Annotated in this window: 51 protein-coding genes (1 of these 51 cut by a window edge); 24 read left to right on the top strand and 27 right to left on the bottom strand. The window is 61.0% G+C overall.

Going from position 1 to position 56798, the window contains the following annotated elements:
- The 4 genes from QQK16_RS18130 to QQK16_RS18115 all read left to right on the top strand — a co-directional run.
- Positions 1 to 166: the 3' portion of an Hpt domain-containing protein gene (locus QQK16_RS18130; RefSeq protein WP_284197890.1), read on the top strand. It extends 152 nt beyond the left edge of the window; the window shows 166 of its 318 coding nt (coding positions 153-318); its start codon lies off the left edge, out of view; the stop codon is at positions 164 to 166.
- Positions 167 to 254: 88 nt separating this feature from the next.
- A complete protein-coding gene (locus QQK16_RS18125; RefSeq protein ID WP_284197889.1) occupies positions 255 to 962 on the top strand; it encodes a class I SAM-dependent methyltransferase in 708 nt (235 codons plus the stop codon).
- 91 nt (positions 963 to 1053) lie between these two features.
- Positions 1054 to 1914, top strand: a complete 861-nt coding sequence (locus QQK16_RS18120; protein ID WP_284197888.1) for a transporter substrate-binding domain-containing protein — start codon at positions 1054 to 1056, stop codon at positions 1912 to 1914.
- The gene (locus QQK16_RS18115) at positions 1880 to 3892 is read left to right on the top strand and encodes a sensor histidine kinase (RefSeq protein ID WP_284197887.1); all 2013 of its coding nucleotides are present in this window, start codon (positions 1880 to 1882) and stop codon (positions 3890 to 3892) included. The genes QQK16_RS18120 and QQK16_RS18115 overlap by 35 nt, the downstream gene beginning before the upstream one ends.
- Before the next feature lie 178 nt (positions 3893 to 4070).
- On the opposite strand, the gene QQK16_RS18110 is transcribed toward QQK16_RS18115, so the two are convergent.
- The 4 genes from QQK16_RS18110 to QQK16_RS18095 form a co-directional block, all read right to left on the bottom strand.
- Positions 4071 to 4418: a BON domain-containing protein gene (locus QQK16_RS18110; RefSeq protein WP_284197886.1), complete on the bottom strand. Its 348-nt coding sequence runs from the start codon at positions 4416 to 4418 to the stop codon at positions 4071 to 4073.
- A gap of 244 nt (positions 4419 to 4662) precedes the next feature.
- Positions 4663 to 6021, bottom strand: coding sequence for a sigma 54-interacting transcriptional regulator (locus QQK16_RS18105; protein ID WP_284197885.1), 1359 nt, complete (start codon positions 6019 to 6021; stop codon positions 4663 to 4665).
- Positions 6018 to 6539, bottom strand: coding sequence for a hypothetical protein (locus tag QQK16_RS18100; RefSeq protein WP_284197884.1), 522 nt, complete (start codon positions 6537 to 6539; stop codon positions 6018 to 6020). The genes QQK16_RS18105 and QQK16_RS18100 overlap by 4 nt, the downstream gene beginning before the upstream one ends.
- Complete coding sequence (locus QQK16_RS18095) at positions 6529 to 7950, bottom strand: sensor histidine kinase (RefSeq protein WP_284197883.1); 1422 nt, start codon at positions 7948 to 7950, stop codon at positions 6529 to 6531. The genes QQK16_RS18100 and QQK16_RS18095 overlap by 11 nt, the downstream gene beginning before the upstream one ends.
- 362 nt (positions 7951 to 8312) lie before the next feature.
- Between QQK16_RS18095 and QQK16_RS18090 the strand changes: the two genes are divergently transcribed.
- Complete coding sequence (locus QQK16_RS18090; RefSeq protein ID WP_284197882.1) at positions 8313 to 9509, top strand: lytic polysaccharide monooxygenase; 1197 nt, start codon at positions 8313 to 8315, stop codon at positions 9507 to 9509.
- Between the two features lie 111 nt (positions 9510 to 9620).
- Here the strand turns inward: QQK16_RS18090 and QQK16_RS18085 are convergent, their stop codons facing one another.
- From QQK16_RS18085 to QQK16_RS18055, 7 genes are all read right to left on the bottom strand, one after another.
- Positions 9621 to 10406, bottom strand: a complete 786-nt coding sequence (locus QQK16_RS18085) for a LytR/AlgR family response regulator transcription factor (RefSeq protein WP_284197881.1) — start codon at positions 10404 to 10406, stop codon at positions 9621 to 9623.
- A gap of 35 nt (positions 10407 to 10441) precedes the next feature.
- Entirely contained in the window at positions 10442 to 11635 is a 1194-nt protein-coding gene (locus QQK16_RS18080) for a sensor histidine kinase (RefSeq protein WP_284197880.1), read from the bottom strand.
- 79 nt (positions 11636 to 11714) lie between these two features.
- Positions 11715 to 12284 carry an NAD(P)H-dependent oxidoreductase gene (locus QQK16_RS18075; protein ID WP_284197879.1) on the bottom strand — a complete coding sequence of 190 codons (570 nt, stop codon included), beginning with the start codon at positions 12282 to 12284 and terminating at the stop codon, positions 11715 to 11717.
- 2 nt (positions 12285 to 12286) lie between these two features.
- Complete coding sequence (locus QQK16_RS18070) at positions 12287 to 13762, bottom strand: carotenoid oxygenase family protein (protein ID WP_284197878.1); 1476 nt, start codon at positions 13760 to 13762, stop codon at positions 12287 to 12289.
- Position 13763: 1 nt separating this feature from the next.
- A complete protein-coding gene (locus QQK16_RS18065) occupies positions 13764 to 14039 on the bottom strand; it encodes a 2TM domain-containing protein (protein WP_284197877.1) in 276 nt (91 codons plus the stop codon).
- 28 nt (positions 14040 to 14067) lie between these two features.
- Positions 14068 to 14478, bottom strand: coding sequence for a DUF2141 domain-containing protein (locus QQK16_RS18060; RefSeq protein WP_284197876.1), 411 nt, complete (start codon positions 14476 to 14478; stop codon positions 14068 to 14070).
- 329 nt (positions 14479 to 14807) lie between these two features.
- Positions 14808 to 15260, bottom strand: a complete 453-nt coding sequence (locus QQK16_RS18055; protein ID WP_284197875.1) for a DUF4442 domain-containing protein — start codon at positions 15258 to 15260, stop codon at positions 14808 to 14810.
- A 271-nt stretch (positions 15261 to 15531) separates the two neighbouring features.
- Here QQK16_RS18055 and QQK16_RS18050 point away from each other — a divergent pair, with 271 nt between their 5' ends.
- The 6 genes from QQK16_RS18050 (at position 15532) to QQK16_RS18025 (ending at position 26836) form a co-directional block, all read left to right on the top strand.
- Positions 15532 to 17331 (top strand): thiamine pyrophosphate-binding protein, encoded by a 1800-nt coding sequence (locus tag QQK16_RS18050; RefSeq protein WP_284197874.1) that lies wholly within the window; start codon positions 15532 to 15534, stop codon positions 17329 to 17331.
- The gene (locus tag QQK16_RS18045) at positions 17328 to 18131 is read left to right on the top strand and encodes a citryl-CoA lyase (protein ID WP_284197873.1); all 804 of its coding nucleotides are present in this window, start codon (positions 17328 to 17330) and stop codon (positions 18129 to 18131) included. The genes QQK16_RS18050 and QQK16_RS18045 overlap by 4 nt, the downstream gene beginning before the upstream one ends.
- Complete coding sequence (locus QQK16_RS18040; RefSeq protein ID WP_284197872.1) at positions 18128 to 18931, top strand: hypothetical protein; 804 nt, start codon at positions 18128 to 18130, stop codon at positions 18929 to 18931. Before QQK16_RS18045 ends, QQK16_RS18040 begins: the two co-directional genes overlap by 4 nt.
- A gap of 73 nt (positions 18932 to 19004) precedes the next feature.
- Entirely contained in the window at positions 19005 to 21104 is a 2100-nt protein-coding gene (locus QQK16_RS18035) for a TonB-dependent receptor plug domain-containing protein (RefSeq protein WP_284197871.1), read from the top strand.
- 198 nt (positions 21105 to 21302) lie between these two features.
- Positions 21303 to 22382: an ABC transporter substrate binding protein gene (locus tag QQK16_RS18030; RefSeq protein ID WP_284197870.1), complete on the top strand. Its 1080-nt coding sequence runs from the start codon at positions 21303 to 21305 to the stop codon at positions 22380 to 22382.
- Between the two features lie 5 nt (positions 22383 to 22387).
- The gene (locus QQK16_RS18025; protein WP_284197869.1) at positions 22388 to 26836 is read left to right on the top strand and encodes an EAL domain-containing protein; all 4449 of its coding nucleotides are present in this window, start codon (positions 22388 to 22390) and stop codon (positions 26834 to 26836) included.
- A gap of 197 nt (positions 26837 to 27033) precedes the next feature.
- On the opposite strand, the gene QQK16_RS18020 is transcribed toward QQK16_RS18025, so the two are convergent.
- The 5 genes from QQK16_RS18020 to QQK16_RS18000 form a co-directional block, all read right to left on the bottom strand.
- Entirely contained in the window at positions 27034 to 27819 is a 786-nt protein-coding gene (locus QQK16_RS18020; protein WP_284197868.1) for a dioxygenase family protein, read from the bottom strand.
- A 128-nt stretch (positions 27820 to 27947) separates the two neighbouring features.
- Positions 27948 to 28853, bottom strand: coding sequence for an alpha/beta hydrolase (locus QQK16_RS18015; RefSeq protein ID WP_284197867.1), 906 nt, complete (start codon positions 28851 to 28853; stop codon positions 27948 to 27950).
- 102 nt (positions 28854 to 28955) lie between these two features.
- A complete protein-coding gene (locus QQK16_RS18010) occupies positions 28956 to 29423 on the bottom strand; it encodes a hypothetical protein (protein WP_284197866.1) in 468 nt (155 codons plus the stop codon).
- A gap of 4 nt (positions 29424 to 29427) precedes the next feature.
- Entirely contained in the window at positions 29428 to 31005 is a 1578-nt protein-coding gene (locus tag QQK16_RS18005; RefSeq protein ID WP_284197865.1) for an ABC transporter substrate-binding protein, read from the bottom strand.
- Between the two features lie 69 nt (positions 31006 to 31074).
- Positions 31075 to 31806 (bottom strand): proteasome-type protease, encoded by a 732-nt coding sequence (locus tag QQK16_RS18000; RefSeq protein ID WP_284197864.1) that lies wholly within the window; start codon positions 31804 to 31806, stop codon positions 31075 to 31077.
- Positions 31807 to 31902: 96 nt separating this feature from the next.
- Here QQK16_RS18000 and QQK16_RS17995 point away from each other — a divergent pair, with 96 nt between their 5' ends.
- Entirely contained in the window at positions 31903 to 32415 is a 513-nt protein-coding gene (locus QQK16_RS17995; protein WP_284197863.1) for a hypothetical protein, read from the top strand.
- 16 nt (positions 32416 to 32431) lie between these two features.
- Here the strand turns inward: QQK16_RS17995 and QQK16_RS17990 are convergent, their stop codons facing one another.
- The 11 genes from QQK16_RS17990 to QQK16_RS17940 all read right to left on the bottom strand — a co-directional run bounded on the left by QQK16_RS17990 (position 32432) and on the right by QQK16_RS17940 (position 41689).
- On the bottom strand, positions 32432 to 33238 hold the full coding sequence (locus QQK16_RS17990; RefSeq protein ID WP_284197862.1) for a transglutaminase family protein: 807 nt from the start codon (positions 33236 to 33238) through the stop codon (positions 32432 to 32434).
- Positions 33239 to 33341: 103 nt separating this feature from the next.
- Positions 33342 to 33839: an arsinothricin resistance N-acetyltransferase ArsN1 family B gene (locus QQK16_RS17985; protein WP_284197861.1), complete on the bottom strand. Its 498-nt coding sequence runs from the start codon at positions 33837 to 33839 to the stop codon at positions 33342 to 33344.
- Between the two features lies 1 nt (position 33840).
- Positions 33841 to 34809: an alpha-E domain-containing protein gene (locus QQK16_RS17980; protein WP_284197860.1), complete on the bottom strand. Its 969-nt coding sequence runs from the start codon at positions 34807 to 34809 to the stop codon at positions 33841 to 33843.
- Positions 34810 to 35388, bottom strand: a complete 579-nt coding sequence (locus QQK16_RS17975) for a GNAT family N-acetyltransferase (RefSeq protein ID WP_284197859.1) — start codon at positions 35386 to 35388, stop codon at positions 34810 to 34812.
- A complete protein-coding gene (locus tag QQK16_RS17970; protein WP_284197858.1) occupies positions 35389 to 36816 on the bottom strand; it encodes a circularly permuted type 2 ATP-grasp protein in 1428 nt (475 codons plus the stop codon). It abuts the gene before it with no gap.
- 259 nt (positions 36817 to 37075) lie between these two features.
- On the bottom strand, positions 37076 to 37504 hold the full coding sequence (locus QQK16_RS17965) for a hypothetical protein (protein WP_284197857.1): 429 nt from the start codon (positions 37502 to 37504) through the stop codon (positions 37076 to 37078).
- A gap of 16 nt (positions 37505 to 37520) precedes the next feature.
- Positions 37521 to 37940, bottom strand: a complete 420-nt coding sequence (locus QQK16_RS17960; RefSeq protein ID WP_284197856.1) for a hypothetical protein — start codon at positions 37938 to 37940, stop codon at positions 37521 to 37523.
- Positions 37941 to 37975: 35 nt separating this feature from the next.
- Positions 37976 to 38866 (bottom strand): hypothetical protein, encoded by an 891-nt coding sequence (locus QQK16_RS17955; RefSeq protein WP_284197855.1) that lies wholly within the window; start codon positions 38864 to 38866, stop codon positions 37976 to 37978.
- A gap of 84 nt (positions 38867 to 38950) precedes the next feature.
- Complete coding sequence (locus QQK16_RS17950) at positions 38951 to 39316, bottom strand: MmcQ/YjbR family DNA-binding protein (RefSeq protein ID WP_284197854.1); 366 nt, start codon at positions 39314 to 39316, stop codon at positions 38951 to 38953.
- Between the two features lie 215 nt (positions 39317 to 39531).
- The gene (locus tag QQK16_RS17945; RefSeq protein WP_284197853.1) at positions 39532 to 40947 is read right to left on the bottom strand and encodes an aldehyde dehydrogenase family protein; all 1416 of its coding nucleotides are present in this window, start codon (positions 40945 to 40947) and stop codon (positions 39532 to 39534) included.
- 172 nt (positions 40948 to 41119) lie between these two features.
- Positions 41120 to 41689, bottom strand: a complete 570-nt coding sequence (locus QQK16_RS17940) for a cupin domain-containing protein (RefSeq protein WP_284197852.1) — start codon at positions 41687 to 41689, stop codon at positions 41120 to 41122.
- A gap of 287 nt (positions 41690 to 41976) precedes the next feature.
- Between QQK16_RS17940 and ald the strand changes: the two genes are divergently transcribed.
- The 12 genes from ald to QQK16_RS17880 all read left to right on the top strand — a co-directional run.
- The gene (gene ald, locus QQK16_RS17935; protein ID WP_284197851.1) at positions 41977 to 43092 is read left to right on the top strand and encodes an alanine dehydrogenase; all 1116 of its coding nucleotides are present in this window, start codon (positions 41977 to 41979) and stop codon (positions 43090 to 43092) included.
- A 91-nt stretch (positions 43093 to 43183) separates the two neighbouring features.
- Entirely contained in the window at positions 43184 to 43936 is a 753-nt protein-coding gene (locus tag QQK16_RS17930) for a gamma-glutamyl-gamma-aminobutyrate hydrolase family protein (RefSeq protein WP_284197850.1), read from the top strand.
- 120 nt (positions 43937 to 44056) lie between these two features.
- Positions 44057 to 45391: a glutamine synthetase family protein gene (locus tag QQK16_RS17925; RefSeq protein WP_284197849.1), complete on the top strand. Its 1335-nt coding sequence runs from the start codon at positions 44057 to 44059 to the stop codon at positions 45389 to 45391.
- Between the two features lie 158 nt (positions 45392 to 45549).
- Positions 45550 to 46983 (top strand): aspartate aminotransferase family protein, encoded by a 1434-nt coding sequence (locus QQK16_RS17920; protein WP_284197848.1) that lies wholly within the window; start codon positions 45550 to 45552, stop codon positions 46981 to 46983.
- A gap of 144 nt (positions 46984 to 47127) precedes the next feature.
- Positions 47128 to 48225, top strand: a complete 1098-nt coding sequence (locus QQK16_RS17915; RefSeq protein ID WP_284197847.1) for a polyamine ABC transporter substrate-binding protein — start codon at positions 47128 to 47130, stop codon at positions 48223 to 48225.
- Positions 48226 to 48416: 191 nt separating this feature from the next.
- Positions 48417 to 49538, top strand: coding sequence for an ABC transporter ATP-binding protein (locus QQK16_RS17910; protein ID WP_284197846.1), 1122 nt, complete (start codon positions 48417 to 48419; stop codon positions 49536 to 49538).
- Positions 49535 to 50506, top strand: coding sequence for an ABC transporter permease subunit (locus QQK16_RS17905; protein ID WP_284197845.1), 972 nt, complete (start codon positions 49535 to 49537; stop codon positions 50504 to 50506). The genes QQK16_RS17910 and QQK16_RS17905 overlap by 4 nt, the downstream gene beginning before the upstream one ends.
- Positions 50503 to 51393 carry an ABC transporter permease subunit gene (locus tag QQK16_RS17900; RefSeq protein ID WP_308447071.1) on the top strand — a complete coding sequence of 297 codons (891 nt, stop codon included), beginning with the start codon at positions 50503 to 50505 and terminating at the stop codon, positions 51391 to 51393. The genes QQK16_RS17905 and QQK16_RS17900 overlap by 4 nt, the downstream gene beginning before the upstream one ends.
- 467 nt (positions 51394 to 51860) lie before the next feature.
- On the top strand, positions 51861 to 53018 hold the full coding sequence (locus tag QQK16_RS17895) for an ABC transporter substrate-binding protein (protein WP_284197844.1): 1158 nt from the start codon (positions 51861 to 51863) through the stop codon (positions 53016 to 53018).
- 435 nt (positions 53019 to 53453) lie between these two features.
- Positions 53454 to 55337, top strand: coding sequence for a glycosyl hydrolase family 18 protein (locus QQK16_RS17890; protein WP_284197843.1), 1884 nt, complete (start codon positions 53454 to 53456; stop codon positions 55335 to 55337).
- Positions 55338 to 55444: 107 nt separating this feature from the next.
- Positions 55445 to 56452: a cupin-like domain-containing protein gene (locus QQK16_RS17885; RefSeq protein WP_284197842.1), complete on the top strand. Its 1008-nt coding sequence runs from the start codon at positions 55445 to 55447 to the stop codon at positions 56450 to 56452.
- 58 nt (positions 56453 to 56510) lie between these two features.
- On the top strand, positions 56511 to 56798 hold a 288-nt coding region (locus tag QQK16_RS17880), incomplete at its 3' end, for a carbohydrate-binding protein (protein ID WP_368860145.1).

Genomic DNA, 56798 nt, shown 5'->3' with positions numbered 1-56798 from the left:
GGCCCACGGCCTGGCGGGGGCGGGTAGCTTGTTTGGTCGTCGTGACGTGACGCTGGCAGCAAGGGCGCTGGAGCAACTCTTGTGCACGCTGCCCGATGATTGGCAACTGCAATTGCCGGCAGCCAGGGCGGCCCTGTTGAAGTTGGGCCAGATGGCGACTGAATAACCAAGCGAGCACTGCTTGGGGGGAATGATTCAGCGCTTGGTCTATCTGGCACACTGTGGGCATCCTGGCCTTGATGAGCTGCAATGCGATGAATACCCCGAGTGAACAAGGCGTGCGTTATGACGCACGCCATGCTGCCGCCTACGACCGCAAGATACGGCAGTTGATCCCTGGCTACGAGGCCTTGCATATGCTGTCTACCCATGTGTTGGCCGAGCAATTACCTGCAAAGGCGCATATTCTGGTTTCAGGTAGCGGCAGTGGTGAGGAAGTCCTGCGTTACGCCCAGATGAGGGCGGATTGGCTGATCGATGGGGTGGACCCGAGCGAAGAGATGCATGCAGTGGCGCTGGCCAAATGTCGCGAGGCAGGCATAGCGCAGCGCATCAAGCTGCTGCAGGGGCGCCCCGATAGTATGGCCTTGGCAGAGGGCTACGATGCAGTCACTTCTTTGCTGGTGATGCACTTCCTGCCAGATGATGGTAGCAAGGATCGCTATCTGCACGCGCTGGCCATGGCCTTACGGCCAGGCGGTGTGCTGTTGTTGGCGGATTGGGTGGGGCAGCGCGGCGAGGCTGAATGCGAGGCGATGTTCAGGGTGTGGCGCAGGCAGCAGGACGCAACGCGTGACCGGCCTGATCAGGTGGAGCTGGATTTCTCGCACCTGGACCAGCATGTCTATCCGGTATCGGCCCAACGTCGCGCGGCGCTGCTGGCGCAAGCAGGGCTGACAGCGGGCGCTTGCTACTGGCAGGCCTTGGGTTTGTCGGCCATCGTCGCGTACAAGCGAGCATGATCAGCGCCGCACCATAAGGTGGCGCAGCGCGCTTAGCGCCCGCACCACACAAGCAGGTTATATCGCGGCTATCACGAACGGAGTGGGCGGCATGTTGCGACATATCCTGTTTGTCTGTCTGTTGGGGCTGGCACTGCCAGGTCTGGCTGATGCCACTTCAGCCGGAGCCTATCGGTTTGCGCCGGAATCAGACTATGGCCCTTTTGTGTTTCAGGATAGGGATGGCGTCATCAAGGGCTTGTCGGTCGATTACCTGAACCTGATCGCCGAACGCGGTGGCCTGCGTATCGAAACACTGGCTGCCGCATCGCTGAGTGCCAACCTGGCACTGGCCAGGCAAGGGCAGGCGGATATTCTCACTTCCTTGCGGCCCACCCCAGAACGGGGCGAATTCCTGCTGTTCACCCCGCCTTATGTGTCGGTGCCGGCCGTATTGGTGGTGCCAGGCAACCGCGGCCTGCCCGGTGGCCTTGCGCAGATGGCGGGACAAAAGGTGGCGGTGGGTACGGGATATGCGGTGGAAGCCTATGTTCGGCGGCAGTTTCCTGCCGTGCAATGGTTGGGGATGCCGGACGATCACCAAGCCCTGCGGGCCATGCAGCGCGGCGAGGTGAGTGGCGTGGTGGCGGACATTGCCAGCATCCGGCACCTGCAGGTGCAGCACGGTTTCACTGAACTGGTGGTGGGGCCATCAGTGGGGTTCAATTACCCCTTGAGCATGGCCTATCGCAAAGATATGCCGGAACTGGGCAGGCTATTGGAGCGCGGCCTGGGGCAGATTACGCCCAGCGAGCGCGAGCAGATATACCGGCGCTGGATAGGCGAAGCGCCGACGCCCGACCAGGTCGATCTGAACCCGATGCTCTACTACGCTGGCGGGGTGTTCTTTCTGCTGGCGGTGATCTTGGGCGGATGGCATGCCATTGCATTGCGAAAGCCATCAGGTGGCTAGCTTGACGCACAGGTCGCGCCTTGCTTGCAGCATCCTGCTCTGGAGTTTGGCGTGTGGGGTGCTGGCCTGGCTGTCTCTCTATCTATCGAGGCATGGTGGTGGCGTTGCTAGCCTGTGGTTTGCCAACGCAGTTGCCATCGCCAGCCTGTTGCAGCGGCCATGGGCCGAGTGGCCAGTGCGTCTGCTGGCGCTTGGCCTAGTCATCGCCCTGGCCAATTTGCTGATGGGCAGCAGCGGGTTGCAGGCGCTCTGTTTTGCGCCTGCCAACCTGCTGGAGATCAGCGTGGCGGTCTATCTGTTTCAGCGTCATGTGCAGTCCGGGAGTTGGGCAGATAACCCTACCAACCTGCTATGTTGCTTTCTGGCATGCGGTGTCGTACCGGGCCTGTTCGGCGCTAGCGCTGGGGCACTGGTGCTGCTGGCCAATGATATCGGGCCACTGGCGAAAGTGTGGTCGACTTGGTATGTCAGCTCGCTGGTGGGTGCGATGACCGTACTGCCCTTTTGCCTGCAACTGCGTTTTGCCGGGTCGCCTTTCTTGCGGGCGGAGGTGGTCTCCAGGCCGACACTGGCCTGGCTGTTTGCCTGCCTGAGTTTTCAGGTGCTGGTGCAGCTCAAGATGCCTTACCCCTTGGTGGCATTGCTGGCGCCCCTGGTCATTGCTGCGGTTTATCTGCCATTTGGCAGCATGGCGTTTGTGGTGGCAGTCTGCGCGATCACCCAGTCGTTATTGATGGGGCTAGGCGTGATGCCCTTGCCACCGATGACCGCAGAATGGCAGCTGCTGCTGGTCTATGCCACCTTGGCACTCACCTTTATTGTGCCCTTGATACTGGCATCGGCGACTCGTCAGAACAGCCTTCGGCAAATGGCGCTGGTCAAGGCTGAGTCGGCGGCACACGCGTCGAACCTGCGGCTTGAACAGCACCAGCAATTGCTCGACGAAGCAAGCCGGCTGGCATTGCTGGGTGCTTGGGAGGAGAGCGGCGATGGACAGTACCAATGGTCCAAGGCGCTGTTTACCTTGCTTGATCAGGCGGGAAATGCACCAACAGGCTGGGAGCAGTTGCTACCACGGTTTGAGCCTGAGAGTGCGGTGCTGTTGCATCAGGCGTTGTTGGCAGCACGTGCCCAGCAGCGGCCGTGGGATATCGAACTGACCTACCTGGGGCAGGGGGGGCGCAGGGTGCAGCTGCGGCATATAGGCCGGGGGCGTTGGAGCGCGGATGGCGTCTATCGCTTGTGGGGCGTGGTGCAGGATATTACGGCGCAGCGAGAGCTGGATGCGCTCAAGAGCCACTTTGTTTCTGCCACCAGCCATGAGTTGCGTACGCCGCTGACTGCCTTACATGGTGCGCTCGAGATGCTGGCCTATACCCAGGCGAATGCATTACCGGCGAAGGCGGCCGAGCTGCTGGAAATTGCCCGCCTCAACAGCAGTCGATTGACGCAGCTGATTCAAACCATTCTGGAATACGAGAAGATCAGGCTGGGCAAGCTGGAGGTGCAATCGACCAGCGTGGATATGTGTGCGCTGACATTGGCGATGGTACGTGAGTTGCAGCCTTATGCAGCGGGGTTTGATGTCCGTTTTGAGGTGGAGAGTGGCAGTGCCTCACTGTTGGCGCTGGCAGATGCTGGTCGCGTGATGCAGATCATGACCAATCTGCTGTCCAATGCAGCCAAGTTCTCACTGCAGCACGGGGTGGTTAGCGTTGCGCTGTATGAAGACGCGAGCGATGTTTACTGGCGGGTACGCAACGGCGGTGAGCTTATCTCGGTGGAGATGCAGGAGCACCTGTTTCAACCCTTCTACCAGGGAGATCGCCGCGATGGCCGCCAGCATTATGGCACGGGCCTGGGCCTGTCCATCAGCCAGGCGATTGCGCATGCCATGCAAGGAGAGATTACCTGCACCAGCGATGCAGAGAGCGGCACCGTGTTTACACTGCGGCTGCCGAGACAGGGTGTGGGATAGGTCAGGATAAAAAAATGGGCCGGCGGTCAGGCCGGCCCGGAATGCAGACCGAGAGACGGGCGCTCACGATCTCCAGGGAGAGGTGCCGGGCTGGGTCGCCCCAGACCCGGCGTACTGCGCGCAAAGGAGTTCAGTTGAACTCGTTACTACCCATGGCTTGCGCCATGTACTACATCAATCAGTTGGTGGCCGACTTCAGTTGCAGCTTGCTGTCGACGCGCTTCACACCGGTGATGGCTGAGGCGACCTGCATGGCCTTGTCGGCGGCTTCAACCTTGTCGACGGTGCCGGTCAGGGTGACAACGCCCTCTGTTGTGGTGACCTTGACGTCCAGGGCAGACAGGCTCTTTTCGCCCATGATGGCGGCCTTCACCTTGGTGGTAATGGTGGCATCGTCCACGTATTGACCGGCTTCAGCGGCGGGGCCACCTTGGGGGGCTGGTGCTGCAGCTACATCGGCAGCGATAGCGGGGCCAGCGATCAGCATGGCGGCAAGCAGGCCTGGCAGCAGATGACGGTTTTGCATGGTGGAATCCTTTCGAGGTGTTGGGAAAGGCAACGCTGACTTGGCGTTACGTAGTCCACTATTGCAATGGCCGTGCCAGGTTTTATTTTTTCTTACATTTCAATTGCTTGCGCTTGCATTTAGGTTTGGCTGGCCGATCTGTGGGTGATCTGATTGGCCTAGCTCCCCTTTTTTGTCGCTGATAGGCGACGCTTCCTGGTGGTGATAACTCAAGTACCTGAAAATACGGGCACCTGGTATGTCGCTAATCGGCGACGCCGGGTGTGCTGCGGAACATGCCAGGGCTCAGATCATGCTTCTGCAGCAGGCGATAGAACTCCGTCCGGTTGCGATCGGCCAGGCGTGCCGCATCAGCCACGTTGCCATCGGTGAGCTTGAGCAGCTTGACCAGGTAATCCAGTTCGAATCGCTGGCGGGCCTCGGCGTAGCTCAGGACTTCCACCGCTGCCGCGCGCAAGGCACGCTGTACCAGCGAGAGGGGTATCAGTGGGGCGGTGGCCAGGGCACAAACCTGTTCCACCACGTTGTAGAGTTGTCGCACATTGCCCGGCCAGGGGGCGGTAGCCAGGGCTTCCAGAGCTTCTGGGGCGAAGCTGTTGAGCTGCTTCTGGTACTTGTCGGCCAGGCGGGTCAGGAAGTAGTTGGCCAGTAGCGGTATGTCCTCGCGCCGTTCGGCCAGATTGGGTAGCTGCAGGCTGACGACGTTGAGCCGGTAGTAGAGGTCCTCGCGGAACTGTCCGGACGCCATGGCGGCTTCCAGATCGCGGTGGGTGGCAGACAATACGCGCACGTCTATGGGCACCGGCTGGCTGGCGCCGACAGGCCGCACCGAGCGCTCCTGCAGCACCCGCAGCAGCTTGACCTGCAGGGGCAGCGGCATGTCGCCGATTTCGTCCAGGAACAAGGTGCCACCGTCGGCCGCCTGGAACAGGCCGCGATGGTTGCTCACCGCCCCGGTAAAGGCCCCCTTTATGTGGCCGAACAATTCGGATTCCAGCAATTGCTCGGGTATGGCGCCACAATTCACCGCCACAAAGGGTTTTTGGGCGCGAGGGCTGGCGCGGTGTATGGCCTGGGCCAGCAGCTCCTTGCCGCTACCGCTGTCGCCCCGTATCAATACGCTGGCATCGGTGCCGGCCACCAGCCTGGCTTCGGCCAGCAACTCGGCCATCAGGCTGGAGCGGCTGACAATGGGGGCGCGCCACTCGTCGTCGTTCTGGCCAGCCTGGCCGCCTGGCGTGGCGATGCTCAATGCCTGGGCGATCTTGGCCAGCAAGAGCTTGCCGTCAAACGGCTTGGTCAGATAGCCGAATACGCCACGCTCGGTGGCGGCCACCGCATCCGGGATGGTGCCGTGGGCGGTCAACAGGATGACCGGCAGGGTAGGGTGGCGGGCATGGATATCGCCAAACAGGCTCAAGCCGTCCCGGTCAGGCAGGCGTACGTCGCTCAGCACCAGCTGTGGCAGTTCCACTGCCAGGCGGGTCAGTGCGCCTTCGGCGGTGGTCGCGGTGGTCACGCGGTAGCCCGCGGCAGTCAGGCGCATCGATAGCAGCTTGAGCAGGTCGGTATCGTCATCCACCAGCAGGATATGGGCGTTCATGGCCGGGCTCCTTGGCGTGGTGCGGGCGTCAGGCTGCGCTCGATGGCCTTGAGGGCTTCCAGTTTCTCGTTCAATTGATCGAGTTTCTTCTGTTGCTCGCGCTGCAATTGCAGTTGCTTGTCCAATTGTTCCTCCTGCTTGCGCTGTTCGCTCAACTGGCTTAGCAACAATCTGGCCAGGGGCTGCAGCGCCTGCGCCTCGGCACGACTGTCGCGCAGCAGCGCCTCCAGCAGCGTGGTGGCACGGGCGGCATCATTGCCGTTGCGGTTGTGCAGCAGCAGCAGTGCCAGCTCCATGCTGGTGGCCGGGCTGGCGGGCGCCACGCCCAAGCGGGCTGCTTCCTTGGCCAGTTCAGCGGTGTTGTACTGCCGCAGGTTGTCGTGATAACCCACTGCCAGGCGTACGGCCTGGCTGGCGGGATCGAGTTCGCGCACGGGTATGCGTACTTCCTTGACCGGCAGGGCACAGGCAGCCAGGGCAAGGCAACTTAGGAGTGAGCAAAAATGTTTAGTTTTCATCGGGTAGTTCGATTCTGAAACAGGTGCCTGGTTCATGCGGCAGCAGCAACACCTGACCGCCGTGGGCTTGCAGGTATTCCTGGACGATGGAAAGGCCTATGCCGCTGCCGTGACGTGCAGCCGGCGGCTGGTGCTGGCCCTGGTAGAAGGGCTCAAAGATGCGGGGGCGATCCTGCTCGGCAATACCGGGGCCCTGGTCGCTGATATCGATCTGTATGTGCTTGCCGTTGCGCCGGAGCGCCAGCCTGATGCTGCCGCCCTGGGGGCTGAACCGTATGGCGTTGGAAAGCAGGTTGCCGAGGGCGATGGCCAGCTTGTCGGCGTCTACCCTTGCTCTCAGCGTGGGGCCGTCTATCTCGGGTTTGAGCTGGCGAGCTTGCCATTGCAGGCGCTGGGTATCCACCACCTTCTCCAGCAAGGCCCGCAAATCGCAAGGCGCCAGGTTGAGCTGGCGGGCCTCGAACGCAGCGGCGTGAAAACGCAGCAGGTCTTCTATCTGCTGCTGCAGGGCCACCACATTCTGCGCCAGGATGCCGGATACCTCGCGCTGCTGCTCTGTCAAGGGTCCGGCGATTTCGTCCTCCAGTAGCGCCACGCCTTCACGCAGGGCCGCCAGAGGGGTCTTCAGTTCGTGCGAGATATGGCGCAGGAAGCGTGTTTTGTCAGCGTCCAGCTCTGCCAGCCGCAAGCGCAGCCAGTCCAGTCTTTGTCCCAGCCGGCGTAGGTCGGCTGGGCCACGGATATCGATGGCGCGTTCCAGTTGATTTTCACCCAGGCTCAGTATGGCGCCTTCCAGTTGGCGCAAGGGCCGCGCCAGCCATAGGCCGAATGTCAGGGCCAGCAAGATGGCCAGCAGCAGGGCGGCCAGCAATTGCCCGCTGAGCTGTAGCCGGCCTTCTTCCAAGCCGCTGAGCAGATCGGCATTGCGGTGTTCGAGGTCATTTCGCACAGCGCTTGCCAGTTGGCTGTTGAGTTGGGCCAGTGCCTTGAATTCGGTAGATAGCAGGGCCTCATGCCGGCGGGTGGGCTTGGTCGGCTTGGCCAGATGTTCGGCAATGCGGGCCTGCTGCTGGCGCCAGCGGTTTGCTACTTCCTGGTCTGCCAGCCCGGTTTCCAGCCGCTGTAGCGCGGCCAGGCTGTCGCGCAGGGCTTCGTCATATCGCTGGCGGATATTGGGGTCGTCCAGCACCAGGAATTGCCGTGCTGCCCGTTCCATGGTGACGCTGCGTTCTGCCAGCAGCTGCGCGTCGGCACTCAGTTGCACGGCGTGCGCAGCTCCCCCCCGGCTTTGCTTAACCAGGGATTCCAGTGTGAGCAGCGCGCTCAGGGAGGCGGCCCCGAGCAAGCCAGCCAAGAGCAGGAAGGCCAGCAGCAGTAGTTGGCGAAAAGAGGGGCGTAGGCGAGCAAGCATGAGTTTATGTAGATGGCATGGCCAGCAGGATGATGCCTGCTTCGGCGCGGGAGGGGAAATGCCATGTCTGCTCCGGCGCTGTAACTGCTCATGGAGAGCAACGATGCGGCGGGCACTTCGAGCGCCATGCTTGAATAGCGATTATGCTTATGTCATATTGCGGCCTGCAAGGCCACTTTGAACACGTATCTGGGTAAGCAGAATGCGCTAGGGTTGTTGCCGGTTATCGGCAGGCTTTGAATGCGCCCATTATCTGGTTCTATTGTGGTATTGGCAATTAACACCAGTTGGATGCTGGTAGTTTACTTGCCGCATTTTTCTGTCAATTTGAGATACCAATGAAAAACCAATCAGGAGGCATCATGCAGGCAACTCCCCTACTCAGCCGTGCCGGGCTGGGCTCCGCCCTGGCGGCAATGGCCGCACCATTCTGCGCCAGCTTGGTCAGCCAGGCGGCCCTGGCGCACGGCGCCATGGCGGTGCCGGTGGACCGGGTCTACAACTGTTTCCAGGAAGGGCCGGAAAACCCGAGGTCGGCAGCCTGCAAAGCCGCCAAGTCAGTCGGCGGCACCCAGGCCTTCTATGACTGGAACGGTGTGAACCAGGCCAATGCCAACGATCAGCACCAGGCCCTGATCCCCGATGGCAAGCTGTGCGGTGCAGGCAAGGATGTCTACAAGGGCTTCAATCTTGCGCGTGATGACTGGCCCGCCACCAATATCGCCCCCAATGCCAACGGCCAGTTCGATTTCCTTTACAAGGCGACCGCGCCGCACGCTACCAAGTCGTTCAAGTTCTTTGTCACCAAATCGGGCTACAACCCCGGCATGGCGCTGAAGTGGTCTGATCTGGAGAGCCAGCCATTTTGTAACATTACCAATACCACCCTGGTAAATGGTCATTACAAGATGAGCTGTACCCTGCCCCAGGGCAAGTCGGGCCGCCATGTGATCTACAGCATCTGGCAACGTGCCGACAGCACCGAGGCTTTCTACTCCTGCATGGACGTGAACTTCGGTGGCGCCACCACGCCGTCCACCTGGAAGGAAATCGGCCAGGTACGGGCACAGCAGGATCTGGCAGTAAACACCAAGGTCACCTTCCGCCTGTTCGATCCGGCTTTCAAGGATCTGGAAAGCCACAGCATCACCCTGGCCAGTGGCATGACGGGCGCCAGCCAGTGGCCCTATCATCTGGCCCAGAAGGTCAACGCTGCATCGCAGTATGTGAAGGTGGGCGTGCTGGGTAACGGCGGCAATATCACGCCGGTGCAAAGCAGCATGGAAAATCGTGTCTACGAGCGCAGCACCGTTACCCAGGACTACAGCTTCGAGATCGACATCAGTACCGGGGGCGATGGTGGCGGTACCGGACCGGTGGATTACGTCTATCCAGCGGGCATTGCCAACTACAAGGCCGGCACCGTCGTGCAAGGCAGTGATGGCAAGCGTTACCAGTGCAAGCCTTTCCCCTACTCGGGTTGGTGCACACAGTCGCCGCCGCATTACGGCCCGCCTGCAGGGTCGCATTGGCAGGATGCCTGGACCTTGGTGAAGTAAGCATGATGAGGTAACCGCAGCTGCCGTGGCGACTGTGTGTTTGGCCTCCAGTCAACAACAGAGCGGCCTGATCACGGAAGTGAACAGGCCGCTCTGCTTACATAGCGGTGCTTACATTTGCTTGAACAGATGCAGGTAGGCGCGGCTGACCACCAGTTGGTCGGCTCGGGTCTTGAGCTTGACCAGGGTACGGCCGCGAAAATCACGCACGGTCCCCGCAATATGCCTGACTGCAACAATGGTGCCACGGTGTACCTGCCAGAAACGGGCGGGGTCCAGTCCATCCAGCAGTTCACGTAGCGGGGTGCGTATCAATGACTCCCCATCGGCGGTAAAGACGCTGACGTATTTGTCGCGCGCTTCGAAATACACCACTTCATCCACCGCGATCAGGCGTGTCTCGTTGCCGTGGGCCGCCCGTATCCATTCCAGCCGCGGGCTGCTGGGGGTGGGCTGGCCGAGCAGGGCTGCCAGCTTGGCCAGCAGCTCGGGATCGGGGCCGGCCATGGGGCTGCCGGTATGTCTTTCGTCGCCCAACTGGCGTTTGAGTTTGTCCAGCGTCTTGCCCAGGCGCTCACGGCTGGGGGGCTTGAGCAGGTAGTCCACAGCCTCCCGCTCAAATGCGTCAACGGCGTACTGGTCGTAGGCCGTGACAAACACCATATGCGGGGCCGCGTCGGCATCCACCAACCGACTCGCCATCTCCAGGCCGCTCAGACCGGGCATTCGGATATCCAGGAAGGCGATATCGGGCGCCATTTCGTCTATCAGCCTCAGCGCATCTAGACCGTTGTACGCCAAGGCCACGATCTTGAGTTCGGGCCACAGCTCGGCCAGCTCGGTCTTGAGGAATTCGGCCAGGGCAATTTCGTCGTCGGCGATCAGGGCGGTGGGCATGGCAGGGCGCGTGGCGTGGTTTGTTTTCTATCTTACTATGGCTGTGGCCCGCGCTTGCCCTGGCTGCCGTCCAATGGCAGGCGCAGTGTGGCGCGGACCCCGCTGGGTTGCCGGTCGGCCAGGGTAATACCGCCAGCCGTGCCATACAGCGTCGCCAGCCGCTCGCGAAGATTGGCCAGGCCTACACCGCCGCCAGCACGCGGCCTGGCAGCGGGGTTGAAGCCCTCACCATCATCGGCAACCTCTATCTGCAGGGTGCCGTCTTCCTGTGCGACGGAAAGCGTGATGCTGCCACCCGCGATGCGCGGCTCCAGGCCGTGCTGTATGGCGTTCTCCACCAGGGGCTGCAGCAACATGGGCGGGATGGGGATGGCACCTAGCTCTGGGGGGCACTGTACTTGGTAGCTCAGGCGCTGGCCCATGCGTACCTGCATCAAATCCAGGTAGGCGCGCACCGTATCCAGCTCATGATCGAGCCGGGTCTCGGCTTCGCGGCTGGCCGACAGGCTGGTCCGCAGGTAATCGATCAGGCGTTCCAGCAGCAGGCGGGCTTTGTCAGGCGCGGGCGCAATCAAGCCGACTGCATTGGCGAGGGTGTTATAGAGGAAATGCGGCTCGATCTGGGCCTGCAACATGCGTAGTTGTGCTTCCAGTGCCCTGCGTTCTGCGTCCAAGGCTTTCTGTGTCTGTTCGGCAAGTGCCATTTCAGCCCTTACCTGCCGGTCACGTGCTACAAACAAGGCACACAAGATGGCTGACATGCCCAGCGAGAAAACCAGTAAGGCTCTGATGCCCTGAGCGCTGAAGATATAGCGCCGGGCCGCATCCATATCGAGCACGGCCAGGCCGATTGCATAGCCCAGGAATACGCCCAGTACGGGGATCAGCATGAAGTAGAGGTAGCGCAGCCAGGTGGGTAGCTTGGTCAGCATGCTGCCCAGCAGCATGCCAGACAGCTCGAACAGACCATGGATGGTGAAGCCTATGGTCTGGGTCAGCACAAAATTGACGTAAAAGTAGCGCCACGGATTGCTGGGCGTGGAGAACATCAGCCCCACACTCATCAAGGTGCAGCCGATCAGGCTGTTCCAGATAAAGGTGTAGAGCAGATCACGGGCTGTGCCATGCGGCCAGCGCTTGAAGTAGGGGATCAACTCCAGCGGATGCCAGTTGATGCCAGTCTCCAGGCTGTTGCAACTGGGCGCTGCGGTTTGAGTCTTGCTGCTCATGGCGATTCCTGGGAGCCTGATATTTGCTCAGTTTATGGCTGGGTGGTGACGGACTTTCATACCCGATTCTTGGTGGCGCTTAGCGCATGGCAAGTTGCGCAGCCTTGTCCAGCCACCGCACCCGGTGCTGTTCGGCACTGCCACGTATCGGCCCGATTTCAAGCTCATCCCTTACCCGTATGCCACAAAACTCCAGCACATTCACGCGCAGCGCCCTGAGCCCGGCACGCCGGTAGACCAGCCGGTTGTACCATGGCGGGGTATCGCTGGTCACCAGTATCTGGGCCTCGCGCCCCAGCAGCAGCTTGCTGGGCATGGCCTTGTTGGCCAGATATTTAAAAGCAAAGCCAGGCAGAAACACCCGGTCGATAAAGCCTTTCAGCAGGGCCGGCATGCTGGCCCACCAATAGGGGTAAACGAAAACCAGGCGCTCCGCGTGCTGGATGGCCTGCTGGGCGGCTTGCAGATCAGGCTCCAGCGTTTGCCTGCCCTTGTAGCCCTTGCGCAGTATGGGGTCGAAGGCTAGTTCGCCTAGATTGAGCCGGGCCACCTCGTGGCCGGCCTGGCTGGCGGTTTGCTGGTAGCGGTCGGCCAGGGCGGCGCAGAAGCTATCTTCATCGGGGTGGCCAACAATAATCAGTATGCGCATGGTCAGGTACTCAGGAAGTTGCCGTGAAAGCACAGCGGGGCAGCATAGGGAAGCCTGGCCTGGGCCAACGGGCCCTGTGCCAGATTGGCGGCATCGAACACATTCAGCACGGTCTGTCTGCGGCGTAGATCCAGTGCTGGGCCGACCAGCCAGAGTCCGCGACCATCGGGCCGGGCGACCGGGATGTGTTCCTCTACGACCCAGTCCGGACCAAAGGCAAAGCGATCGATCTTGCCGCCGTCCAGGTCGATGCGTGCCACGCCCCCCATGCCCATACCGTGTTGCTTGTCCTCGATCAGGGTAAAGAGCGCACGATGGCGGCGCCCCACGACCGCATCGGCAACGCGGGGGAACTCACTCGCATCTAGCAGGCGCTCTTCCCGTACCTGGCCTCGGCGCAGATCCAGCGTCAGCTGGCTGGTGACCGAAGGGACGCCCTTGTCCCACACCACCCCGCGCATGGCGGCGGCCATCTCTTGCAGCACTTGGTCATCCTGATAGAGGGTGGCATCCAGCCGGATGCTGTCGCCATCGTCAAACGCGTTGCCAAAGTGAAATACCATGCGGGCCGGCATCTCCAGCGTGTATTTCAGCGTCAGGTCGGCCTTGTCTATAACCAGCACCCGCATGGCACGCTGCCCTTGCCACTGGTGCATGGCCAGGTAGCTGATACCGGGGGCGCGGTTGAGGCTGAAGGGTGGCAGCAGTAAGACGATATGCCGCTCGGTCACGACGAAATCATGCACCAGGGCAAGGTCGGCCACGTTCAGCAACTGCACCCGTGCCAGGTTGCCATCGGGGCGGATATGCCAAAGCACCAGCTTGTTGACGCCAGGCACGGCGCCGATATTCCACAGAGTGCCATCCGGCTCCACCTTGGGGTGCGCCGAGAAGGGCAGGGCGGTCAGATCGTTGCGCCAGGTCTTGAGGCCACGGGTGGCCAGTGTTTGCGGGTCCAGCTCGGTGGCCGAGCCGCCCTCCCACATGGCGTACAGCTTGCCGGCATGCGGGAGTGCGCTGGTATTGGCAGCATTGACGCTGTCGTTGTTGCCTACCGGCCGGCGGGCAATGGCGGTGCCGAAACCAGGATAGAGCAGCTGGTCGGCAGCAGCTTCTTCGCGGTATTTGTGGGTGCGCACCATGCGGCCCAGATGGCTGACGCGGCCATTGGCCATGCGCCAGGCATGCACCATGCCGTCGCCATCGAACCAGTGCTCGTACCGCTCGCCGCCACGCTCCAGCCTGGCTGGGCCATTGCGGTAAAACACCCCTGCCAGGTCCTGCGGCCAGCTTCCGCTGATGCTGGCTTCGCCAGCCAGCATCTCGTTTTGGGTGCCAGCCAGCATGGCCAGCCGTGGATGGCGGGCCAAACCAGCGCGGTAAGCCTGGTAGGTATCGGTACCAGCCAACGCGCTCGCCGGCAGGCATGCTGCCAGGCCACTGGCCAGGCTCTTGAGCAGAAAGTCGCGGCGTTGCATTTCAGCGCTCCTGCTCTTGCAGTTTCTTCAACTCGTGCGCCAGTACCCTCTCATATAGGCCGGATCCATTGAAGAAAGTGACAGCGCCGTGTGCCAGCACGCCCAAGCCCCAGCCCATAGCCGACCAATAGGCCCAATTGATGCCCCCGCCTTGCAGCAGGTCTATCAACAGCAGACCGCCGATGACCAGCAAATAAATGATGGCATGGCTGTAGAAGCCGGTTTTCTGCCGGGCGCGGCGTTTTGCGCGGGCGAGCAGGGCGTCGTGTGCTGGCATGGTGGCCTCCTGAATAACGCGGGCGTGGTTAACGTAGGGTGACGGTAATTTCGGCGCCGCTGTCCGGCACGCTGATGCGGGCTTGCTCGAAGCTGGGCGGACCAAAGCTGCCTGCGGCATCGCGGGAGAAACCATAGGGTTCGGTAGGCATGCCCACCAGGTTGCTATCGAGCTTCTTGTTGGCGTTCTTGTCCTGGTACAGCGAAATCGCGTAGTCGCCAGCCTTCAGGTTGCTGATCACGGCCTTGACGCTGCCAGCCTGGGCATCGGCCATGCTGATGCCGACAGGGCGCTTGAGGAAGGTGTCGGCACTGTCGTAGGCGGCAAGCAGGACCTTGCCCTCGGCGTTGGTCAGGCCGTTGACGGTAATGGTCAGGTCGGCTGCCTGAGCGGCACCGGCAGTCAGCAAGATCAGCGGTAGGATGTGGCGGATGTGCATGGTGTGGCTCCTCGTGGCTCGCGGTAGTGCGATGGGTTGCATCCTGGCGGAGCCTGTGTCGAGCCGCTGGCACTTGCGATGAATCGACGGGGACTGGTCGCCAGTTGCACTCATCCGGCGCGAATCACCTGGCGTGGGCGCGAGATGAGCCTGGGGGGCCGCGTGGTCTGGCTAGGCCACCACTCGGTAAGCCGGACAGCAAACAGCCCGGCAGGGCCGGGCTGGTTTGGTGGTGCGGAGTGCGCCAAAGCGGCCCCGGCGACTGCGTGGGGACTGCTGGCACTTGTCTACCCCATACGCGTACGGCGACGGGGCGACGTGCCCTTGCATCAACGCTTGGTCGGCTTCTTGCGCACGTACAGTGTTTTGGTGACGCGGGCGATCAGCTCGTTCTGCTCGTCCACGATATCAATGACGAACTGGGGCAGGTATTTCTCGCCGCTGGCTGTCCGCTCGCGGATGTCTGCCAGCGTGGCGTCATCGATACGGAAGCGGGCGGTGACCTTGCCACGGCCGGGAGCAATGAATTCGATACCGGCCTGTTGATCCCAGACAAAATAGTCGCGCCCCAGCAAGGGCATGAGCATCAGCATGTACCAGGGGTCGGTCATGGCAAACAGGCTGCCACCGAAGTGGGTGCCGACATAGTTGCGGTTGTACCAGCGCAGGCTGAGCTGGCAATCGACTTCGCGGTAGTCCGGCGATATCCGTGTGGCATGGATGCCGGTAAACAGAAAGGGCGGCCACAGGTTGATCAGACGCCGCAAGGTATTGGCTTTCAAGCGATTTTACTCCTTGTGGGATTGACCGAAAGATTGCCTGTCAAGCGCTTGCTTGTCAAATATCCATGTGACCATGAATGCTTGGCGATCAGGCCGGGATGAGGCACCGCCTTGGCAAGCTGGCATGGTTTCTTGCCCTGCTGCCGCCTATAACAATCATTGTTGGCTGATAGAGCTGGTGGCCTGCCGTGGGTGGCCAAGGCAAGCTGATCAGTGTGGCATGGCGATGGCCGGGGCAGCCCGGCCTGGATCACAGACAAGGATGGGTGTGATGGCGGAACAGATGGCGACAGCGGGCTTACCAGAACCGACCGATGTGGCAGAGGTAGTGGTGCGCTACCTGGAAGCCATCGGGGTGGAATATGTGTTTGGTGTACCGGGTGGTGCGGTAGAGCCTATCTACAACGCGCTGGCCCGCAGTGCTCGCCGTGGTGGCCCGCGGGCCGTGGTGGCCAGACACGAGGCCGGTGCCGCCTTTATGGCAGAGGGCTATACCCGTGAGACCGGCAAGGTGGGGGTCTGCATAGCCACATCGGGCCCTGGCGCCACCAACCTGCTGACGGGGGTGGCGAATGCCTACGATAACAGCATCCCCATGCTGGCCATTACCGGCCAGCCTTCGCTGCCCTCGTTTGGCCGTGGTGCCCTGCAGGAATCCGCCTGTACTGGCGTGAATACTCTGGGCATGTTTCGTCACTGCACCCGCTACAACTCGCTGGTTTCCCACCCAGAGCAGGTGGAAAGCAAGCTGGTCAGTGCCATCATGCGCACCCACCGGGCACCCTATGGGCCGGCACACCTGTCGTTTCCGGTCGATATCCTGCGGGCGCCTGCACCGGGTTCCTGGCTTAACTACGATTTACGTAACCTGATTGAGAAGCCTTCATTGGTGGATATTGCCGTCGTGCGCCAGTTGGCTGCCGATATCCACAAGGCCGATAAGATCGCCATCATCATAGGCAGCACTTGCGGTGAAGCCATCGAAGCCATCCTGGAACTGGCCGAGCGTACCCATGCCCTGTTTGTGACCACACCCGATGGCAAGGGGCTGGTCAACCCACGCCATCAGCTTTACCGGGGCGTGTTTGGCTTTGCCGGCCACTACACCGCCAATGCCGTGCTGCTGGACGACCCGGACCTGGTGCTGGCATTCGGCGTCAGCCTGGGCGAATGGACCAGTGCGGCCTGGTGCGAGACCGTGCTGAACAACCGGCTGGTTCATATCGACGTGGATGACGAGCATCTGATGCGCTCGCCCATGGCACGGCTGCATGTGCGAGGTCGTATCAGTGCTGTCTGCGAGCTGTTGGTGGAATCGCTGCGGGGCGACGAGCAAAGGGCGCAGGAGCGCGCAGGCAAGATCAGTCTGCGCAGCGTGGAGGGCATGCTGCGCGAGCCGGAAAAGTACGAATCCCCAGCCGTGCCCATCAAGCCGCAGCGATTGATGCGGGAGCTGTCGCGCCGCTGCCCGCCCACCACCCGCTTCTATGCCGATGCCGGCAATAGTACAGCCTGGGCCATCCATTACCTGCAACCGCGTGATCGCCGCATTGGGCACCAGCACGATTTTGGCCGCACCCACGCCGATGTGGGTGAGCGCAGGCAGGATCATGCGGGCTGGCTCCGGGTCATCATGGATTTTGCCCCCATGGGCTGGGCCATAGGGGCGGCTGTTGGCGGAGCGCGTGGCAACTCGGACTGCCCTTGTGTCTGTATCACTGGCGATGGCAGCTACCTGATGAATGGACAGGAAATCACGGTGGCGGCGGCTGAGAAGCTCTCGGTGCTGTTCGTGATACTCAACGATGGTGCCCTGGGCATGGTCAAGCATGGCCAGCGCCTGGCAGGTGCCGAGCGCACAGCTTTCGAGTTGCCGACCGTGGATTATCGGCTGCTGGCCGAATCGCTGGGGGTGCCGGGATTTGTGATCCGCTCGCCCGAGGACTTCGAGCAGATCGATATCGAGGCCATACTGCGCCGCAAAGGCCCCACGTTGCTGGATGTGCGCATAGACGGCGAGGAGGTGCCGCCCATGAGCCTGCGTATGAAGACCTTGGGGAGCGAGCGATGAGCGCAGCCCCGAGCAAGGAGCTAGTGCATACCCGTATCTGGCAGGAAGAAGCCGAGCCCGACAACCCCTTTGCCACGCGGGTGGCCCGATGCCATGGCTACGATGTCTATGGCGATATGCTGGGCAAGGCGAGCTGGATAGAGATGCTCTATCTGCTGTTTCGCGGAGAGCGCCCCTCAGCGCAGCAGGTGGCGTTGCTGGAGACATTGGCCGTGGCCCTGGCCAACCCCGGCCCGCGTGCCCCTATGGTGCATGCGGCCATGTGTGGTGGGGTAGCAGGTTCTACTGCCGCGGCCAGCCTGATGGCAGCCTTGGCCGTGGGAGCCGGCCAGAATGGCGGTGCCAGAGAGGTGTGGCTTGCCATGCAGGCGTGGGAGGCATGTGGAACCGACCTGGCATTGTGGCACGGGCATTTATCCAGGCCGCCGCAGTCGGGTGTAGACATCTGGCCCGAGATGGCGCATCCGGCAGGCTTTGCGCCGCATGGGGAGCAAGCAACTCTGCCTGTACTGCAGCTATTGGCGCATCTTGCCCGCCACGCCCCTGAGCTTGCCTGGCTGCAGCAGCAGCGGATAGCGTTGGAAGCCGCTGCCGGCCTGCCTATGGGTATGTTGTTGCCGGTGGCAGCAACTTTGCATGTTTTGGGCTTTACCGCAGAGCAGGGAGAAATGCTGGTGCTGCTGCTCAGGCTACCCGGTGCTGCCGTGCATGCATTGGAGCAGTGGCGCTATGGCTTCAAGCGCTTCCCTTTCTTTCCGGTTGAGCTGACCGATGATCCTGCTGGCAAGGTGAGCGCATGAGTGGATACCGCTTGCTAGCAGAGGCGCATGGCAGGTTGCGTACGCGCGTTGGGGCGGCCTTTCCCGGTACGAGGGCTGTATTCCGCGGGCAGGATCTGCATGCGGAGCTGGGCGATCTGGATTACCTTGATCTGTACCACTACGGTATTACAGGCAGGCGCCTGAGTGCAGCACAGCTACGCTTGCTGCATGCGATCTGGGTCAATACCAGCTACCCGGATGCCAGGCTTTGGAACAACCGGGTTGCGGCACTGGCCGCGTCGGCACGCAGCCCGGTTTCGCTGGGTATGACGGCAGCCATGGCGGTATCCGATGCCATGGTTTATGGCGGGCAACCGGGCTTATGGGCCATGGCTTTCTTCAAGCGCATGGTGGCGGCTGTGGATGCTGGTGCATCGCTGGCTGACTGTGTGCTTGCCGAGGCACGTGACCATACAGTCTATGGCTATGGGCGGCCTATCAACTCAACTGATGAACGCATTCCTTGGGTGATGGCCAAGGCTAGGCAACTGGGTCTGGACCAGGGTAGGCATATCCTGATCGCATTTGAGATAGAGCGCATATTGCTGACCTATCGGCCCCAGCTAAAGATGAATTACGCCGCCCTGCATGCTGCTTTTGCTGCGGATATGGGTTTGTCGGTTCCTGAGTACCATGTGCTGCGTATGCCCGTCTTTATGGCTGGCATCGCGCCATGCTACGTGGAGGCATCTGAAGCCGTGGAAGGAACACTGCTGCCGCTCAAATGTGACGATATTTGCTACGAAGGACGCGAAAAGCGCACCTGGGTGGCTGAATAGCGAACCAGCAATTTATATTCAAAGGGTGAGTGCAGTTGACTCCCTACCGCAGCGGCCCTGATGGAGCGATACGATGCATATCAAGCACACCACCCTGGTGACCTCTTTGCTATTCGCTGGCCTGGCAACATGGGCGCATGCCGATGAGCCAGTGCTTGAAGAGGACCTGGCCCAGGCATATGGCGATCAGACGACGATCACGATTGCCACGGGTAGCCAGCAGAGCTTGCGTCGTGCACCGTCGGTGGCGTCGGTCATTACTGCCGCCGACATCGAGGCGATGGGTGCAACCGATCTGGACACGGTGCTCAAGGCAGTACCTGGCCTGCACGTTTCGCGCTCGGCCAACAGCTACAGCCCTCTGTACGTGATCAGAGGGGTGAACAGCCTGCTCAATCCACAGACACTGATGCTGCAGAATGGGATACCGATGACCATTCTATTTACCGGCAATCGGGGCAATATCTGGGGCAAGTTGCCAATAGAGAACATTGCGCGGATAGAAGTCATACGTGGTCCGGGTTCGGCGCTCTATGGTGCTGATGCCTATTCCGGCGTAATCAATATCGTGACCAAGACGGCGGCGGAAAGCGAAGGTACCCAGGTTGGCGTGCGCCTCGGGTCGTTTTCCAGCCAGGACGCCTGGGTACTTCACGGCGGCCAGGTAGGGCCTATATCGGTAGCCGCCTATCTGCATGCGGGCAAGACCGACGGCAGCAAGGAGGTCATCGATTCCGACGCACAGACGCGCAATGATGCGGCATTTGGCACCAAGGTTTCGCGGGCACCAGGCACGATCAATGTGGACTACAAGGCAGTGGATGCCAGTCTTGATTTGTCTTACGGCAAATGGCGCTGGCGTAGCGGCTACAAGCTACGTGACGATGTGGGGACCGGTGCCGGGATTACCTCGGCATTGGACCCCACAGGCAAGACGCAGAGCCGCCGCATGAATTCCGATTTATCCTGGCTGGATGCGCAGGTGCTACCCAATACCGGTGCGGGTTTCAGTGCCAGCTACCTTTACTATCGCCAGACCATACCATCGCCATTGATACTCTATCCGGCAGGTATGCGTTTTCCATCGGGGCTGTTTCCGGATGGGATGATCGGGTCGCCGGAGTTCTGGGAGCGGCAAATCCGTTTTTCTGGCTTTCTTACTTATAACGGCTGGGTGGGCCATGCTTTACGGTTTGGGATGGGCCACGACAGTGTCGATCTCTACCGTATAAGGGAGTTGAAGAACTTTACGTTTACGGCCAGCGGCCTGCCCGTTCCAGCAGGGCCTGTGAAGGACTACACCAATATCGCGCCTTATTTGCTGCCGCAAAAGCGTACTGTGAACTATGCGTACGTACAGGATGAATGGACGCTGGCAAAGGATTGGGCACTGACGGCTGGGGTAAGGCATGATCGCTATAACGATTTTGGATCAACCACCAACCCGCGTCTGGCGCTGGTGTGGGACGCACGATATAACCTGACTGCGAAGCTACTCTATGGCCGGGCTTTCCGGGCGCCGTCGTTTGGAGAGTTTTACAGTGCCAACAATCCAACCATACGCGGCAATATCAACCTAAAGCCTGAGACGGTGCGGACGACTGAGGCTGCCGTGGCCTGGCAGCCACGACGGGATGTCCATCTGAACCTGAGCGCCTATCGCTATGATGCCCGTGACCTGATCAGGACATCGCCCAATGCGGTAGCAGGGACCGGCCTTACCTACAACAACATCGGTCAGCAGACTGGCCGTGGCCTGGAGCTTGAGGCGGCCTGGGATGTGGCGCGTGATCTAAAACTGGCATTTAACTATGCACGTCAGCGCACTATCGATAAATTGACCAACAAGGATGCAGGAAACGCTCCCCATCACCTCGCCTATGGCAGCGCAGAGTGGCGTATTGATGATGGTTGGTTGCTGAGCAGCCAGATCAGCCGTGTTGCAGGACGCAAGCGGGTTGCAGGCGATACCCGTACACCGGTGGCAGACTACACCAATGTGGATGTTGCAATTACCAGCAAGCAAGGCAAGGGAAAGTGGGATCTGACGCTAGCTATCAGCAACCTGTTTGATGCCGATATACGTGAGCCCAGTGTCTCGCCGGGCTTGATAGCCAAGGATTTGCCGCAACCTGGGCGGAACTGGATGTTGCAAGCCAGCTACCGCATGTGAGGACGCCTGGTCAAACGCCTGTTTCGTTTGCTGGCAACTCGACATATAGTCTGCTTGAGAACAAGACCAACAAGCCGTCAATGTAGCGGCGTAACCCAGGCCATGACCATAGCAGCGGCTTTCAGGAGCAGCCTTACAGGCAATCAGTCCTTACTTGTCAGCGGTTTCGCGCAAGCGTGCCGTGGCTTGGTTGCTTGCGTGCTGTTGATATTCAGCACCCCTGTTTTCGCTGCACAGGTGGTGGATATTGCTGGCTTGTTCACTTACCGTCCCGATGCTGCGCTTCTGGCATACGGGGTGGCTGTCCCCACTGAAGTCGCCCTCTTCCGCGTCGCCCTCAACGGCCAGAAAGCCGAGCTGGTTGCCATGGCTGCCGGGCCGCAGCAAAGCAGCCTGCTGCGGCTGGCCGCGCTGAGCGGCAGCCAGATTGCGGTGCTGTATCCCGATATCGGCGAACCGTATCGCAGTGTGTTCACCAAGATTATCGAGGGTATAGAGGACAAGGCCCGTGTGCGGGTAGCCAGCTATGCCGTCGGCAATAAACTGAATACTCAGGAGCTGGCAGGCGAGCTCAAGCGCCAGAATGTGCGGGCTGTGATTGCCCTGGGTCGCAATGGCCTACGGGCGGCCAACGCCCTGGAGGGCAGCAATCTGAGTATTGTAGCCGGCGGGGTGCTGGCGGTGCCTGAGAGCGAGGCCCGTGGTGTGGCTGTGCATAGCCTGGCGCCTGATCCTGAGCTGATGTTTGCCCGGCTCAAGCTGCTGGTGCCACAGGCGCGCCGCGTCTATGTAGTGTGCGACCCGAGGCAGAACGCTTGGCTGATGCAACTGGCCCGCACGGCGGCCAAGGCACAGGGCTTGGAGCTGCAGGTGCGCGAGGCGACCGACCTCAAGACGGCCATGCAGCACTACCAGAGTATCTTCAGCAGCAGTGATGCACGCCACGATACGGTCTGGCTACCGCAGGACAGCACCACCGTGGAGGAATCGGCTGTGCTGCCGCTGGTGCTGCAAGAGGCCTGGAACCGCAATATCGCGGTGTTCTCCAGCAGCCTGAGCCACGTCAAGCGGGGAGTGCTGTTCTCGTTGTACCCCGACAATATGGGCCTGGGCCGTAACCTGGCGCAGGTTGCTCTCTCCAATGCGGATGGCGCAAGCGGCTTGGTACCGCTGAAGGACGTACTGGTGGCGGTCAATCTGCGTACCGCCAGCCATCTGGGACTGAATCTTGGCAACAAGCCTCAGCAAAATTTCGACTTGGTTTTTCCTGAGCCTTGATTGCAATGAAGCTAGTCGACAAATTCCTGCGTAACGCCGATTTCCGGCAACAGATCAGCATCGCGGTGACCGCTGGGGTGCTGTGCCTGGCCTTGCTGTCGTCCATGGCCAGCTCCTGGCAGGGCAGCAGCCAGATACGGCAATTGCTTCGCGGCCAGGGCGAGGGGGTGACCGAGAGCCTGGCGCGCCAAAGCAAGCTGGCCCTGCTGTACGACGCTGCTGAGAATGCCAATGCGGCGGTCGAGGTGGCGCTGGATTTTCCTGACGTCAGCCGGGTGGAGATACGCCATGCCAACGGCCGGCTGCTGCTGGCCAGGGACAGGGACGGCAGGGGGGTGCAACTGGCTGATGAAGTGGCTGCCAAGGCCGGCCAGGTCATGCTGGAAGGCGAAACAGATGAAGCCTGGCATTTCATCGCGCCGGTTATGGGCAAGGAGGGCGGCGAGGCCTCGCCCTTTGCGGTTGAGGAGCAAAAGAGCGAACGCATAGGCTATGTGCGGGTGGTGCAGAGCAAGGCCACACTCAAGCGCATGGTGACTGAAGTCTTCGTGGTCAACTTCGCCACCGGCTTCTTGGCGGCCTTTGTGCTGTTGTTCCTGATACGGCTGCTTACCCGCAGGCTCAGCCGTCCGCTGGCACAATTGGCGCAGCACATGGCGCAGGCAGAGCAGGGGCAGACTGGGGTGCGGGCCGATCTGGCCGGCCCCCACGATATTGCCGAGATGGCCCAGGCCTTCAACAGCATGATTGCTGTGCTGGAGGCGCGCGAACAGGAGCTGCGCGAGGCACGCGACGAGGCCATGCGGTTTGCTACGCTCAAGGCCGAGTTTGCTGCCACCGTCAGCCACGAGATACGCACCCCCCTCAATGGCGTGATCGGCACGCTGGATATTCTGATCTCTACCCCCATGCCGGCCAAGCAGCGCCAGTTTGTGCAGATGGCCTGGGATTCCTCGCAATACCTGCTGGATCTGGTCAACAACATCCTGGATTTCTCGCGGCTGGAAGCTGGCAAGCTGGAACTGGAATTGACCGACTACAACCCCCGCCGCTTGAGCGAGGATGTGATCGAGCTGTTAGCGCCGCAAGCCCATCAGAAAGGCCTGGACCTGGCCTATTTGGCAGCGTCGGACGTGCCCGTCAAGGTCAAGGGCGACTCCACACGCATCCGCCAGGTGCTGACCAATCTGGTCGGCAATGCCATCAAGTTCACTGAGCACGGTGAGGTGGTGGTGAGGGTGGCGCTGGCCGATGCCGATACCCTGCGCTTTGAGGTGGTGGACACCGGCATAGGCATGAGCGAGCAGGCCCAGTCACGCATCTTCGACTCTTTTACCCAAGGTGATACCTCGACAACCCGGCGCTTTGGTGGCTCCGGCCTGGGTTTGTCCATCTGCCGCCAGTTGGTGGGCTTGATGGGCGGCGAGATCAATGTGGAAAGCGTGGACGGCAAGGGCAGTCGTTTCTGGTTCACTCTGCCGCTGCAGGCTGCCAGCGAGATACCCAGCGTGCCGGAGCGCCAACCGGGCTGGCAGGGGCGTAGCGTGCTGCTGGTGGAAGAAAGTGCGGCGGTACGGCATTTTCTGGAGCAGTCGCTAGCTAACTGGGGCTTTGTCTGTACAGCGGCCCAAGGCAGCGTGGAGGCGCTGGCATGGCTCAAGGCACAGGCTGCAGCCGGCACGGCATGCAGCCTGGTGATACTGGATAGCGCCTTCGCCAGCCCCGAGGGTGGCAACCTGCCGCAGCAGATACGCGCCGAAGAGGCACTGCGCGACACCTATATTATTGCCATGAATCGGCTGGGCGTGGCACCTGCCGCGCAGCAGGGCGTGGATGCCCTGTTGAGCAAGCCCCTGCGGATGGAAAAACTGCTGGCCTGCATAGCCGAGCAGGATCAGCAGGCTGCGCTGCCACTGGTGGTGGAAGCGCCTCGCCTGGCTGGGCGCTGCCGGGTGCTGGTGGCCGAGGATAACCGTACCAACCAGGCCATCGCCGAAAGCATGCTGGCCATGCTGGGATGCCAGGTCGAGATCGTGGGCGATGGCCACGAGGCCCTGCGGGCGTTCAAGCGGCAACGGTACGATCTGGTATTGATGGATTGCAATATGCCGCATATGGATGGCTACCAGGCGACGGCGGCGATCAGGGCGATGGAGGCCGAAGGCGGCGGCCGTGTGCCCATTGTGGCCATGACGGCCAATATTCAGCGCGGAGATATAGAAAAGTGCCTGGCTGCAGGCATGGATGACCATTTGCCCAAGCCGCTAACCCTGGGAGCCGTAGGCAGCATGATAGGGCAGTGGGCCAAGTTGCCGGTGGTGGTACCCAACGATGGCACCGCGCCAGAGGAGTCGCCAGCGGCCGAGAATCGCGAACCGCTGGATGCCGTGGCGTTCGGCAAGCTGCGCGAGGCGCTGGGCGAGCGTATCAATCAGGCGGTGGAACCCTACCTGGAGGATATGCCGGTTTACCTGGAGGCCCTGGCACAGTCTGCCACCGCACAGGACGCAGCACGCCTGCGCCAGACTGCGCACGCCATCAAGGGCGCCAGCAGCACCCTGGGTGCTGGCGCCGTCGCCAGCCTGGCACGCGAGATCGAGGCGCTGGCCGAAGTGGGGCAGACCGAGAACGCCGAATCCTTGCTCAGCCGACTGCATGCCGAGTATGCGCTGACCAAGCAGGCCTTGCTGCAGGAGCTGAAAGGCGCGCAGGCCTCGCTGCTGGAAAGTACCGGTGATGCGGGCCTAGTGCTGGTGGTGGACGACGACCGCAGCACCCGCTCGGCCTTGCGCCATGCGCTGGAGCGCGGCGGCTTCCAGGTGGTGGAGGCCGGCGATGGCAACGAGGCGCTGGTCTTGCTGGGCCAGTGCGCACCTGATGTGATACTGATGGATGGCCTGATGCCCGGCATGGACGGCTTCACTGCCTGTGCCCGCCTGCAGGAAATGCCGGAGTACCGCGATATCCCGGTGCTGATGATTACTGCGCTGGACGATAACCAGTCGATAGAGCAGGCTTTTGCCGTTGGCGCCAGCGACTACCTGACCAAGCCCATCCACCTGGCTGTGGTGCAGCAGCGCGTGCGGCGGGTGGTGGATGCCACGCGCACCTCGCGCCATGTGCGCCACCTGGCCTATCACGATACCGTGACCGACCTGCCCAATCGGGCGCAGTTCTCCGAAGAGCTCAAGCAGGCCATAGAGCGGGCAGAGCGCACCGACCATGCTCTGGCGTTGTTGTTCCTGGATCTGGACCGCTTCAAGTTCGTCAACGACACCCTGGGCCACGAGATAGGCGACCGGCTGCTCAAGCTGGTGGGGCAGCGCATACGCCATTGCGTGCGCAGCAGCGACAGCGTGGCGCGGCTGGGGGGGGACGAGTTCACCGTGCTGCTCGATGAGTTGCCAGACCCGGCGGCAGCGGCCAACGCCGCACAGAAGATAGAACGCGCACTGGGCAGCCCCTTCGAGATAGAAGGGCACGATATCTTTATCTCCACCAGTATCGGCATCTCCTTGTTCCCGGTGGATGGCAACAACGCCAGTACCCTGTTGCGCCATGCCGATACCGCCATGTATCGGGCCAAGCGGGCCAATGGCGGATTCCAGTTCTACGAAGCCGGCATGGATGCTTCGGTGTCCGAGCATCTCCGGCTGGAGAGTGCCCTGCGCCGGGCGCTGGAGCGCGAGGAGCTGCAGGTTCATTACCAGCCCGAAGTCGAGACCATTAGTGGCCACCTGTTTGGTATGGAAGCCCTGCTGCGCTGGAACCACCCCAACCGGGGCATGATCTCGCCGGCCGAGTTCATTCCGCTGGCCGAGGAAACCGGTCTGATCGTACCTATAGGGGAGTGGGTGCTACGCACCGCCTGTATACAGGCGCAGCGCTGGCTGGCAGCCGGTGTGCCGCGTCTGCAGATGGCTGTGAACCTCTCTGGTGTGCAACTGGCCCAACCCAACTTTGTGGAACTGGTAGACAGGATATTGACCGAGACCGGCCTGCCGCCACACTGCCTGACACTGGAGATCACCGAGAGCGTGCTGATGGAACGGGCTCACGACGCTGTATCCAGCCTGCACGCGCTGAAGGCGCTGGGGCTGAACCTGGCGATCGACGACTTCGGCACCGGCTATTCCTCGCTCAGCTACCTCAAGCGTTTTCCGGTCAATGCGCTCAAGGTCGATTATTCCTTTACTCAGGATGTCACCACCGACCCCGACGCCGCCGCCATCGTCACTGGCATCGTGGCCCTGGCCCACAGCCTGCGCCTGCAAGTGGTGGCGGAGGGCGTGGAGACACCGGAGCAGCGAGATTTTCTGGGGCAGTTGGGCTGCGACTACATGCAGGGCTACTACCTGAGCCGCCCTGTGCCGGCAGAGCAGTTCGAAAGCACCCTCCTGGCCCCACGCTACCCGCAACTGGCATGGCAGGGGGCACCTTCTTCACTGGTTTAGAGCGGCTATAGCTATCCCTCTGGCGTTGTTGTACGAGCTTGCCCTACCTACCTACCTACTGTCAGCTGCGCGCGCCTCCAGCCGGTGCAGTCGGGTAGCGCAGGCTATACAAGCGTGAGCCTCCTCCAGGTGGAGAATAACGTGCCTGTCCTGTCCAATGTGCTGATGGAAAAGAGGGCTTGTTGCTCTTCGTCAGTCTAGTGGAACGCGTAAACATCCATGGCCAAGCCACCGTTGGTCAGGCCGGTGTGCAGTCGTTCGGCCTTTGCATCGGGCCCTGCCGCACCAAGTGCGACATAGAGCGGCAGGTAGTGCTCGTCGGTCGGGTGGGCGCGCTGTGCGCCGGGAGCCTGTTTGCGGTAGTCCAGCAGTGCGGCCTGGTCACCCACCAGCAACTTGTCGTACACCCAATGCTGGAATGCCGGCACGTATTCGTTGATGGCGGTGTCTGCGGGGGCGTCCCATTCCAGTTCGCGCAGATTATGGGTAATGCTACCCGAGCCGATGATCAGCACACCTTCGTCCCGCAGGGCGGCCAGTGCATGACCAACACGCAGGTGATGGGCTGGATGCTCGCGGGGCTGTATGGCGAGCTGGAAGACCGGTATATCGGCGGCGGGGTACATGTTCTTGAGTGGCACCCAGGCGCCGTGATCAAGGCCACGGCCAGGGTCGATACCCACTTGCAGCCCGGCGGCTGCCAGCAAGGCGGCGGCGCGCTCGGCCACGGCGGGGGCGCCGGGTGGGGTGTACTGGAGTTGGAACAAAGGCTCGGGGAAGCCGTGGAAATCATGGATGGTGGCGGGGCTGGCGGTGGTGCTGACCGCCGGCAGGCTGGTCAGCCAATGTGCCGAGGCGACGAGTATGGCACGGGGCCGGGGCAGCGATTGGGCTATCCTGGCCCAGGCTGCGCCGGTGGGGCCGGCGTCCAGGGCCAGCATGGGCGAACCATGGGAGATGAAAAGGCTGGGCAGACGAGACATGATCGAATTCCTTCAATGAGTTGAATCCATTATCAGCAGCGCCCGATTGGGGTGATAGCGGAAAGAAATCAACTTCTAGGTCGGAAAATTTGATGGATGCCTGCGCCTGCCTTGCTGCGGTCAAGCACTTAGCGCTTGGGCAAGGCCCACAGCAGCCCACGGGTAATCAGGGCGGGGAACACCGTCAGGTGGTCTTCGTCCTTGATGACTTCCGAGCGTATCGACAAGCCTGGATAGCCGCGCCCCTTCAATTGCTGCTCGAAGCGCTGCATGTCCTTCACCATGTCGGTCTCCTTGGCATAGCGGGGGTTGTCCGAGCCTGGCTGTACTGCCTCGAAGGCGCCGGCCACCATCAGGACGCGGGCGGAGAGGTTCTTGTTGCTGGCGGCGTATTGGCGCTCTACATCCAGCATATGGTAGCGGTCGTACCAGAGCGAGGGGCTGCCCAGGACATAGTAGTCAAAGGTGTCGGGCTTGCGGAACAGCAGGTGCAGCCCCAGCAGCGAGCCGTAGGAGTGGCCGACGTAGATTTTCTTGCTCATGTCGGCACGGTAGTGCTGGGCCACGAAGGGGAGGACTTCCTCACTGATATAGCGGCCGTAGGGTTCGGCCTGGCCATAGGGACCATCGCCCTGGCCGGGTCGGCGTGTCTTCTTGAGCACGATATCGGTTGGGGTGTAGTCACGGTTGCGGCTGGTGATCGGGCTGTCGCCCCTGGCATAGGACAAGCCAACCAGAATGACCTCGTCGAGATTGCGGCCATAGTCGTTGACCCGCCGGTTGATGCTGCGCACCAGCGGGAAGGCGTAGTTGGCGTCGGTCATGAATAGCACAGGGTAGCGTTTCTGCGTCTTGTTGTAGGACTCGGGCAGGCTGACGAATATCTCGTAGTCGCGCGGCAGTATCCTGGACGGCACACTGCGGACCTCGGTGTGCTCCAGGGTGTAGGGGCGGGCGGCGGTACTGGCCAGGGTGGTGGCCTGGATCAGCAGGCCGAGAGCGATCAGCAAGGGCGTGGTGGCGCGGTTCAGCATGGTACTTTCTTGGTTGTATCGGTAAAGCCAGGTGAGCTTGTGTAGGCAGGCGTGCCTGTGGCGGGGCGCTGGATGGTGCTGGGGCTGTTGTCAGCAGCCGGGCTAGCGCCAGAGTTGTCTGGTGCCCAGGGCGTAGGCCATGCCCATGGTCAGGCAAAGCAAGGAGGTGATTACCAGGAAGGCATCCACACCCTGGCAGTTGCAGATATCGGCCAGGCGCTCGGGCTGCCACAGCATCAGCGGGATGAATCCGATGCCGCGCAGCACCAGCACGGCTGCGATACCCAGCAGCACGGTGCGCTGCCACGGTAGGCGGCGCAACATGCCAGCCCCAGAGAAGGCATAGGCGGCGGACACCAGCAGGGCCAGGGCGATGACCAGGCAGCAGACCACCGGGTACCAGTGGCCGGCCCTGGCCATGGCGACGAGCCCGTCCGGCGCCCCAAAAAAGGCATACCAGCTGGGCCCACCAAGGGGGATGGTGAGGTGCAGCAGGCTAGCCGCCAGCGCGGCAATGCCAGCTGCAATCAGATAACGGTTGGGTGCGCGAGTCCTGGCGGCAGGCTGCATGACCTTACTTCCAGCGTACCTGTTCCACCTTGAAGCTCTCGCCGGCCGTGGGCTCCACCCCCAGCAGCTTGCGGTCGTGTATCACCACCTGCAAGGGGTAGGTCAGGGTGGTAAAAGGGACTTCATCGGCCAGTATTTTCTGCACATCCACATAGCGCTTGGCCCGATCGGCCTGCTTGGTGGCGACACGTGCGGCATCCAGGGCGGCATCGACCTGCGGGCTGCACCATTGGGCGAAATTGTAGCCATTGCCGGCGGCATCGCAGCTGGCCAGGTTGCTGTAGAAGCCATCGGGGTCGAGTGCGCCACTCCAGCCACTGAGCAGGCTGGGTGCTTCGCCGGCGCGGGCTTTCTTGACCAGTTCAGTCCACTCCACGTTCACCAGGTTGAGCCTGACACCCAGCTTGGCCCAGTCGGCCTGTATCAGCTCGGCGGTCAGCTTGAAGTTGGGATTGGTGCCGGAGCCACCCGGCCGTACCCACATTTCCGCTTCAAAGCCTTGGGGGTAGCCTGCCTCGGCCAAGAGCTTGCGCGCCCGGTTAAAGTCGGGCGCAGCAGGTCTGACTGCCTCCACGCCCCATAGGCTGCGCGGCGAGTAAGGCGTCGCGGCGGTCTCGGCCCGGCCGTCGTACACGCTTTTGACGATGGCGGCACGATCTATGACCGAGGCCAGTGCCTGGCGTACCCGCTTGTCGTCGAATGGTTTGCGGCCCACATTGAAAAACAGCTGGCTGCTGGATTGGATGCGCAGGGGGGTGACTGCGAACTGGGCATTGCCGTCAAAACGTGGCAGGTCTTGCGGCTTGATGGTGTCGGCAAGATGGCATTCGCCGGCCAGCAGCTTTTGCGCCCGCACTGCCGGGTCGCTGACGGTGGCGATGATCAATTTATCGATGGCCGGCTTTTGCCGCCAGTAACGTGGGTTGGCGTCGTAACGCGCCTGGGCGCCCTTGTCGAACTTCTTCAACTGATAAGGCCCTGTGCCTACGGGGTGGCTGCTGATCAGCAGCGGGGTGGCGGCTTTGTCGAGCTGCTTGCCGTACTCGGCCGAGACGATGGCCAGGGCAGGGTGGGCAAAGCGCTCCAGCAAGGGGGCATAGGGCTTGGTGAGCGTCAGCTTGACGGTGTGGTCGTCGATTTTTTCCACGCTCTTGAACAGGTTCTTCCAGTCGCCGGAGTTGGCATAGGGGAAACCTGCGGGCGCGGCCTTGGCGCCGGGGTGGCTGGGGTCGATCTGCCGCTGCAGGGTCCACAGCACATCGTCGGCATTGAAATCGCGGCTGGGTTTGAAGCTGTCGGTGCTATGCCATTTCACGCCACGCCGCAGCTTGAAAGTGTAGACCAGGCCATCGGCCGAGATATCCCACTGGGCTGCCAGGCTGGGGGTGAACTTGAAGGGGCCGGGCAGGTATTCGATCAGGTTGTTGTAGAGCTTGGCTGCAGAGGCCGCATGGGTAGTGGTATTGGCGCTCTGGGCCGGATCGAACCCATCCGGGTCAGCATCGGCACAGATGACCAGGGGCTTGGCGGCAAGTGCGCTGACAGTGGCAAGGGCCAACAGGGCCAGTCGGATGGTGTGCATGGTTCTTCCTCTCTCGTTTTATTGGTATGTGTGCCTCTGGGCGTCAATACGGTACGGCCGAGGACGCCATCATTCAAACCAGTCCGCATCGGGCAGCTTGGCAAACACCCGCCGCAGCCCTTCTCCCCAGCCGCGCCGCAGCTTGTTGAAATAGGGATCATCGCCATCGATGCGGTGCGGTGCGGCCGGCGCAAAGGTATCAGCACCGTAAAGCAGCATGTCTATGGGCAAGCCCACCGACAGATTGCTGCGTATGGTGGAATCAAACGAGATCAGCGTGCATTTGGCGGCCTCGGGCAGCGATGTATCACTGCGCACCACCCTGTCTATGATGGGCTTGCCGTACTTGGATTCCCCAATCTGGAAGTAGGGGGTGTCCTCGCAGGTTTCGATGAAATTGCCCTGTGGGTAGACCTGGAACAGTCGCGTCGTCTCGCCCCGTATCTGCCCGCCCACGATAAAGTTGGCGCCAAAATCCACCCCCTGTCCCAGGGTGCCTTCGCTGGCGTAGCGGGCTACCACTTCCTTGACCGTGTTGCCTACCAGGGCGGCTGCATCGTACAAGGTGGCGACGTTGTAGAGGTTGACCGCATCGTCATCCAGCCGCTGCCGCAGCAAGCTCACCACGCTCTGGGTGGTGGCCAGGTTGCCGGCGCTCAGCAGCACGATCAGCCTTTTGCCGGGCTGCTCGAACACATGCATCTTGCGGAAGGTGGCGATATGGTCGACCCCTGCATTGGTGCGGGAGTCGGAGGCGAACAGCAGGCCGGTATCCAGCCGCATGGCGACGCAATAGGTCATGGCGTGGCGGAAGTCAGTAGAATGGCAGGCAGTTTAACGGGATGCGTAGCGCTGTGGGCAAGACCCGCGCACATCCCACCTCAGCGGAAAGGCAATATGTCTATGTGGCAACACTGTGTCGTGTCTAAGGCTGGCGCGCGCACGGCTGTTCTTGGTCTGCTGGTCGCAGCGCTGTCGCCCCTGGCCTGCGCAGCAGGCTCGATAGATGAGGATAATGCCTATTTCCGCAAGATGATGATCCCCATCATCGTGGACGCACGCGGGCGCGACATGGCGAAGCGCTGCCAGAAACGCTACGACGCCCGCGCGCTATCGCAATACGAATCGTGGACCGGTGGGCGATATGATGTGTTCGTGCATCCCTACAAGCAGCTGGATCTCTATATCGCCAGTGAGCTGAAGGTCAAGTCGCCCCAGTCTGCCGCGCTGGTGAAAGCGACCCTGCTTAGTCGGGTCGCGCAGGACGCGGCGAAATATAACGATGAGCTCGGGCGTGATCGTATCCTGCTGCGCTGCCGAAACTTTTTCTCCTATATCGCCTATGTCGAATCGAGCGCGCGAGGCAAGCCCTACGACTTCGATGGCTTGATGCGAGCCGTCCACAACTGACAGCGACCTGGCGTCATCACTGATCCTGCCATGGCGCGGCCTGCATTACTCGTGCCACTGCATGGAGGCTTTCGCCTCCGCCACCCTGCCGCATTCCCCTTACCGGACAGGCGTCCAGATAATCGAGCCCCACGGCCAACGGAACATGGCGGTTGCCGGCCAGGCATTGGTTGCTGACGTCGAACCCCAGCCAGCCTTCTTCCAGCCAGGCCTCTACCCAGGCGTGGCTGGCCACATGCTCTGCGTCGGCCGCCAGGTAGCCACTGACGTAGCGGGCCGGTATACCTAGCAGGCGGCAGCAGGTGGCATAGACATGGGCGTGGTCCTGGCACACCCCGCGCGCCTGGGCAAAGGCATCGGCCGCAGCGGTGGCGACATCCGTGCTGCCGGGGGTGTAAGGCATGCGTTCTCCCACGGCCTGCATCAGTGCACCCAGGCCAGCCAGCCGGTTTGCTACCACGGCCGCGTGGTGCTGCTGGGCAAAGTCCTGCAGGGCGGCATCGGCATGGGTCAATGGCGAATCGCGCAGGAACAACTGTGGCGGCAGACTATCGTCGCGCATGGGGGAGGGCGCCGCATCCGATGTCTCGACCACCCCGGTGGCATGCAGGCGAATCTCGCTATGCGGTTTGTCCAGTGTCAGCACATGCAGCACGTTGCCGTAGGCATCCAGGCCGCGCGCCGCCTGTGCGGGCAGGGTAAGTTGCCACTCGATGACGCGCAGGCGATCGGATGGCCGTGGCGTCAGCCGCAGGTACTGGGTGCTGCGGGCCACCGGGCTGTCGTAGCGGTACAGTGTCTCGTGATCTATGGCCAGGTGCATGGGGTTTCCTCCTGCTAAAGGGGCGCCGACATCCCTATCAGGCCACCTATCGCATGCGAACAGATGGATGGTGGCAAGGGATGGTGCGCTTTGGTGTGCGGGCCTATTCCAGCTGCAGCTGCCAGTAGGCCACATCTATCCAGCGGTCATGCTTCAGGCCCACGCGCTCGAAGCAGGCTACGGGCTTGAATCCCAGTTTCTCGTGCAGGGCTATGCTGGCCGGGTTGGGTAGCGCTACCCCGCCGATCACGGTGCGCAGGCCTGCCTCCCTGAGCCGTGCCAGCAGCGCTTGGTACAGGCGCGTACCCACGCCTCGGCCGCTGGCGTCGGGTGCCAGATAGACCGAGCTCTCCACGGCAAAGCGGTAGGCCGAGCGGGCGCGCCACTTGGTGGCGTAGGCATAACCCAGCAAGCGTCCTCCCTGCTCTGCCACCAGCCAGGGCAGGCCGCCAGCCTGCACCTCGGCTACCCGCCGCGCCATTTCCTCGGGCGGGACGGGGGCCTCCTCAAATGAAATGGTGGTCTCCATCACATAGACCGAATAGATCGCCGCCAAGACCTTGGCATCGGCCTCGCTGGCATCACGTATTACCACTTCCATCTCAATTTGCCTCCAGGTAAGCGGCCCGTATGGCCTCGCCCAATCGGGCCGAGCGGGTCAGAAAGCCGGTAAGCCAGTCATGCAGGCCGAGGGCCATGATTTCGTCCACCGAGCCGTACTCCAGCTGCACGGCCAGCTTGCCAGCCAGTTGTTTGACATGCCGGCCGGCATCCAGTGCGCCCTCGGCGGCTTCTATCTGCGGCAGGATGGCCCGTATCTCGTCGCAGCAGGCGCGCAGCGAGCGCGGTACGTCGGGCCGCAGTATCAGCAGCTCGGTCACCCGGCGGCCATCCAGGCTGTCGCGATAGGCCGCGTGATAGGCCTCGAAGGCCGAGAGCGAGCGCAGTAACGCGCTCCAGGCGTAGAAGTCGGGGGCGCTCTCTGCGGGCGCGTCTACCGGCATCAGATTGGCCTGGGCGGGGGCAATCAGCTGGGACTTCACATCCAGCAGGCGGGCGGTATTGTCGGCCCGCTCGATGAACGTGCCGAGGCGGATAAAGCAATAGGCGTCATTGCGTTGCAAGGTGCCATAGGTGGCGCCACGGAACAGGTGCGAGCGCTCCTTCACCCAGTCGAAAAACGCCGATACGCTGGGTATGCCGCGACGCGGCATCTCCTTGGCTTCCAGCCAGCTGGCGTTGATGGCCTCCCACATCTCGGCCGTGATCTGGCCGCGTACGGCATGGGCGTTCTCGCGGGCAAAGCGCAGGCAGCTCAGTACCGAGGCCGGGTTGTCCTGATCCAGCGCCATGAAGTTGAACAACTGCTCCGAATCGAGCCTGCTGTGGCGGGCGTGAAAGGCGTCCAGCGAGCCGGTGACAGCGAGCGGCGCGGCCAGCTCGGTCAGGGCGCCGCGCGATTGCGGCAGCAGCGACAGCGAGTGGGTCACATCCAGCATGCGGACCAGGTTTTCGGCGCGTTCCAGATAGCGGCTCATCCAGTACAGCTGAGAGGCAGTGCGTGACAGCATTCAGGCCTCGCTCTCTGCCGCCACGGCCAGCGGCACCAGGCTACGGTCTATCAACTGCTTGTAATAGATGGCCGTGGGGTGCAGCGTGCCATCCGGGCTGGCGGCGTAGTCCGGTATCTCACCCACGCGGGTGTAGCCCAGCGAGTGGTATAGGCCCTCGGCGCCAGAGCCCGCCTCGGTATCGAGGTAAAGCATGCCCCGCTCCAGCTTGCGGGCCATGCCTTCCAGCGCGGCCATCAACAGGCTGGCAATGCCCTGGCCGCGCCAGCGGCTATGTACCATCAGCTTGCAGACCTCGGCCCGGTTGCGGCCATTGGCTCGGGGGCAGGTTTGCAACTGTACGGTGCCGACCACCTGCTCGCCAGCGCGGGCCACCCACAGCAGGGTGGCGCTATCACCCATATTGGCCAGCACACCCAGCCAGTAAGCATGGGCCTGCGCCAGCTCCAGCGGGGCCAGAAAGCCGATGCTGGCGCCGTGGTTGACGGTATCCATCAGCAAGCCGGTAAGGTCGGGCAACAGGCCCGATGCCATGGCGGGGCTGATGCGTTCTATCTTGATATCGATGTGCGCGTTCATTCAGGCCTCCAATACCCAAGTATCTTTTGTACCGCCGCCTTGTGACGAATTGACCACCAGCGAGCCGGCCTTGAGTGCCACGCGGGTCAGGCCGCCGGCAACCATGGTGGTTTCGCGGCCGGTCAGCACAAACGGGCGCAGGTCGATATGGCGCGGCGCAATGCCGCTTTCCACAAAAGTGGGACAACTGGACAGGCACAGGGTGGGCTGGGCGATATAGTTGGCGGGGTTGGCCCGCACCCGCAGGCGGAAGTCCTCTACCTCGGCCGTCGTCGAGGCCGGCCCGACCAGCATGCCGTAGCCCCCTGCGCCGTGTACCTCCTTGACCACCAGCTCGGCCATATGGGTCAGCACATGGTCCAACTCGGCCGGCTTGCGGCACTGCCAGGTCGGCACGTTGTGCAGTATCGGCTCCTCGCCCAGATAGAAGCGGATCATTTCTGGCACATAGGGGTAGATGGACTTGTCGTCGGCCACTCCTGTGCCGATGGCATTGGCTAGGATCAGATTGCCCTGCTTGTAGACCGACAGTAGCCCTGGCACACCCAGCATGGAATCGGCGCGGAAGGCCAGCGGATCCAGAAAGGCATCGTCTATGCGGCGGTAGATGACGTCCACCCGGCGGGGGCCGACGGTGGTGCGCATATACAGGTAGTCGTCCTTGACGAACAAATCCTGCCCCTCCACCAACTCCACCCCCATCTGCTGGGCCAGGAAGGCATGCTCGAAATAGGCCGAGTTGAACGGGCCGGGCGTCAGCACCACCACGGTAGGGCTGTCAGCCACGCTGGCGTGGCGCAGGGTGTTCAGCAGCAAGGTGGGGTAGTGCGCTACGGGTGCCACCGGGTACTGGGCAAACAGCTCGGGAAATAACCGCATCATCATCTTGCGGTTCTCCAGCATATAGCTGACGCCTGATGGCACCCGCAGATTGTCCTCCAGCACGTAGTAGCCGCCGTCGGCATGGCGTATCAGGTCTACCCCCGTGATATGGGCGTAGATGCCATGGGGTAGATCCAGCCCCTGCATGGCCGGCTGATACTGTGCATTGGCAAATACCTGCTCCGCCGGCACCAGGCCGGCCTTGATGATCTCGTGGTCGTGATAGATGTCCCACAGAAAGCGATTGAGTGCGCTAACCCGTTGTCGCAGGCCCGCCTCCAGCATCTGCCACTCGCTGGCCGGCACGATGCGTGGCACCGTATCAAACGGTATCAGGCGCTCGGCACCGGCTTCGTCGCCGTATACGGCGAAGGTAATACCCACCTTGTGGAATAGCAGATCGGCCTCCGCTCGCTTCTTGGCCAGCGCTTCGGGTGTCTGCGCGTGCAGCCAATTGGCAAAAGGCTGATAGTGCGGGCGGATGGCCCCACTGGGCAGCAGCATCTCATCGTAGTGCGATGGTGCGGGGAGGGTAAGGGCGTGCATATGGGCTCCCTGGATGGTCTCATCCACCTTACGCAAGGGTTGTGCCGGGTGTGATCTGCCTTTATACGCCAAGGGCTTAGCCTAGGGGGAGGCCGAGGGGTGTGTAGTGGGTGCACCGTCTTGGTGCGTGCGAGCTGCGACGGGTGCAGGGTGATGAGCGTGTCGGCAGTGTGAGCTGGGCGCGTTGTCCGACTGCTGCGATGGCTCAGAGCCCGTTGACGATTTTTTCACCACGGGGCGAATAGATCGTGAACAGGCCCTAAGTAGCCGCTGCTGGCAGGGTCACCTGCTGCTTCAGCCCCTGATAGCCCAGCCAGACCGCAAGCAGCAGGTAGCTCAGTACGGCGGCGATGGCGATATAGGCACCATAGCGCACCTCATTAGCCCACAGCAGCAGGAACAGTATGGTCGCCAGCGTGGCTGCCGAAAGCAGCACTTCCGCCACGACAGTCAGGTACCGGCGTTGCCAGGTGGGCTGGCGCTGCCGTAGGGACAGCACTTGGCCCGCCAGCGGCCAGCCGAACATCAGCAGCAGCACAAGGCTGCCTGTGCTGGGCCATTCATAGCTCGTTGCGGCACTTTGTACATGCGGCCCCTCTGCTGGGTCTTTCTGCGTGCACTGGCTGAGCGGCATAAAGAAACTGGCCATCAGTGCGAAGGCGGAGATCAGCTTGAGCAAGCGCGCCATAGGCCAAGCACGCCCTTCAGGCAGCATCGCTAGCGTCGCCCTTGATGGCTGCACTGATACGCCGACTGGCCGCCAGCGCGCCCTTGGCGTCCCTGTCCAGCACTGCTACTGTCAGGTCCACCAGGGCAGTGCCGGTGCTGATCACCTGCTTGACGCTATCGATGGTGGCGATGGTGTCCCGGGCGGTGTGGATGGCGCTCTGCAGCTCGCTGGCGGCCTCCTCGGCCTGCGCGCCCCGCAGCTGTATGCCATAGCCACGGAACAGGACTACGGCCTGGTCCAGCCTGTCCTCGGCTTTCTCCAGCTCGGTGGCTTCCTCGTCAGACAGCGCCGCACTATGGGCGATACGGAAGTCCAGTATGCGGGCCGATGCCTGGGCAAAGGTGTCGGCTATCTGGTAGGCATGCTTGTCGGTCAGCTTAATGGTTGGTGCCATGGTGGGTTTCCTCCTTGCTGCAAGCCCAGGCTGCTCTAGAAGGCGGCTTTGGCCTGCTGGTCCAGTTTTGCAATGGCCAGGGCAAACTGCTTGAGTTGGGCTGCCAGTGCCTTGTCGTCAGGTTGATCGTATTTCTGCTTGATCAGTGCATGCGCTTGCTGCAACTCGCGGATGGAGGTGCTGAACGCTTCCACCGCCTGCTCGCGGGCGGCAATCTGCTTCTCTTCCGCCAAAAGCTGGGTCTTGAGGTAGTTGGCAGCCAGCGGTTCGGTCTTGCCAGCGTTGTCCAGCGCCTCACGCAATAGAACGAGTTCTCTTTGCTCGTCCTTCTGCCACCCACGGTAGTTGTGCTGGGCGTAGTCGTTCAGCGCATTGGTGATCGCCAGTACGGCCACCTCGTGGTCCAGCAGGTCGCGTATCGCAGCCTTCTGCGCGAGCTGAGTGGCAATGCGGCTCAGATGGGCTGCCAGCCCGGTAATCGCGCTGAGTTTGCCATCGTCAAACAATGGCTCGTCGCTGCCTTTGCGTTTGACAGTGGCAAGGGAGTCCTTCAGGCCGCCGAACTCGCCCTTGTAGCTGGGCAGCTGCTCGTCGGCCAGGGCAGTCAGCGTATCGGCGTATTGGCCCAGCAGGCCGTTAAGCTTGGTCATCACCTTGTTGTCGGCTTCGATAGGCACGCACAGCGTAGCGGCCGCCTTCTCGGCTGCGGCCGCGTCGAAATCGCGCGCAGTAATGGCCTTCTTGCGCAGGTACTTGGCGGTGCAACTATGGGACGAACCTGCCAGCATGGGTTCGAATGCGGCGGTCAGGCGCTGGGTGTCACTGGCATAGCTGTTGACTGCCGCCAGGTTGGCGCAGCCACCAAGCAGCAGGCTGCCGCACAGCAATGCCGGTTTGAGGGTCGCCGCCAGGGAGAGCCTGTTCATGTTTTCCTCCTGCATTTTTTGATTGTTAGCCGTCGCACGCTACCGTAATTGCGTCCCACGTGCATCCTCCAAATTGGGGGGCGCCTAGGCGGAGGGCTGCAGCAGCTGCGCCTGCCTGGTTTTCGATAGCGAAGCCAAGACCTTGTTATATGACCAGCTCACCAGCTCCTGCAGATAGTCCGGCGGCATGCTGCGTACATCGACGATGGTGACCCAATGAAAACGCCCCAGGTAGCGGGCCGGCTTGATGCCCGGCATATCGGTCAGCTCCAGGAAGCGCTCTGGCGTGGTGCGGATGCTGAAGCGCCATTTTTCTGGGTCGGACAGCTTGAAATAGGCGAACTGCTTGTCGCCCACGCCATAGACCAGCACATTGCCCGGCGGGCCGACAAGCTGGTGCTCCGCGCCGGGGAACTGGCTGCAATAGTGCTGTAGTTCGCTGGTGTTCATGGGGTGTCCGGGTGAACGGGTCAGCAAGCATGCCATACCTTGCACGGGGCAGCGTGGAGCCGAGCTGCAGGCCAGTTGAGCACGTGCAATCCAAAGGCTGCGGCTCAATAGCCGAATCCATATACAGCATGCCCATGAGACGGATAGTGCCAGACAGATGTGAAGCAGCCCCGACCTAAGCCAGGGCTGTCTGCGGTGTATCAACGCGCCAGGGCTTACAGCTGCATAGACTTGATCTCGTAGAACTCGTGTATGCCGAAGTCGCCCCACTCGCGCCCGTTGCCGGACTGCTTGTAGCCCCCCAGCGGGGCGTCGTAGTTGAAGTCGCCGCCGTTCACATAGCATCCGCCGGTGCGTATCTCGCGGGCGATGCGTATGCCTTCTTCCTTGGTGGCGGCCCACACGCCAGACGACAGGCCGTAGACGCTGTCATTAGCGATGGCGATGGCCTCGGCCAGGTTGGTGTAGGGAATCATGCAGATGACCGGCCCGAAGATTTCTTCCTGGGCGATGGTCATCTTGTTGTGCACGTCGCGGAAGATGGTGGGCCGTACATAGGCACCCCGGTCCAGGCCTTCCGGGCGTTCCAGGCCACCGGTGACCAGCTTGGCGCCTTCGTCCAGACCCTTCTGGATGTACTTGAGCACGGTCTCGCGCTGGCCCATGGAGCTCATGGGGCCCATGAAGGTGTCCTTGTCCATGGGGTCGCCCACCTTGAGGCTTTCGGCTACGCGCTTGGCGATCTGGGTGGCTTCCTCATAGCGCGAGGCGGGCACCAGCATGCGGGTAAGGGCGATGCAGGTCTGGCCGGTGTTGATCATTACATCCTTCACGCCGAAGGTGACAGCCTGCTCCAGCGGTGCGTCTTCGGTAATGATGAAGGGCGACTTGCCACCCAGCTCCAGGCAGACACGCTTGATGCTCTCTGCGGCCAGCTGCTGGATGCGGCGGCCGGTAGCGGTGGAGCCGGTGAACGAGACCATATCGGCTTCCGGGTGCGTCACCATGGCATCACCCAGCACGCCGCCGCGGCCGGTGATCAGATTGAATACGCCCTTGGGCAGGCCGATTTCGGCAACCGCTTCGGCAAAGATGATGTCCTGCAGGGGCGTGACCGAGGAAGGCTTGAGCACCATGGTGCAGCCGGTAGCCAGGGCGGGCGCCACTTTGCCGATCAACTGGTACAGTGGGTAGTTCCAGGGTGTGATGAAGGCGCAGACACCTACGGGTTCGCGCACGACCAGCGAGTTGTTGACCTGTTTTTCCACTTCCATCTCATGGGCGCGGTCGGCAAACTTCTCAAAGGCCTTCACGCAGTTCACCTGGATGATCTTGGCGATTTCCAGCGGGCAGCCCATCGATTGGGAGATGGCCAGCGCCAATGCGTCCTTGCGCTTTTCCAGCGCGGCATGCAGCTTGCGGATGTAGTCGGCACGCTCGGCTGCGGTGGTGCGCGACCAGGCCGGGAAGGCGGCGCGGGCGGCGGCAAAGGCGCTGTTCACGTCGTCGAGGTCGGCGTTGCAGACTTCGGCGAAGGCTTCTTCGGTGGCCGGGTTGTAGACCGTGGTGGTACCGCTGCCATGGGGGGCGACCCATTCGCCATTGATAAACAGTTTGTCGTAGTGTTTCATGGGTTGATCTCTCGATGGGGATAGCATGTTGATGATAGGGCCGACCCAGCCGGGGCAAGCACTGCCTGTATCATGTGTGCTTGGCCGCAGGTGGATGGCGGCGGGTAAGGATGCGGTCTGCAGTGTTACGGCCCGGGCGCCTGTTCGGTAACGGTAAGCATTCCTCTAAAACCTAAAAACTGGGCGGCGAATTCGGGCTGACCAGGCTGGCGCTGACCAGTTCGGCATCGTCGCCACCCAGGTTGCGAAAACGGTGGGGCAGGGTGGAATCAAAATAATAGCCTTCGCCCGGCTTGAGTACCCGGCTCTGGTCTGCCACGGTCAGCTCGATCTCGCCCTTGACCACGATGCCGACCTCCTGGCCGGCGTGGCTCAGCATCTCGGCGCCGGTATCGGCGCCTGCGCAATACACCTCTCGCAGCATGGTGATATGGCGGTTCTGTACGCCGTGGCCCACCAGGAAGAGGTTGACGCCTTCGCCGCCGATGTCGGGCATCTGGCCCGGCTCGAAAAATGGCGAGGGCCGGGCGGGCTCTTCTATATCAAAGGTAAAGAACTCGGCCAGGCTCATGGGCACGCCATCCAGCACCTTCTTCAGCGAGGAAATGGACGGGCTGACGCGGTTCTGCTCGATCAGGGAAATCGTGCTGTTGGTCACGCCGGCACGCTTGGCGAGTTCGCGCTGCGACAAGGCATGCTTCTCGCGAACCAGCTTGAGCCGGGTGCTGACTTCCAGTGACATGGCATCTTCCTTGCTATCGAGTAATGGTAAAGTGTCCAATATAGTGAACACTTCGATGTGGGAAATTATACGGCCTTAGGCCGGCTGACAAGTACTGTTTTGCAGCAAAGTCATTGATATAGCGTTTATTGCGGCGCACAACCGATGGCGCTTGTGTCGTGTTTGGGGGCTGGTGTTTAATATGTTTGACATCGCATCTCGGCGGTGCGTTGAGAATGTTTGACGCACCAAGCGGGTGAGCGGTGGCAGGTCACAAGCCTACAAATCAATAAACGGAGAGACTCATCATGCTGATCGGCGTACCCAAGGAAATAAAGAACCATGAATACCGTGTGGGCTTGACGCCTGCCGGTGTCAAGGAACTCAAGCGCAACGGCCACGATGTGCTGGTGCAGACCAACGCGGGGACGGCTATCGGCTTTCCGGATGAGCAGTACATAGAAGCCGGGGCGCAGATCGTGACGGCGGCCGAGGAAATCTTCAAGCGCGCCGACATGATCATCAAGGTCAAGGAGCCTCAGCCTGTGGAGTGCGCCATGCTGCGTGCAGGGCAGATACTCTATACCTACCTGCATCTGGCGCCGGATCCTGAGCAGACTGCCGCACTGGTGAAGTCCGGTTGCGTGGCCATCGCCTATGAGACGGTGACCGACGGCCGTGGCGGTTTGCCCCTGCTGGCGCCTATGTCGGAAGTGGCGGGCCGCATGGCCATCCAGGCGGCGGCGCGGGCCTTGGAAAAATCGGCTGGCGGTTCGGGTGTGCTGCTGGGGGGCGTGCCTGGTGTGGCTCCTGGCCATGTCACCGTGATCGGTGGTGGTGTGGTAGGTACCCACGCAGCCCGCATGGCGGCTGGCCTGGGGGCGGATGTCACCCTGCTGGATCGCTCGCTGCCGCGCCTGAAGGAAATTGACGAGGCTTTTGGTGGTCGTATCAAGACCCTCTACTCCACCCAGGATGCCATCGAGAACGAACTCAAGGTGGCCGATGCCGTGATCGGCGCCGTGCTGATCCCCGGTGCCGCCGCACCCAAGCTGGTGACCAAGGACATGCTCAAGCTGATGAAGCCGGGCTCGGTGCTGGTGGATGTGGCCATCGACCAGGGCGGCTGCTTTGAGACCTCGCGTGCGACCACCCATCAGGAACCCACCTATGTGGTGGATGGCGTGACCCATTATTGCGTGGCCAATATGCCGGGTGGTGTGGCGCGTACCTCCACCATGGCACTGACCAATGCCACGCTGGTGCATGCCGTGGCCATTGCCAACAAGGGCTGGAAGAAGGCGCTGAAGGATGATATCCATCTGCGCAATGGTCTCAATGTTTGCGAAGGCAAGGTGACTTATGCCGCAGTTGCCCGCGATCTGGCTTATGAATATGTATCGGCCGACAGCGTATTGAACTGATAGCAAGGCAGAGGGCGGTGGGTGAACACCCGCCGCCCGTGTATGTAACCCCGCCCGGCTGGTTTGCCGGGCACAGCGCAAGACCATGGATATGAAACGCAAACCTGTCGTAGGCATCGTCGCAGACCGCAAGCAGCTTGGCCTGCATCCTTTCCACTGCGTGGGTGAGAAGTACATCACCGCCGTGATCGGTGGCGCGGATTGCCTGGCTATCGTGATCCCCGCCCTGGGGGAGATGCAGGACTTCGGTGCCTTGCTCGATATGGTGGACGGCTTCTTGTTTACCGGCAGTGTTTCCATGGTGGACCCGCAACGCTACAACGGCCCCAGCCTGCCGGAAGGACAGCATCTCGATACCGCGCGGGATCAGACCGCCATGCCGCTGATGGCGCTGGCTATCGAGCGCGGCATGCCAGTGTTTGCCATCTGCCGTGGTTTTCAGGAAATGAACGTGGTGCATGGCGGCTCGCTGCTGCAAAAAGTGCACGAAATGCCGGGCATGATGGATCACCGCGAGGACAGCGCGGCCGAACTGGAAGTGCAGTACGGCCCGGCGCACCCGGTGCAATTTACCGAGGGCGGCCTGATACAGCGGACCAGCGGCCTGAGCGAATACAGCGTCAACTCCATACACAACCAGGGCGTGGAACGCCTGGGCGCCGGCCTGCAGGCCGAGGCCCTGGCGCCGGACGGCCTGGTGGAAGCCTTCTCGGTGAAGGATGCAAAAGGATTTGCACTGGCGGTGCAATGGCACCCCGAGTGGAAATACGCTGACAATCCACTCTCGACCAGCCTGTTCAAGGCGTTTGGTGAGGATTGCCGGCGCTACCAAGCGAGCCGTTGACGGTTTACCACCGTTGAGGGAAACGTCGGAAAGCGACGGGGAATCCCCCCCGCCGCGCTTTCCAATGTTTGCCGGCTTGCCAACAACCGGAGGTTCGCCGCACAGCGGCGAAAAACTAGCATGGCACAGAACCAATTCCAGGACTTTTTCCGCGAATACGGCATTACCGAAGTCGAGTGCGTCGTCCCCGATATGACGGGCGTGGCACGCGGCAAGATTCTGCCCAAGAGCCAGTTCAATTCGGCCAATATGCGCCTGCCCAAGGCGGTACTGATACAGACCGTGACCGGCGACTGGCCCGATGATGACAATATCACCGGCCCTACCGACCCGGACGTGGTCTGCGTACCCGACTTCAACACGGTCAGGCTGGTGCCCTGGGCGCCAGACCCCACGGCCCTGGTGATCCATGACTGCGTGCATTTCGACGGTTCGCCGGTCGATATCTCGCCCCGCTATGTACTGCGCAAGGTGCTCAAGCTGTTCGAGGACAAGGGCTGGAAGCCGGTGGTGGCGCCTGAGCTGGAGTTCTATCTGGTCGAGCGCAATATTGATCCCGATATTCCGCTCAAGCCACCGGTAGGCCGCACTGGCCGGGCCGAGACAGGCCGCATGAGCTATAGCATCGATGCGGTGAACGAGTTCGACCCCTATTTCGAGGACGTCTACGAATACAGCGACGCCATGCGGCTGGACGTGGACACCCTGATTCATGAGGTGGGCGCCGGCCAGATGGAGATCAACTTCGTCCATGGCGATGCCCTGGACCTGGCCGACCGTGTGTTCCTGTTCAAACGGGTGGTACGCGAGACGGCGCTGCGCCACAACATCTACGCCACCTTCATGGCCAAGCCCATGCAGGAGGAGCCCGGCAGCGCCATGCATATCCACCAGAGCGTGGTGGGGCGTGACGGCAACAATGTGTTCTCCAATGCCGATGGCAGCCCGTCTGATCTGTTCCTCAGCTATATCGCCGGCCTGCAACGCTATATGCCGGCCGTGATGCCCATCATGGCGCCGTTCGTAAACAGCTACCGCCGCTTGAGCCGCTTTACCGCAGCCCCCATCAACCTGCAGTGGGGTTACGACAACCGCACCGTGGGCATACGGGTGCCCAATTCCGGCCCCGAGGCACGCCGGGTGGAAAACCGGGTACCGGGCGTGGACGTCAACCCCTACCTGGCCATGGCCGCTACCCTGGCCTGCGGCTACCTGGGCATGATCAAGGGCTTGAAGCCCTCCGACCCCATGACCACCAGTGGCTACGATCTGGACTACGAACTGCCACGCCACCTGGAAGACGCCATCGAACTGATGCGCGATTCGGCCGATATCGCCGAGGTGTTTGGTGCCGACTTCGTCAATGCCTTCTGCGCGGTGAAGGAGAAGGAATACGACACTTTCTTCCGCGTGATCAGCTCGTGGGAGCGCAGCCACCTGCTGCTTAATGTATAACGCCGTCCCTGGCGCAAGATGCGGCCACGTTTTCCTACCGGAAACGGGGCCGCGGTGCAGGAGTCGGTCTAGCGACCATCAGCCAGCCGGCAAGGCGGCGACTCCCCACCCCAACCCGTTCCCCCGCCGGGAGCGGTAAGTCAATACTGGAGAAACCAATGAGCAATCCCTTCGACACCCGCCCGGCCATTCACGCCGAGGCCCACAAGCCGGGCGGCAGCGTGTTTGCAGCCCGCAGCACCCAGGAATGGCAGCAGATGGATGCCGCACACCATCTGCACCCGTTCAGCGACATGGGTTCGCTGAACAAGCAGGGCAGCCGTGTGATCACGCGTGCCGAGGGTGTCTATCTGTGGGATAGCGATGGCAACAAGATCATCGACGGCATGGCCGGCCTGTGGTGCGTGAATGTGGGTTATGGTCGCCGCGAGATTGCCGAAGTGGCATACAAGCAGATGATGGAACTGCCGTTCTACAACACCTTCTTCAAGACTACCCACCCGCCCATCATCGAGCTGTCGCAGTTGCTCAGCGAAGTGACGCCGGCTGGCTTCGAGCATTTCTTCTATTGCAACTCGGGCTCCGAGGGCAACGATACCGTGCTGCGCATCGTGCACCAGTATTGGGCATCGGTGGGCAAGCCTGCCAAGAAACATATCATCTCGCGCAAGAACGGCTACCACGGCTCCACCATCGCCGGTGGCTCGCTGGGTGGCATGGGCTATATGCACGAGCAGATGCCTTCGCAGGTCCCCAATATCGCCCATATCGACCAGCCATTCTGGTTTGGCGAGGGTAGCGATCTGAGCCCGGCCGAATTCGGCCTCAAGTGTGCCCGCCAGTTGGAAGAGAAGATCCTCGAGCTGGGTGCCGACAATGTCGCCGCCTTTATCGGCGAGCCCTTCCAGGGTGCCGGCGGGGTGATTTTTCCGCCAGAAACCTACTGGCCAGAAATCCAGCGTATCTGCCGCAAGTACGATGTGCTGCTGTGCGCCGACGAAGTCATCGGCGGCTTTGGCCGTACCGGCGAATGGTTTGCCCACCAGCATTTCGGCTTTGAGCCGGACACCATGACCCTGGCCAAGGGCCTGACCAGCGGTTACGTGCCCATGGGCGCCGTGGCTATCCACAAGCGTATCGCCGAACCCTTGATTGCAGGCGGTGATTTCAACCATGGCCTGACTTACTCCGGCCACCCGGTTGCCGCTGCAGTGGCCGTGGCCAATATCAAGCTGTTGCGTGATGGCGGCATCATCGAGCAGGTCAAGACTGAGACCGGTCCGTACTTCCAGAAGGCACTGCGCGAAGCGCTGGATGCCTCGCCGCTGGTGGGGCAGATCGATGGCGCAGGCCTGGTGGCAGGCATGCAGCTGACTGAAGACAAGGCCAGCCGCAAGCGCTTTGCCAACGGCTATGAGATCGGCCTCAAGTGCCGCGATTACTGCTTCAAGAACAACCTCATCATGCGCGCCACTGGCGACCGTATGCTGTTGAGCCCGCCCTTGGTGATGAACAAGTCGGAGATAGACGAGTTGGTCGAGAAGGCCGCCTTGTGCATAGGCCTTACGGCACGCGAGCTTGGTATGGTGTAATTCGTGCTTGCAACACGGCAGCCTGGCTGCCGTGTTGCATGACACTGCTTTGTTCAGCGCGTCCGGGGGCTTACCCCCTGGATGTCGTGCAGATTCGTTTCGGCAGTCCTTCCCCGCATTATTTCAACGCTCAGGAGAAATTCGATGGTTAGGAAGCAGTTTGCGATGACCGTATTGGCTGTCACCCTGTTGGGTGTGGCGGCTCAGGCTCAGGCCGCCGGCCAGTTGAATATCTACAACTGGAACGACTATATCGGCGAGCAGACGGTGCCGAATTTCGAGAAGGCCAATAGCGTCAAGATCAAGTACGACGTCTATGACAGCAACGAAACACTGCAAGCCAAGCTGCTGACCGGCAAGTCGGGCTACGATATCGTGGTGCCCTCGCTGGAGTTCGCTGCCAAGCAGATCCAGTCGAATATCTACCTGCCGCTGGATAAATCCAAGATACCGAATTACGCCAACCTGAACCCCGAGATACTGAAGAAGGCAGAGGTAGCCGATCCGGGCAACAAGTTCCTGGTGCCATATATGTGGGGCACTACAGCCTTTGGCATCAATGTGGACAAGGTCAAGAAGGCGCTGGGCAACGAACCCATGCCGGCGGATGAATGGGAACTGATCTTCAATCCCAAATACACCAGCAAGCTGAAGTCCTGCGGCATCTCGTTTATGGATACCGGCAGCGATGTGTATTCCATGGTCAATATCTACCTCGGCAAGGATGCCAACGACCATTCCGACGCCACCCTGAAGGCAGCCACCGAAGTATTGAAAAAGGTGCGCAAGGATGTGCGCGTGTTCAACTCCTCGCCCATAGACCTGCTGGCCAATGGCGACGTCTGCGTTGCCATGTCGTTCAACGGTGATACCTATATCGCCAAGGATAGGGCGGTCGAGGCCAAGAACAACCAGAAGATCGAGTATGTGGTACCCAAGAAGGGCACCATACTGTGGATAGACAATATGGCTATCCCCAAGGACAGCAAGAATGCCGCCAACGCCCTGGCCTGGATCAACTACATCCTGGATCCCAAGGTGGTGGCAGAGATATCGAACTACGTGAACTACGCGAACCCGAATACCAAGTCGGCGCCGTTCGTGGACAAGAAGATCGCCAGCGACCCCAAGATCTTCATGAACCAGGAAGCACTCAGCAAGCTACAGGCCAAAAAGCCCATCGAGCCCGCTGCCCAGAAGCTGATCACCAAGTATTTCAACCAGTTCAAATCGGCCAAATAGGCTGACAGTCTAAGAGCCTGTTCACGATTTTTTCACCCCGGAGCGAAAGATCGTGAACAGGCTCTAAGGGCCGATCACAAAAGGTCGGCCTTTTTTGCGAAGATATGCCCTCGTTTCCAAATCAAACGCACGTGCCGATGGCGTTGCGCGTTTGATTTGGCAATGACCAAACCTTGTATGGAGTTTCTATCGTGGCGGTAACGGAAGTCGCAGCAGGCGACAACAAGCAGCACTACCTTGAGATCAAGGGCGTCACCAAGAAATTCGGTGATTTCTATGCGGTTGACGATGTGGATCTGGTCATCCCCAAGAACGAGATATTTGCCCTGCTGGGTAGCTCGGGCTCAGGCAAGTCCACCCTGCTGCGTATGCTGGCGGGCATGGAGCATCCCACCGAAGGCCGCATCATCCTGGATGGCCAGGACATCACTGACCTGCAGCCTTATGTGCGGCCAGTGAACATGATGTTCCAGAGCTATGCGCTGTTTCCGCACATGACGGTGGAGCAGAACATTGCCTTTGGCCTCAAGCAGGACAAGCTGCCCAAGGATGAGATCATAGACCGGGTAGGCAAGATGCTGGACCTGGTGCAGATGCGCAAGTACGCCAAGCGCAAGCCGCACCAGCTGTCGGGCGGCCAGCAGCAACGGGTGGCACTGGCCCGTTCGCTGGCCAAGCGGCCCAAGCTGCTGCTGCTGGATGAGCCCTTGGGTGCCCTGGACAAGAAACTGCGGGTACAGACCCAGTTTGAACTGGTCAATGTGATCGAGACCGTAGGCGTGACCTGCATCATGGTGACCCACGACCAGGAAGAGGCCATGACCATGGCCAGCCGTATCGCCATCATGAGCGAAGGCAAGCTGATGCAGGTGGGCGGCCCGCGTGAGATCTACGAGTACCCGAGCTGCCGCTTTACCGCCGAGTTCATTGGCTCCACCAATATCTTCGAAGGCCGGCTGTCGGTAGATGAGCCCGACCATATCGTCATCGAAAGCCCTGAGCTGGCACGCGGTATCTATGTGGACCACGGCATTACCGGCCCCAAGGGCATGACTGTGTGGTATTCGGTCCGCCCGGAAGACGTCGTGCTGTGCCGGGAGAAACCGGATGCGCAATACAACTGGGCTGAGGGCAAGGTACACGATGTGGCGTATCTGGGCTCCCACTCGGTCTACCACGTCAAGCTGGCCTCCGGCCGCATCGTCATGGCCAATGTGCCGTCCAATGTCTGGGGCAGCGAAAAACCGGCTACCTGGAATGAAGACGTGGTGGTGAAGTGGGGGGATGACGCAGGTGTGGTGCTGACATCATGATCAAATCCCTCTTGCATCGCTGGCTGCCCTCGGGCCGCACCGGCGTGATTGCGCTACCGTATTTCTGGCTGCTGTTCTTCTTTGCGCTGCCGTTCTTCTTTGTGCTGAAGATCAGCTTCGCCCAGCCCGACATTGCGCAACCACCCTACACCCCCCTGGTGACCCAGGAGGAAAACACCACCACCATCGTGCTGGATACCACCAAGTACAGCACCATCCTGGACGAGGGCAAGGCGTTCTATCACTCGCTGTTCGACCCGGAAACCACCTGGGAGCAAGCGAAGGAAGAGAGCCAGTACGTGGTGGCCTATGGCAATGCCATCAAGCTGGCGCTCTACACCATGCTGCTGACGCTGCTGATAGGCTACCCGCTGGCCTATAACATTGCCCGCGCCAACGAGGCTACCCGCAACACCTTGCTGATGCTGGTGATGATTCCGTTCTGGACCTCCTTCCTGCTGCGGGTCTATGCCTGGATAGGCATACTCAAGCCCAATGGCGTCATCAACAATGTGCTGATGTCCATGGGGCTGATCGATGCACCGCTGGAAATGCTCTACACACCGTTCTCGGTGGTGATAGGCATGGTCTACAACTACCTGCCGTTCATGATATTGCCGCTGTACTCCACCTTGGTGAAGCTGGATGGCCGCCTGTTCGAGGCGGCTGCCGATCTGGGGGCGAGCAAGGTCACTACCTTCTTCCGCATCACCTTGCCGCTGTCCAAGGCCGGCATCATCGCCGGCTGCATGATGGTGTTCATCCCGGCCGTGGGTGAGTATGTGATACCGGCGCTGTTGGGGGGCGGTGATGTGGTCTTCATCGGCAACAAGCTGATGGATGACTTCGGCGCCAACCTTGATTGGCCGCAGGCCGCCGCCGTGGCCGTGGTGATGCTGGCGCTGCTGATCGCACCCATCATCTGGTTCCATCGCTTTGAGCAGAAACAGCAGGAGGCTGCGCAATGAACAAGATGCCAACTGCCAACAAGCTGTTCATGCTGCTGGGCTTTTTCTTTCTGTATGCGCCCATCGCCAGCCTGATCATCTACTCCTTTAATGAATCACGTCTGGTCACGGTGTGGGGTGGCTTCTCGCTCAAGTGGTATGGCGAGATGTTCAACAACGACGACCTGCTCGCGGCTGCTGGCCTGAGCTTCAAGATTGCCTTCCTTGCCGCCACCCTGGCGGTGGTGCTGGGCACGGTGGCCGGCTTTGTACTGGCTCGTTTCGGCGCCTTCCGCGGGCACTCATTGTTTGCAGGCCTGACTACCGCACCCATGGTGATGCCCGAAGTGATCGTGGGTTTGTCCATGCTACTGCTGTTCGTCTCCCTGCAGTCCAGCCTGGGTTGCTCGGCCGATGATCCGGGTGGCCTGTTCACCCGCTTGGGTTGCTGGGCGTTTGGCGAGCGGGGGATGATCACCATCTGGATAGGCCATACCACGCTGTGCATGGCCTATGTGGCGGTACTGGTGCAGGCACGACTGAAGGAGCTGGATCGCTCGCTGGAAGACGCTGCAATGGACCTCGGTTGCCACCCGTTCAAGGTGTTCTTCGTCATCACCATACCGGTGATTGCGCCGGCACTGGTGTCCGGTTGGTTGCTGAGTTTCACCCTGTCGCTGGATGACTATGTGCTGACGGCCTTCCTGTCCGGCCCGGGTTCGACCACCTTGCCGCAGTGGATCTTCTCCTCGGTGCGTATCGGCCCTACGCCGGAAGTGAATGCGCTGGCTACTGTGGTGATCGTCATCGTCACCGTCTTTGTGGTGATCTCCAACCGCCTGATGCTATCAGCCCAGGCCAAGCGTGATCGCGCCATGCAGGCGGCGTTTGCCGGCAAGACGGAGTAAAGCTGCTAGAGCCATTCAAGGGCTGATTGCGGCAAAAAGACCTTGAACAGGCTCGGTGCCCTGCCTTAGCTTGCTTCCCTGCAAGCGTGCCGCTCCTTAAGACCAATGCCAGTCAGTGAACGCTGACTGGCATTTTTTTGCTGGGAGCCACGCACAAAACCGCTGCACAAAGCTAAATCCATGCATATGCCCGCCTGAGTAAGGCGTAGTGTGTACCTACGTTCGTAGCCGATGCGCAACGCTTGGTTGCCGTTATCGAGAGCGGCAAGTGCAAGGCACTGGAAGGCCAACGGGTGCGCGGCCGAATGGACGGTTCAGGTCAAGCTAAATGGCCGAATGGGTTGCCTTATGACCTTTTGTGACTACGCTGTACTATACGCTGGCCGGATTCAACGGTTGGCTTCCCCTATTTAGGAAGCTAGGTGTGGCCTGTGACGCAGCGGCTATAGCAGCCGGGAGGTATCTGCATGCACCGCATGGTTATCGTTGTTTGGGCCTGGTTTTGCCTAGCAGGTTCGGTGCAGGCAGGGGAAGTGCTGCGTATCTTTACGTGGCAAGGCTATGTGACAGTAGATGATCTGGCCCAGGTTAATCGGCTGTTACAGGAGCGAAACCTGGATGTGCGCGCAGAGATCATCCAGCCTTTTGCGGTGGGCCCAGAGCAGATGTTTGAAGTCATGCGCTGGCATCAAGCTGACCTTAGTTTCTTCACGCTTAACTACATTCAGATGCAGGAAGGGCGAGGAGCCCGTCTGCTTCAAGCTATTGATACACGTCGCATACCAAACTTCGCTCGTGTAAGACCCGAACTAGCTGACTTGCCCATGGGAAAGGCAGGTGAAAAGCTGTTGTATGTGCCTTTTGGCGGCGGGGCATACGGCATCTGGGCCAATATGGACAAGCTCAAGCCAGAAGAGCTACCTCGTCGCCTGAACGAGCTCTTGGATGAGCGCTGGAGAGGCAAGATCTCGCTGACCAGTGGTCAGGTGCAACCGAATGTTGCGCTGGCCTATATGGCTGTCGGCGAGCCCCCATTTCTGTTGGACAGCTTGGTGCAGTCCAACAGTCGGCAGCAAGCAAAGCTGCAACTACTGGACAGCCCGGCTAAACGTTTCCTGGATGCGCTCTACCAACAGGTGAGTACATTCTGGACAGTTGCACCTCAGTTTTCGGCGCAAGATCTGCTGGTGGCAAGCTATGGGCCCGAGATCGCCCGCCAGCGTAGCCTAGGCAGGCATTGGGTTCTGGTACCTTTCGAGGAAGGCAATACTGTCTGGTTGGATACCATGAACATCGCGCGCGAAGTCTCTGGTGCCAAGCTGGAAGCGGCTTACATCTTCATCGACTACATGTTGTCAGATGCGGTGCAACGCGGCGTGGTTGAGCGACTTAGTATGGTGGCAGTGACAAAGACAGTGAAGAATCCCTTGCTGGATGGCAACCCGGATTTCTTCCGGCAGGACCGCTTCTGGCCTCCTTATGCCAAGTTGTCGGACAACTTGATGAAGGCCATGTCAGACCAAGCCATGCGTAGCAGAAGGCGTGAAGACTCCCCAGTGGTGAGGCATGTTCCCGTTCCGACACCATCCTCCGGCCACGAAGTACGCCATGATCGTGGTCAGTAAGTGGTTATGTTCCAGTAGCAATACATTGCGTACTAATTCAATCCCCGCACCTACTGGCCGTTTGCGTAGCTGAACCGCAACAGACCACTTCTCTCTGCCACCACGCTGGCATCTGTACTCCCCCGGTCTATGACCCTGTAAGCCTTGCTGTATCAGGCTTGCTTATTTTTTGTTCTATTTATGCCATCCGGCTGCATCGGCTTGGAATATAGAAAATCGGATTGACATTCTTCATAACTACGTCATATTTTCGTGAATACCAGATTAGAACCACAAGCGACCAATTTGAGATGTTTGAGTAATACCGGTCTTATGTGGTGGTATGGCTGTACTTTGCATTGCCTGACGGTGAGGGGCGATGGCAAACGATAACCGAGCCGGGCGAAGCATCCGGTTACCTCACCTTACTTCCAACTCTCGGATGGAGTTAACCGCATGAACCGTACCCAAAGCTTGGCCCGTCGCTTCGCGTTGCGTTCTGTCACCGTCAGCCTGGCTACCGCCGGGTTGCTGTATGCCCCGAATGTGCTGGCTGCTACCTGCGCCGCTCCATGGGCCGAAGGCAATACCTACGCCACCAATACCCTGGCCTCGTATACCAGCAAGAATTACAAGGCGCTGCAGACCCATACCGCCCACGTGGGCGCCAACTGGAATCCTGCCTCGACGCCGACCCTGTGGGGCTTCGTCGAGAACTGCAGCGGCACCCCTACGCCGACACCTACCCCAACTCCAACGCCGACCCCCACACCGACTCCTACACCGACTCCTACACCGACACCGGTAAGTTGCTTTGTCGCCTGGAATGCCAGCACGGCCTACACCACCGGCCAGCGCGTGACTTACAACGGCCGCAACTACGAGGCCAAGTGGTGGACCATGGGTGAGGCACCGTCGGCCAATACCGGCAGCGGCAAGCCCTGGACAGACCTGAACGCTTGCACCACGCCCACCCCGACGCCAACGCCAACGCCAACGCCAACGCCAACGCCAACGCCAACGCCGACACCAACGCCGACACCGACACCGACACCAACCCCGACGCCAACCCCGACGCCAACCCCCACCGCACGTCAGGTCGGGTCGTATTTCGCGCAATGGGGTATCTATGGGCGTAACTACCAAGTCAAGAATATCGAGACCTCGGGCTCGGCAGCCAAGCTGACCTTCCTCAACTATGCCTTCGGCAATGTCTACCAGAAGAACGGTGGTTACGAGTGCGATATCCAGTACCGCACCGAGTCGGGCAATGGGGATGGCGGCGATCCGTTTGCCGACTACAGCAAGTCCTTCGATGCCGCTACCTCGGTTGATGGCGTGGCCGACAAATGGGATAGCCCGCTGCGTGGCAACTTTGGCCAGATCAAGCGGCTCAAGGCCAAGTATCCCGGTATCAAGGCCTTTATCTCGCTAGGTGGCTGGTCGTGGTCCAAGTGGTTCTCGGCAGCATCGGCCAACGATACGCTGCGCAAGCAACTGGTGAAGAGCTGTGTGGACGTCTACATCAAGGGCAATCTGCCGGTCTATGACGGTGCGGGCGGTACGGGTGCAGCAGCCGGGCTGTTTGATGGCATCGATATCGATTGGGAATTCCCGGGCGTGCAGGGCTTTGGCTACAACACCGTCAGCCCGGCCGACAAGCAGAACTTCACCTTGCTGCTGAAGGAGTTCCGTACCCAGCTGAATGCGCTGACGGCCACTACTGGCAAGCCGTACAAGCTGACAGTGGCCATAGGTGCCGGCAAGGACAAGATAGACATGACCGAGCCGGCCCTCTACAGCCAGCATCTGGACTGGATCAACCTGATGTCCTACGACTTCCACGGCGGCTGGGATGCCAAGGGACCGACGGACTTCCATTCTCACCTGAGCAATGACCCGGCCAGCCCCAATGCACAGACTACCCTGGGCGCCAGCTACAACATCGAGGGGGCGGTGAACAGCCTGCTCGCTGCAGGTGCGCCTGCGGGCAAGATCGTGATTGGCATCCCGTTTTATGGCCGGGGCTGGACCGGCGTGACCAATGCCAACAACGGCCTCTACCAAGCGGCTACCGGTGCGGCACGTGGTACCTACGAGGCGGGGATAGAGGACTACAAGGTGCTGAAGAACGCACCCGGTAATGTCTATGTCCACCCAGTGACCAAGCAGTCGTGGAAGTTCGACGGTACCAACTTCTGGTCCTACGACACTCCTGATGTCATCCAGACCAAGATCGACTACGTCAAGGCCAAGGGTTTGGGCGGCATGATGAGCTGGTCGCTGGATGGGGATACAGCCAATGGTGAACTGATGACCAAGATGAGCACGGTCAGGTAAGGCTGGCTGGATAGGGCGGGGCACCGTTGCTGCAAGGAGCACGGTGCTCCGCTCCATCTGGCGGTATGCACCCTTAGAACCTGGGTAGGATGGCAAGCGAGGATGAAATGGAAGTACGACGCGTAGACCATGAATGGCGCCGCTGGATAGCGGAAAACCTGTTGCTGGAGAGCAGCCCGGCTGTGCTGCTGCAGACCATGGTAGACAACGGGATCAGCCCCGAGGAGGCAGGCCTCGAACTGGAGGCTGCCATCAGTAGCCCCTATCTGGCGGGTGCTGCCCGCCTGCGCAACCGTCTGAAAAAGCGCACTTGGCCGCTGGACATACAGCGCAAGCTCAATAGCCTGGACAGCCGCACCCACGAGGTACCCCGTCGACACCAGATCAGCGGCGATGCCTTCTTCAAGGAGTTCTATGCGCTCAATCGTCCCGTCATCATCACCGGCATGATGGACGACTGGCCCGCCATGTCGCGCTGGCATTTTGGCTATTTGCGAGAGCGCTTTGGCGAACGCGAGGTGGAGGTGCAGTTTGGGCGCAATCAGGACGCCAATTACGAAGTGAACCAGCCCAAACACAAGCGCAATATGCGCTTTGCCGATTATGTGGACCTGGTGCAGAACAGCGACCAGACCAATGATTTCTACATGACCGCCAACAATAGCGGCCGTAACAAGGAAGCACTGGCTGAGCTATGGGATGACGTGGTGCAACTGCCCGCTTACCTGGACGGCAAGCCGGGCAATGGCTTTTTCTGGTTTGGCCCGCGCGGCACTCGCACGCCTTTCCATCATGACCTCACCAACAACTTTATGGCACAGGTGATGGGGCGCAAGCGCATACGGCTGGTGCCCGCCGTGGAGCTGGGGCAGATCTACAACGACCTGCATTGCTATACCCCGGTTGATGGCGCCGATATCGATTACCAGCGCTTTCCGTTGATGCGCGATGCCCAGGTACTGGATGTGGAGCTGGCGCCCGGCGAGATTTTGTTCCTGCCGGTGGGCTGCTGGCATTACGTCGAAGGCCTGAGCCCCAGCATCACCATGTCGTTCACCAATTTCCGCTGGGACAACGATTTCTCCAGTTTCTACGACAGCTACCACGGCGTTTGAGCCTAGCTGTCGCTCGCCAGGCAAGGCGGGCTTCATTCCATTAAGACGGAGCGTGACCATGACAACACCCCGTAAGCCTTTCTTCGGCATGAATGCCGTCACCCTGGGCTTGGCTGCAGCCGGCCTGCTGCACGCGCCTGCGGCGTGGGCTGCGAGCTGCGCTGCCGGCTGGGTCGAGGGCAATACTTATGCGGCCAACAGCCAAGCCAGCTATCAGGGCAGGAACTACACCGCACTGCAGACCCATACTGCCTTTGTGGGCGCCAACTGGAACCCGGCGGCATCGCCGACCCTGTGGCGGTTCAACGAGAACTGCAACAGTACGCCAACACCGACACCGACACCA

This window comes from Chitinimonas prasina (genome assembly GCF_030160395.1).
Classification (GTDB): domain Bacteria; phylum Pseudomonadota; class Gammaproteobacteria; order Burkholderiales; family Chitinimonadaceae; genus Chitinimonas; species Chitinimonas prasina.
Note: the sequence above shows the minus strand (reverse complement) of the source record. Positions and strands in the feature narration are given on the sequence as shown.

What these genes read in the sequence shown, in the direction of transcription:
- QQK16_RS18095 (WP_284197883.1), bottom strand. Translation starts at nt 7,950, where the DNA reads ATGCTTGCTCGCCTACGCCCCTCTTTTCGCCAACTACTGCTGCTGGCC.
- QQK16_RS18085 (WP_284197881.1), bottom strand. Translation starts at nt 10,406, where the DNA reads ATGCCCACCGCCCTGATCGCCGACGACGAAATTGCCCTGGCCGAATTC.
- QQK16_RS18025 (WP_284197869.1), top strand. Translation starts at nt 22,388, where the DNA reads ATGAAGCTAGTCGACAAATTCCTGCGTAACGCCGATTTCCGGCAACAG.
- QQK16_RS18090 (WP_284197882.1), top strand. Translation starts at nt 8,313, where the DNA reads ATGCAGGCAACTCCCCTACTCAGCCGTGCCGGGCTGGGCTCCGCCCTG.
- QQK16_RS17955 (WP_284197855.1), bottom strand. Translation starts at nt 38,866, where the DNA reads ATGAACAGGCTCTCCCTGGCGGCGACCCTCAAACCGGCATTGCTGTGC.
- QQK16_RS18040 (WP_284197872.1), top strand. Translation starts at nt 18,128, where the DNA reads ATGAGTGGATACCGCTTGCTAGCAGAGGCGCATGGCAGGTTGCGTACG.
- QQK16_RS17970 (WP_284197858.1), bottom strand. Translation starts at nt 36,816, where the DNA reads ATGCACGCCCTTACCCTCCCCGCACCATCGCACTACGATGAGATGCTG.
- QQK16_RS18015 (WP_284197867.1), bottom strand. Translation starts at nt 28,853, where the DNA reads ATGCTGAACCGCGCCACCACGCCCTTGCTGATCGCTCTCGGCCTGCTG.
- QQK16_RS18045 (WP_284197873.1), top strand. Translation starts at nt 17,328, where the DNA reads ATGAGCGCAGCCCCGAGCAAGGAGCTAGTGCATACCCGTATCTGGCAG.
- QQK16_RS18100 (WP_284197884.1), bottom strand. Translation starts at nt 6,539, where the DNA reads ATGAAAACTAAACATTTTTGCTCACTCCTAAGTTGCCTTGCCCTGGCT.
- QQK16_RS18125 (WP_284197889.1), top strand. Translation starts at nt 255, where the DNA reads ATGAATACCCCGAGTGAACAAGGCGTGCGTTATGACGCACGCCATGCT.
- QQK16_RS17885 (WP_284197842.1), top strand. Translation starts at nt 55,445, where the DNA reads ATGGAAGTACGACGCGTAGACCATGAATGGCGCCGCTGGATAGCGGAA.
- QQK16_RS17890 (WP_284197843.1), top strand. Translation starts at nt 53,454, where the DNA reads ATGAACCGTACCCAAAGCTTGGCCCGTCGCTTCGCGTTGCGTTCTGTC.
- QQK16_RS18065 (WP_284197877.1), bottom strand. Translation starts at nt 14,039, where the DNA reads ATGCCAGCACACGACGCCCTGCTCGCCCGCGCAAAACGCCGCGCCCGG.
- QQK16_RS18035 (WP_284197871.1), top strand. Translation starts at nt 19,005, where the DNA reads ATGCATATCAAGCACACCACCCTGGTGACCTCTTTGCTATTCGCTGGC.
- QQK16_RS18000 (WP_284197864.1), bottom strand. Translation starts at nt 31,806, where the DNA reads ATGACCTATTGCGTCGCCATGCGGCTGGATACCGGCCTGCTGTTCGCC.
- QQK16_RS17975 (WP_284197859.1), bottom strand. Translation starts at nt 35,388, where the DNA reads ATGAACGCGCACATCGATATCAAGATAGAACGCATCAGCCCCGCCATG.
- QQK16_RS18070 (WP_284197878.1), bottom strand. Translation starts at nt 13,762, where the DNA reads ATGCAACGCCGCGACTTTCTGCTCAAGAGCCTGGCCAGTGGCCTGGCA.
- QQK16_RS17995 (WP_284197863.1), top strand. Translation starts at nt 31,903, where the DNA reads ATGTCTATGTGGCAACACTGTGTCGTGTCTAAGGCTGGCGCGCGCACG.
- QQK16_RS18010 (WP_284197866.1), bottom strand. Translation starts at nt 29,423, where the DNA reads ATGCAGCCTGCCGCCAGGACTCGCGCACCCAACCGTTATCTGATTGCA.
- QQK16_RS17930 (WP_284197850.1), top strand. Translation starts at nt 43,184, where the DNA reads ATGAAACGCAAACCTGTCGTAGGCATCGTCGCAGACCGCAAGCAGCTT.
- QQK16_RS17895 (WP_284197844.1), top strand. Translation starts at nt 51,861, where the DNA reads ATGCACCGCATGGTTATCGTTGTTTGGGCCTGGTTTTGCCTAGCAGGT.
- QQK16_RS17945 (WP_284197853.1), bottom strand. Translation starts at nt 40,947, where the DNA reads ATGAAACACTACGACAAACTGTTTATCAATGGCGAATGGGTCGCCCCC.
- QQK16_RS17990 (WP_284197862.1), bottom strand. Translation starts at nt 33,238, where the DNA reads ATGCACCTGGCCATAGATCACGAGACACTGTACCGCTACGACAGCCCG.
- QQK16_RS17965 (WP_284197857.1), bottom strand. Translation starts at nt 37,504, where the DNA reads ATGGCGCGCTTGCTCAAGCTGATCTCCGCCTTCGCACTGATGGCCAGT.
- QQK16_RS18050 (WP_284197874.1), top strand. Translation starts at nt 15,532, where the DNA reads ATGGCGGAACAGATGGCGACAGCGGGCTTACCAGAACCGACCGATGTG.
- QQK16_RS17905 (WP_284197845.1), top strand. Translation starts at nt 49,535, where the DNA reads ATGATCAAATCCCTCTTGCATCGCTGGCTGCCCTCGGGCCGCACCGGC.
- QQK16_RS18005 (WP_284197865.1), bottom strand. Translation starts at nt 31,005, where the DNA reads ATGCACACCATCCGACTGGCCCTGTTGGCCCTTGCCACTGTCAGCGCA.
- QQK16_RS17920 (WP_284197848.1), top strand. Translation starts at nt 45,550, where the DNA reads ATGAGCAATCCCTTCGACACCCGCCCGGCCATTCACGCCGAGGCCCAC.
- QQK16_RS17980 (WP_284197860.1), bottom strand. Translation starts at nt 34,809, where the DNA reads ATGCTGTCACGCACTGCCTCTCAGCTGTACTGGATGAGCCGCTATCTG.
- QQK16_RS18060 (WP_284197876.1), bottom strand. Translation starts at nt 14,478, where the DNA reads ATGCACATCCGCCACATCCTACCGCTGATCTTGCTGACTGCCGGTGCC.
- QQK16_RS18115 (WP_284197887.1), top strand. Translation starts at nt 1,880, where the DNA reads ATGCCATTGCATTGCGAAAGCCATCAGGTGGCTAGCTTGACGCACAGG.
- QQK16_RS18110 (WP_284197886.1), bottom strand. Translation starts at nt 4,418, where the DNA reads ATGCAAAACCGTCATCTGCTGCCAGGCCTGCTTGCCGCCATGCTGATC.
- ald (WP_284197851.1), top strand. Translation starts at nt 41,977, where the DNA reads ATGCTGATCGGCGTACCCAAGGAAATAAAGAACCATGAATACCGTGTG.
- QQK16_RS17950 (WP_284197854.1), bottom strand. Translation starts at nt 39,316, where the DNA reads ATGAACACCAGCGAACTACAGCACTATTGCAGCCAGTTCCCCGGCGCG.
- QQK16_RS18080 (WP_284197880.1), bottom strand. Translation starts at nt 11,635, where the DNA reads ATGAGCAGCAAGACTCAAACCGCAGCGCCCAGTTGCAACAGCCTGGAG.
- QQK16_RS18120 (WP_284197888.1), top strand. Translation starts at nt 1,054, where the DNA reads ATGTTGCGACATATCCTGTTTGTCTGTCTGTTGGGGCTGGCACTGCCA.
- QQK16_RS18020 (WP_284197868.1), bottom strand. Translation starts at nt 27,819, where the DNA reads ATGTCTCGTCTGCCCAGCCTTTTCATCTCCCATGGTTCGCCCATGCTG.
- QQK16_RS17960 (WP_284197856.1), bottom strand. Translation starts at nt 37,940, where the DNA reads ATGGCACCAACCATTAAGCTGACCGACAAGCATGCCTACCAGATAGCC.
- QQK16_RS18075 (WP_284197879.1), bottom strand. Translation starts at nt 12,284, where the DNA reads ATGCGCATACTGATTATTGTTGGCCACCCCGATGAAGATAGCTTCTGC.
- QQK16_RS17925 (WP_284197849.1), top strand. Translation starts at nt 44,057, where the DNA reads ATGGCACAGAACCAATTCCAGGACTTTTTCCGCGAATACGGCATTACC.
- QQK16_RS17940 (WP_284197852.1), bottom strand. Translation starts at nt 41,689, where the DNA reads ATGTCACTGGAAGTCAGCACCCGGCTCAAGCTGGTTCGCGAGAAGCAT.
- QQK16_RS17985 (WP_284197861.1), bottom strand. Translation starts at nt 33,839, where the DNA reads ATGGAAGTGGTAATACGTGATGCCAGCGAGGCCGATGCCAAGGTCTTG.
- QQK16_RS17900 (WP_308447071.1), top strand. Translation starts at nt 50,503, where the DNA reads ATGAACAAGATGCCAACTGCCAACAAGCTGTTCATGCTGCTGGGCTTT.
- QQK16_RS17915 (WP_284197847.1), top strand. Translation starts at nt 47,128, where the DNA reads ATGGTTAGGAAGCAGTTTGCGATGACCGTATTGGCTGTCACCCTGTTG.
- QQK16_RS18105 (WP_284197885.1), bottom strand. Translation starts at nt 6,021, where the DNA reads ATGAACGCCCATATCCTGCTGGTGGATGACGATACCGACCTGCTCAAG.